Source organism: Actinomadura decatromicini, from assembly GCF_008121305.1.
GTDB classification, from domain to species: domain Bacteria; phylum Actinomycetota; class Actinomycetes; order Streptosporangiales; family Streptosporangiaceae; genus Spirillospora; species Spirillospora syzygii.
This window is the reverse complement of record NZ_VSRQ01000002.1, coordinates 1242072-1298888: the sequence shown is the minus strand read 5'-3', so window position 1 is coordinate 1298888 and position 56817 is coordinate 1242072. Positions and strand designations below refer to the sequence as shown.

General features: G+C 71.3%; 52 protein-coding genes and 1 pseudogene (1 of these 53 cut by a window edge). 33 read left to right on the top strand and 20 right to left on the bottom strand.

Annotated elements, in window-relative coordinates; genetic code table 11:
- The first annotated feature begins 28 nt into the window (after window positions 1-28).
- Window positions 29-697: a winged helix-turn-helix transcriptional regulator gene (locus FXF68_RS13685; protein WP_246178656.1), complete on the top strand. Its 669-nt coding sequence runs from the start codon at window positions 29-31 to the stop codon at window positions 695-697.
- A gap of 38 nt (window positions 698-735) precedes the next feature.
- On the opposite strand, the gene FXF68_RS13680 is transcribed toward FXF68_RS13685, so the two are convergent.
- Window positions 736-1047 carry a nuclear transport factor 2 family protein gene (locus tag FXF68_RS13680; protein WP_148759282.1) on the bottom strand — a complete coding sequence of 104 codons (312 nt, stop codon included), beginning with the start codon at window positions 1045-1047 and terminating at the stop codon, window positions 736-738.
- 214 nt (window positions 1048-1261) lie between these two features.
- Window positions 1262-1873: a helix-turn-helix transcriptional regulator gene (locus FXF68_RS13675; RefSeq protein WP_148759281.1), complete on the bottom strand. Its 612-nt coding sequence runs from the start codon at window positions 1871-1873 to the stop codon at window positions 1262-1264.
- A 138-nt stretch (window positions 1874-2011) separates the two neighbouring features.
- Between FXF68_RS13675 and FXF68_RS13670 the strand changes: the two genes are divergently transcribed.
- The 4 genes from FXF68_RS13670 to FXF68_RS13655 all read left to right on the top strand — a co-directional run bounded on the left by FXF68_RS13670 (window position 2012) and on the right by FXF68_RS13655 (window position 7603).
- The gene (locus FXF68_RS13670) at window positions 2012-3169 is read left to right on the top strand and encodes a DUF8189 domain-containing protein (protein ID WP_148759279.1); all 1158 of its coding nucleotides are present in this window, start codon (window positions 2012-2014) and stop codon (window positions 3167-3169) included.
- Between the two features lie 205 nt (window positions 3170-3374).
- Window positions 3375-4754, top strand: a complete 1380-nt coding sequence (locus FXF68_RS13665) for an FAD-binding oxidoreductase (RefSeq protein ID WP_148759406.1) — start codon at window positions 3375-3377, stop codon at window positions 4752-4754.
- Between the two features lie 65 nt (window positions 4755-4819).
- On the top strand, window positions 4820-5923 hold the full coding sequence (locus FXF68_RS13660) for an FAD-dependent oxidoreductase (RefSeq protein ID WP_148759277.1): 1104 nt from the start codon (window positions 4820-4822) through the stop codon (window positions 5921-5923).
- A 57-nt stretch (window positions 5924-5980) separates the two neighbouring features.
- The gene (locus FXF68_RS13655; RefSeq protein WP_148759275.1) at window positions 5981-7603 is read left to right on the top strand and encodes a thiamine pyrophosphate-dependent enzyme; all 1623 of its coding nucleotides are present in this window, start codon (window positions 5981-5983) and stop codon (window positions 7601-7603) included.
- Between the two features lie 11 nt (window positions 7604-7614).
- On the opposite strand, the gene FXF68_RS13650 is transcribed toward FXF68_RS13655, so the two are convergent.
- The 5 genes from FXF68_RS13650 to FXF68_RS13630 form a co-directional block, all read right to left on the bottom strand.
- Entirely contained in the window at window positions 7615-8583 is a 969-nt protein-coding gene (locus FXF68_RS13650; protein ID WP_246178655.1) for a YbgA family protein, read from the bottom strand.
- Window positions 8580-9077 carry an RNA polymerase sigma factor gene (locus tag FXF68_RS13645; RefSeq protein ID WP_148759273.1) on the bottom strand — a complete coding sequence of 166 codons (498 nt, stop codon included), beginning with the start codon at window positions 9075-9077 and terminating at the stop codon, window positions 8580-8582. Before FXF68_RS13645 ends, FXF68_RS13650 begins: the two co-directional genes overlap by 4 nt.
- Window positions 9078-9182: 105 nt before the next feature.
- The gene (locus FXF68_RS13640; RefSeq protein WP_148759272.1) at window positions 9183-10103 is read right to left on the bottom strand and encodes a MerR family transcriptional regulator; all 921 of its coding nucleotides are present in this window, start codon (window positions 10101-10103) and stop codon (window positions 9183-9185) included.
- A gap of 159 nt (window positions 10104-10262) precedes the next feature.
- Window positions 10263-10796 carry a DUF4760 domain-containing protein gene (locus FXF68_RS13635; RefSeq protein WP_148759270.1) on the bottom strand — a complete coding sequence of 178 codons (534 nt, stop codon included), beginning with the start codon at window positions 10794-10796 and terminating at the stop codon, window positions 10263-10265.
- Window positions 10797-10821: 25 nt separating this feature from the next.
- Window positions 10822-11238: a hypothetical protein gene (locus FXF68_RS13630; protein WP_148759268.1), complete on the bottom strand. Its 417-nt coding sequence runs from the start codon at window positions 11236-11238 to the stop codon at window positions 10822-10824.
- Between the two features lie 637 nt (window positions 11239-11875).
- Here FXF68_RS13630 and FXF68_RS43850 point away from each other — a divergent pair.
- From FXF68_RS43850 to FXF68_RS13575, 11 genes and pseudogenes are all read left to right on the top strand, one after another.
- A pseudogene (locus FXF68_RS43850) lies at window positions 11876-11953 on the top strand (Xan family putative trans-acting RiPP leader peptide); the annotation flags it as partial.
- An 11-nt stretch (window positions 11954-11964) separates the two neighbouring features.
- Window positions 11965-13770, top strand: coding sequence for a hypothetical protein (locus FXF68_RS13620; RefSeq protein ID WP_148759265.1), 1806 nt, complete (start codon window positions 11965-11967; stop codon window positions 13768-13770).
- Between the two features lie 92 nt (window positions 13771-13862).
- Window positions 13863-16079 carry a lantibiotic dehydratase gene (locus FXF68_RS13615; RefSeq protein ID WP_222869913.1) on the top strand — a complete coding sequence of 739 codons (2217 nt, stop codon included), beginning with the start codon at window positions 13863-13865 and terminating at the stop codon, window positions 16077-16079.
- Window positions 16079-17464: a hypothetical protein gene (locus FXF68_RS13610; protein WP_148759264.1), complete on the top strand. Its 1386-nt coding sequence runs from the start codon at window positions 16079-16081 to the stop codon at window positions 17462-17464. Before FXF68_RS13615 ends, FXF68_RS13610 begins: the two co-directional genes overlap by 1 nt.
- A 2-nt stretch (window positions 17465-17466) precedes the next feature.
- Window positions 17467-19716 carry a lantibiotic dehydratase gene (locus FXF68_RS13605; RefSeq protein WP_148759263.1) on the top strand — a complete coding sequence of 750 codons (2250 nt, stop codon included), beginning with the start codon at window positions 17467-17469 and terminating at the stop codon, window positions 19714-19716.
- Entirely contained in the window at window positions 19713-20942 is a 1230-nt protein-coding gene (locus FXF68_RS13600; protein ID WP_187437902.1) for a metallopeptidase TldD-related protein, read from the top strand. Before FXF68_RS13605 ends, FXF68_RS13600 begins: the two co-directional genes overlap by 4 nt.
- Window positions 20939-21997, top strand: a complete 1059-nt coding sequence (locus FXF68_RS13595) for a hypothetical protein (protein WP_148759260.1) — start codon at window positions 20939-20941, stop codon at window positions 21995-21997. The genes FXF68_RS13600 and FXF68_RS13595 overlap by 4 nt, the downstream gene beginning before the upstream one ends.
- Window positions 21984-23075, top strand: coding sequence for an NAD(P)/FAD-dependent oxidoreductase (locus tag FXF68_RS13590; protein WP_148759259.1), 1092 nt, complete (start codon window positions 21984-21986; stop codon window positions 23073-23075). Before FXF68_RS13595 ends, FXF68_RS13590 begins: the two co-directional genes overlap by 14 nt.
- Window positions 23076-23077: 2 nt before the next feature.
- The gene (locus FXF68_RS13585) at window positions 23078-23755 is read left to right on the top strand and encodes a VOC family protein (RefSeq protein WP_187437901.1); all 678 of its coding nucleotides are present in this window, start codon (window positions 23078-23080) and stop codon (window positions 23753-23755) included.
- A 19-nt stretch (window positions 23756-23774) separates the two neighbouring features.
- Complete coding sequence (locus tag FXF68_RS13580; RefSeq protein ID WP_148759257.1) at window positions 23775-24380, top strand: NADPH-dependent FMN reductase; 606 nt, start codon at window positions 23775-23777, stop codon at window positions 24378-24380.
- 49 nt (window positions 24381-24429) lie between these two features.
- Window positions 24430-25515, top strand: a complete 1086-nt coding sequence (locus tag FXF68_RS13575) for a methyltransferase (RefSeq protein ID WP_246178654.1) — start codon at window positions 24430-24432, stop codon at window positions 25513-25515.
- A 37-nt stretch (window positions 25516-25552) separates the two neighbouring features.
- Here the strand turns inward: FXF68_RS13575 and FXF68_RS13570 are convergent, their stop codons facing one another.
- On the bottom strand, window positions 25553-26110 hold the full coding sequence (locus tag FXF68_RS13570; protein WP_148759256.1) for an AAA family ATPase: 558 nt from the start codon (window positions 26108-26110) through the stop codon (window positions 25553-25555).
- Window positions 26111-26146: 36 nt separating this feature from the next.
- Between FXF68_RS13570 and FXF68_RS13565 the strand changes: the two genes are divergently transcribed.
- Window positions 26147-26656 carry an Lrp/AsnC family transcriptional regulator gene (locus FXF68_RS13565; RefSeq protein WP_148759255.1) on the top strand — a complete coding sequence of 170 codons (510 nt, stop codon included), beginning with the start codon at window positions 26147-26149 and terminating at the stop codon, window positions 26654-26656.
- On the opposite strand, the gene FXF68_RS13560 is transcribed toward FXF68_RS13565, so the two are convergent.
- The 5 genes from FXF68_RS13560 to FXF68_RS13540 form a co-directional block, all read right to left on the bottom strand.
- A complete protein-coding gene (locus tag FXF68_RS13560; RefSeq protein WP_148759254.1) occupies window positions 26635-27363 on the bottom strand; it encodes a gamma-glutamyl-gamma-aminobutyrate hydrolase family protein in 729 nt (242 codons plus the stop codon). The genes FXF68_RS13565 and FXF68_RS13560 overlap by 22 nt on opposite strands.
- Window positions 27364-27396: 33 nt before the next feature.
- On the bottom strand, window positions 27397-28866 hold the full coding sequence (locus FXF68_RS13555; protein WP_148759253.1) for an APC family permease: 1470 nt from the start codon (window positions 28864-28866) through the stop codon (window positions 27397-27399).
- 25 nt (window positions 28867-28891) lie between these two features.
- Entirely contained in the window at window positions 28892-30187 is a 1296-nt protein-coding gene (locus FXF68_RS13550; protein WP_148759252.1) for a YlbE family protein, read from the bottom strand.
- Between the two features lies 1 nt (window position 30188).
- Window positions 30189-31532, bottom strand: coding sequence for a hypothetical protein (locus FXF68_RS13545; protein WP_187437900.1), 1344 nt, complete (start codon window positions 31530-31532; stop codon window positions 30189-30191).
- Between the two features lie 241 nt (window positions 31533-31773).
- On the bottom strand, window positions 31774-32331 hold the full coding sequence (locus tag FXF68_RS13540; RefSeq protein WP_148759249.1) for a TetR/AcrR family transcriptional regulator: 558 nt from the start codon (window positions 32329-32331) through the stop codon (window positions 31774-31776).
- 75 nt (window positions 32332-32406) lie between these two features.
- Between FXF68_RS13540 and FXF68_RS13535 the strand changes: the two genes are divergently transcribed.
- Window positions 32407-33360, top strand: a complete 954-nt coding sequence (locus tag FXF68_RS13535) for a TIGR03620 family F420-dependent LLM class oxidoreductase (protein ID WP_148759247.1) — start codon at window positions 32407-32409, stop codon at window positions 33358-33360.
- A gap of 91 nt (window positions 33361-33451) precedes the next feature.
- On the top strand, window positions 33452-34186 hold the full coding sequence (locus tag FXF68_RS13530; protein ID WP_148759246.1) for a sensor histidine kinase: 735 nt from the start codon (window positions 33452-33454) through the stop codon (window positions 34184-34186).
- Between the two features lie 8 nt (window positions 34187-34194).
- On the opposite strand, the gene FXF68_RS13525 is transcribed toward FXF68_RS13530, so the two are convergent.
- The gene (locus tag FXF68_RS13525; protein WP_187437899.1) at window positions 34195-35073 is read right to left on the bottom strand and encodes a flavin reductase; all 879 of its coding nucleotides are present in this window, start codon (window positions 35071-35073) and stop codon (window positions 34195-34197) included.
- A 345-nt stretch (window positions 35074-35418) separates the two neighbouring features.
- Here FXF68_RS13525 and FXF68_RS13520 point away from each other — a divergent pair, with 345 nt between their 5' ends.
- The 14 genes from FXF68_RS13520 to FXF68_RS13455 all read left to right on the top strand — a co-directional run bounded on the left by FXF68_RS13520 (window position 35419) and on the right by FXF68_RS13455 (window position 49513).
- Entirely contained in the window at window positions 35419-36651 is a 1233-nt protein-coding gene (locus FXF68_RS13520; RefSeq protein ID WP_187437898.1) for a Rieske 2Fe-2S domain-containing protein, read from the top strand.
- A 1-nt stretch (window position 36652) separates the two neighbouring features.
- On the top strand, window positions 36653-37840 hold the full coding sequence (locus FXF68_RS13515) for an ABC transporter substrate-binding protein (RefSeq protein WP_148759243.1): 1188 nt from the start codon (window positions 36653-36655) through the stop codon (window positions 37838-37840).
- Window positions 37837-39612: a branched-chain amino acid ABC transporter ATP-binding protein/permease gene (locus tag FXF68_RS13510; protein WP_148759242.1), complete on the top strand. Its 1776-nt coding sequence runs from the start codon at window positions 37837-37839 to the stop codon at window positions 39610-39612. Before FXF68_RS13515 ends, FXF68_RS13510 begins: the two co-directional genes overlap by 4 nt.
- Window positions 39609-40358, top strand: coding sequence for an ABC transporter ATP-binding protein (locus FXF68_RS13505; protein WP_148759241.1), 750 nt, complete (start codon window positions 39609-39611; stop codon window positions 40356-40358). The genes FXF68_RS13510 and FXF68_RS13505 overlap by 4 nt, the downstream gene beginning before the upstream one ends.
- Window positions 40351-41229, top strand: a complete 879-nt coding sequence (locus tag FXF68_RS13500; RefSeq protein WP_148759240.1) for a branched-chain amino acid ABC transporter permease — start codon at window positions 40351-40353, stop codon at window positions 41227-41229. Before FXF68_RS13505 ends, FXF68_RS13500 begins: the two co-directional genes overlap by 8 nt.
- Window positions 41230-41239: 10 nt before the next feature.
- Window positions 41240-42202: a PDR/VanB family oxidoreductase gene (locus tag FXF68_RS13495; protein ID WP_148759239.1), complete on the top strand. Its 963-nt coding sequence runs from the start codon at window positions 41240-41242 to the stop codon at window positions 42200-42202.
- Between the two features lie 40 nt (window positions 42203-42242).
- Window positions 42243-43172 carry an alpha/beta fold hydrolase gene (locus FXF68_RS13490; protein ID WP_148759238.1) on the top strand — a complete coding sequence of 310 codons (930 nt, stop codon included), beginning with the start codon at window positions 42243-42245 and terminating at the stop codon, window positions 43170-43172.
- A complete protein-coding gene (locus tag FXF68_RS44450) occupies window positions 43169-44011 on the top strand; it encodes a VOC family protein (RefSeq protein ID WP_148759237.1) in 843 nt (280 codons plus the stop codon). The genes FXF68_RS13490 and FXF68_RS44450 overlap by 4 nt, the downstream gene beginning before the upstream one ends.
- A gap of 105 nt (window positions 44012-44116) precedes the next feature.
- On the top strand, window positions 44117-44347 hold the full coding sequence (locus tag FXF68_RS13480; protein WP_148759236.1) for a hypothetical protein: 231 nt from the start codon (window positions 44117-44119) through the stop codon (window positions 44345-44347).
- The gene (locus FXF68_RS13475; RefSeq protein WP_148759235.1) at window positions 44334-44807 is read left to right on the top strand and encodes an acyl-CoA thioesterase; all 474 of its coding nucleotides are present in this window, start codon (window positions 44334-44336) and stop codon (window positions 44805-44807) included. The genes FXF68_RS13480 and FXF68_RS13475 overlap by 14 nt, the downstream gene beginning before the upstream one ends.
- Window positions 44804-45871, top strand: coding sequence for an LLM class flavin-dependent oxidoreductase (locus tag FXF68_RS13470; RefSeq protein ID WP_187437897.1), 1068 nt, complete (start codon window positions 44804-44806; stop codon window positions 45869-45871). Before FXF68_RS13475 ends, FXF68_RS13470 begins: the two co-directional genes overlap by 4 nt.
- Window positions 45853-46749, top strand: coding sequence for an IclR family transcriptional regulator (locus FXF68_RS13465; RefSeq protein WP_187437896.1), 897 nt, complete (start codon window positions 45853-45855; stop codon window positions 46747-46749). Before FXF68_RS13470 ends, FXF68_RS13465 begins: the two co-directional genes overlap by 19 nt.
- Window positions 46749-48143: an amidase gene (locus tag FXF68_RS13460; protein WP_148759232.1), complete on the top strand. Its 1395-nt coding sequence runs from the start codon at window positions 46749-46751 to the stop codon at window positions 48141-48143. The genes FXF68_RS13465 and FXF68_RS13460 overlap by 1 nt, the downstream gene beginning before the upstream one ends.
- A 68-nt stretch (window positions 48144-48211) precedes the next feature.
- Window positions 48212-49513: a phenylacetate--CoA ligase family protein gene (locus FXF68_RS13455; protein WP_148759231.1), complete on the top strand. Its 1302-nt coding sequence runs from the start codon at window positions 48212-48214 to the stop codon at window positions 49511-49513.
- Between the two features lie 115 nt (window positions 49514-49628).
- On the opposite strand, the gene FXF68_RS13450 is transcribed toward FXF68_RS13455, so the two are convergent.
- The 6 genes from FXF68_RS13450 to FXF68_RS13425 form a co-directional block, all read right to left on the bottom strand.
- The gene (locus FXF68_RS13450; RefSeq protein ID WP_187437895.1) at window positions 49629-50432 is read right to left on the bottom strand and encodes an alpha/beta fold hydrolase; all 804 of its coding nucleotides are present in this window, start codon (window positions 50430-50432) and stop codon (window positions 49629-49631) included.
- Window positions 50433-50551: 119 nt separating this feature from the next.
- Complete coding sequence (locus FXF68_RS13445) at window positions 50552-51181, bottom strand: DUF4360 domain-containing protein (RefSeq protein WP_148759229.1); 630 nt, start codon at window positions 51179-51181, stop codon at window positions 50552-50554.
- Between the two features lie 401 nt (window positions 51182-51582).
- Window positions 51583-52725: a DUF8189 domain-containing protein gene (locus FXF68_RS13440; RefSeq protein WP_148759228.1), complete on the bottom strand. Its 1143-nt coding sequence runs from the start codon at window positions 52723-52725 to the stop codon at window positions 51583-51585.
- Between the two features lie 155 nt (window positions 52726-52880).
- Window positions 52881-54005 carry a hypothetical protein gene (locus FXF68_RS13435; protein ID WP_148759226.1) on the bottom strand — a complete coding sequence of 375 codons (1125 nt, stop codon included), beginning with the start codon at window positions 54003-54005 and terminating at the stop codon, window positions 52881-52883.
- A 205-nt stretch (window positions 54006-54210) separates the two neighbouring features.
- The gene (locus FXF68_RS13430; protein ID WP_148759224.1) at window positions 54211-56070 is read right to left on the bottom strand and encodes a hypothetical protein; all 1860 of its coding nucleotides are present in this window, start codon (window positions 56068-56070) and stop codon (window positions 54211-54213) included.
- Window positions 56063-56817, bottom strand: the 3' end of a protein-coding gene (locus FXF68_RS13425) for a hypothetical protein (protein WP_148759223.1). Its footprint extends 4492 nt past the window's final position; only the last 755 of its 5247 coding nucleotides appear in the window; its start codon lies beyond the right edge, outside the window — the gene reads right to left on this strand; it ends in the stop codon at window positions 56063-56065. The genes FXF68_RS13430 and FXF68_RS13425 overlap by 8 nt, the downstream gene beginning before the upstream one ends.

Genomic DNA, 56817 nt, shown 5'->3' with positions numbered 1-56817 from the left:
TGTCCCGTGTAGCGATCGTCGTCCTGGGGTGTGCGTGGCGGACAAGCGACATTACAGACAGTTCTGCGGCCTGGCGTCCGCTCTGGACGTCATCGGCGAGCGCTGGACCCTGCTGATCGTCCGGGAACTCCTCCTCGCACCGGCGAGGTTCTCCGAAATCCAGGAGAATCTGCCCGGCCTGGGCACCAACCTCCTGTCCGAGCGGCTTCGCGTCCTCACCGAGCAGGGGATCATCGAAGCGCTCCCCGTGGAGGGAGACGGCCGGGGGAAGCAGTACCGTTTGACGGCCACCGGTCAGCACCTCCGCGCTCCGCTTCTGATGCTCTCCCGTTGGGGCATGAACTTCCTGAGCGAGGACGACGCGGAGAACGGCGCCGCCCGAGGCGCTTGGGGTTTTCTGGCCGTCCAGGCCATGATCCACGGCCGACCCGCTCCGTCCATCGACGAGTCGTACGAATTCCGGGTCGACGACGAGGTCTTCCACATTCGCGTCCAGGACGAAGAAGCCACGGCCCATCACGGACCGGCGAACGCGCCCGCCATTGTGGTGTCCACGGATGCGCGGACGTTCGTCCGGATCGGCGCCGAGTTGCTGTCGCCGTTCGACGCGGTGGCGACCGGGCGCCTGACGATCGAGGGAGACGAGGCCGCGATCCGGCGTTGCAGCAAGTTCATGGGTCTGACCGCACCGGCCTAGCCACGCGCGGGCGAATGGACGACGGCCGAGCCCGCGGCCTAGTCGAAGATCACGACCATCTGGGCTAAGCGACCGTCGGCATACGTCAGCCGCATGACCCCCGTGCTGCCGTCCGCGCGCCATGCGAACGGCACCACAATGCTCTCGCCGTCTTCGAACGCCTCGGTGGTGAGGTCGATCTTGTCGTCCGGCGGCTGCCGTTCATAGGCCTTGGTGATGGCTCGAAGTCCCTGGAACTCCAGAGTTCCCGCTCCGGGTACGTTCTCGAACTTGACCACGGCATCGGGGGCGAACTCCGCGAGGAGAGCCGAGAAATCCCCATTGCTCACACACTCGTTGAACAGCGCCAAGTGACGCTGAGCCACTGAACTGGCCCGAGTCATCCCTTGCCTCCATTGCGCTCGGTGAATCCCGACTGCGAGTCGCACCACGGTAGCGGAGTGACCCGGAACGGGTGCAGCGGCATCTGGGGCTGTTCCGGAAGCTATGGGACGCCATTCCACCAACCGAACCAAGTCGTGACCTCGGGCGGGACGAGCGAGCCGGAGCGCATTAGCGCCGAAATCAGTTTCGAGGAGTAGACCGGGTCTCGCCGTAGGCGAGTACGTCTCCTCGCCGGTAGAGGCGACGGACCCGGCCGCCGCCCAGAGCCTCCTCGCGGACGGGTTCGGGCCATCCGGCGGGTGGACGCTTCGCGTAGACGGTGACGCTGCTCTGGGCGAGGCCCAGGATTCGGCCCGCCTCTGCCAGCGTGACCAGAGCATCGGGATCATCGTCGGCGGCGGAATGTTCCTCGCGGCCTTCGTACCAGGCCGCCCATTGCCTCTCGTCCCAGTAGAGAGCTTTACCCACCTGGAGGGCGGCGTCCGGGTGCCCGTTGCTCTCGCGTTCGCTCCACAGCTTCTTGAGCGCATGGCGGCTGAGGCCGTACCGGGCGCTCAACTCGTCCCGCGTGACCAGTCCGACCGGGACTTTTCGGCTCGCCTGGCGCGCCGCGTACCAGCGGTCCCACTCCTCGGAGTCCCACGCGAGCTGCGAGCCGACCGATCCCACCGGTTCGGGATGACCGTTGGCCTCTTGCTCCCGATAAAGCTTCTCCAGGGTGCTACGCCCCAGCCCGTAGCGCTCCATCAGGTCGCCGCGGGTGTATACGCGCCGTCCGTCCAGCGTGGTCATGCCAACATTCTCTCCGACGACGAGGACGGTCCGCGAAACCAAGCAGCCGGCTCTCATCGCATGCATTCGGGCTACTTCGTTCATCCGGCGCGCGTCCGGCGACGAATAGGTGTCGTTCATGCGATGAAGGGACGCTTAATGATGCATCTCGTCCGGTTCCGCAAGGTGTTCACGGCGGCCGTCGGGTCGGTTGTCGCGGCAGGCTTGCTGGGGTTTGCCCTGCCCACCCCGCCTGCCTCGGCGGCCGCTCAGCCGCCCGAGCCCTATGCCGCCGACCTGCCGAACCTCAGCACTCCACGTGTCGCCTTCGACCTGACCGCCAACCAGCCGGCGAAGGGAGTGGCCGCCCGCGGCACCGACGGCGCGTTGCTGTACAGCGCACGCTCGGGCAGCGGGTTCGCTCCGTTCCAGTCTCTCGGAGGCGTCATCGTGGGCGATCCGTCCGCGGTGGTCACGCCTAATGGCACCGAACTGTTCGTCCGGGGTACCGACAACCGGGTCTACACCAACACCGTCACGCCGTCCGGCGGCGTCACCGGGTACTCAGTGCTGACCGGCCTCACGGTCACCGGTGAGATCGAGCCGATCGTCCCGCGGGACGAGCCGGTCGGCAGCGTGCGGCTCTTCGCCCGAGGGCCGGACGGCGCGGTGTGGACCAACGTCCGCCGCAACGGCGCCTGGACGGGCTGGAGCAGCCTCGGCGGGACGATCACCAGCGACATCACCGCGGGGCTCCAACTGCTCACGGTCGGCGGCAACACTCGCATCTTCGTCCGGGGCACCGACAATCGTGTCTACGCCAACCGGGTGGGTCCGAACGGCGCCTCCGGCTACCAGGTGCTCGGCGACCTGCGCGTCACCAGCAATCTCACGGTCGAACGCGACTCGCCGTTCAGCGCTCAGCGGACGCTCTTCGCTCGCGGCGAGGACAACCGGGTGTACGCATTCAGCCTGTCGATCGGAGGAGCGACCTGGCAGCCGCTGCCCGCCGTCACGGCCACGAGCGACATCGGCGCCTCGACCCAGAGCCTGTACGTCCGGACCAGTGACAACACCATCCAGACGAGCCGACAGACCGACGGCAGCGGTACCTACTCCCCCTTCGAGCGCGTCGAGGGACAGGTGATCGGCAACCCGACGGCCTTCACGCTCCAGCCCAACGGAGGCCCGCTGACGCAGTACCTGTTGGCCCGCCAACCCAACGGCGCCCTGGCCTTCAATATCCGCCCCTTCAACGGCATTCCGACCGGCCCGTTCGCCGGCTACAACCCGATTTCCGGCCCGGCCGTCGACTGACGAGCCCCGTGCCGCGCCGTCCCCGGACGGCGCGGCACGCACGGCCAGGGCCCCTCCCCTGCAATATCTATTTCCTGGCAATCATTGGCCAAAGGTACGTTAGCGCTGATCTCGACGTGGACACGGTATGCGCTGGCGGAGATCGCAGCATTTGTTTAGTCGCTCTCATGATCTCCCCACGCGCCACGAGGAGACGGTGACCACGATGCGAGATTCGTCGTTGCGTACGCAGGACAAGACGTTTTCCGGGACCGGGGTGGACTGGGACGCGCTGCGCCGGCGAATGCGCGGAAAGCTGCTGCGCCCCGGGGACCCTGGATTCGACGACGCCCGAAAGCTGTTCAACACGCTGACGGACGACCACATACCCGCCGCGGTGGCGCAGTGCGCGACGGTGAACGACGTTCGCGAGGCGGTGTCGGCGGCCCGGAACCGGATCCCGATCGCCGCCCGTGGCGGCGGACACAGCTACGTCGGATACTCGGCGCCGCACGGGGGTCTCGTCATCGACATGCGCCGCCTGTCGACCGTGGACGTCCTCAAGGACGACACCGCGATCATCGGCTCTGGCGCGGTATTGGGAGATGTCTACCGCAAGCTCGCCAGGGCGAAGCGCTGCCTCCCAGCGGGGTCCTGTTTCACCGTCGGCATCGCCGGGCTCACCCTGGGCGGCGGGCTCGGCGTGCTGCAGCGCAATTTCGGCCTGACCTGCGACCATCTGGACGGGGTGGAAATCGTCACCGCGGATGGGGCCGTCCGCATGGCTACACCCGTGCACGAACCGGACTTGTTCTGGGCCCTTCGCGGAGGCGGCGGAGGCAATCTCGGCGTAGTCACGAGGTTCATATTCTCGACCGTTCCGGCTCCGGCGCTGACGGTGTTCCGCCTCACGTTCCCCGCGGGAGAGGTACGAGTAAGCAAGGTGTTGAGCGCGTGGCAGCGGTGGATCTCGGCGGCGCCGCGGAAGATGTGGGCGACTTTCGTCATCACCTCCGGCGATTCGCCGAAATGCCGGGTGAGCGGCTGCTTCGTCGGGCCTCGTGACACGTGCAACGCGTTGGTGGACGATCTGGTGGAACGTTCCGGCGTCCAGCCGGAAAGGCGAAGCGTACTGAAAAAGGACTATCTGGGGGCAATGAAGTACTTCGCCGACGGGACCGCCCGGGAGACGTTCGTGGGCTCGTCGCGAATTCTGGACGCTCCGGCAGCCGATCCGAAGGCACTCGTGAAGGTGTTCACGGGCCGCAAGGGGATTTCCCTCATCCTGGACCCGCTCGGGGGCGCGGTGGCCGACCTGCGCGCCGATGAGACCGCGTTTCCCTACCGCAAGGCGTTCGCCACAGCGCAGATCTACGCCGGCACCACGCCCGGCAACCAGAACAGGACGCGCCGTAGTGTCGCCGAAGTCGTGGCCAAGATGGGCGCCCTGGGCATCGGAAAGGGTCACGTGAACTACATCGATCCCGCCCTGCCCGACTGGCCGAAGGCCTACTACGGGTCGAACCTGGCCAAGCTCCGCTCGGTCGCGCGCACCTACGACCCGGACAAGGTATTCGATTTCCCGCAAGGACTCACCAGAGTCTGACCATGCCGACGCCGGACGGCTCGCGATTCACCAAACCGAGGACGACCGCATTGAGAGGCTAAGACATGTCACCCGCCCACGCACCGGTGGATTCCAATCTCCCAACGCCCGACTTCACCTTCAATCCCGATGCCCCGGGCGCGTGCGTCGCCGCGGTGAGACCGTATCGGATCGGCTCCTATCGCCTGGAGGCGGAGAAGGAGTCCGGCAAGTTCATCGTCCACAACTATGGCCATGGCGGCGCCGGCATCACATTGAGCTGGGGCTGTGCCAACAGGGTGAAGGAGATCGTCCGGAGCCACATCGGCGCGTCGCACGGGGTGGAGGTGGCGGTAATCGGCGCCGGTGTGATGGGGCTGACCGCGGCGACGGTGCTGCTCGACCTCGGCCTCAAGGTCAAGATCTATTCGGATCGCGTCGTGAAAGACACCACGTCGTACAAGGCGGGTGGCCAGTGGGCCGTGTCCATCGTCGCATTCGCCGGCCACGAGCGCGAACTCAAGGGCATTCTCACCAACTCCTACAACACCTTCAAGAGCGAGGGAGAAAGATTCGGCGTCTTCGAGCGGCCCAACTACACCGCGGCCCCCTCGGAGAACCTGGAGGTGGTGATGAAACTCGCACCCGGCCTCCTGCCGGAACGGGTCCCGATGCACCGCCTACCGTTCAAGGGACACACCCAACCCGGATACAAGTACCAGACGCTGCTGGTCGAGCCTCCGACCTTCCTGACCCAATTGGAACGAGATCTGAACCACCGTGGCGTCACCATCATTCCCAGAGAATTCGCCAGCGCGGACCAGATACTCACGTCACTGCCACAGAAGATCATCATTAATTGCACCGGATTCGGCGCCAGGAAGCTCTGGAACGACTCGAAACTGATCCCGATCAAGGGTCAGCTCGCAATGCTTCGCAAGCAGCCAGAACTGAAGTACCTCTACGGCCAGAACGGCTACATGTTCCCACGCTCCGACCATGTCGTCATCGGCGGAACCTTCGAGAGCTGCATGAACGACGAGATGGCGGACAAGGTGAGGGTCAAGTGCCTGGTCAATCACATTGCCTCACTGTTCGGCTTCGGGACACTGAAGCCGAAGCCTCACTTCCATATCCACCATCCAGGAAATATGCCCATGGTCGATCCGGAGATATCAGTCCGTACCTAGTTTTGTCCGACCCGGCCCCGCCCGCCGCGCGACGGGCACACATACTGGAGCGCGACCATGGCCTTCACCGTCGTCGACTACATCATGACGCGGCTGCGTGAACAGCATGTCGACACGCTGTTCGGCGTTCCGGCCGCCACGTGCGCGGACCTGTTCGACAAGGCGGCCGCCCACCACGTCGATCCGGTCGTGACGGCGAGCGATCTCGAAGCCGGGTACGCCGCCGACGGCTACGCGCGGACGAAGGGCCTCGGCGCGGTCGCGGTCGCCTACGGCGTCGGCACGCTGAGCATGATCAACGCGATCGCCGGGGCCCAGGTCGAGCGCAGTCCGGTCATCGTCTTCAACGGCGGTCCGACCGCCGAGAACCTCACCAACCTGAAGAATTTCGACGTGCTGTTCTCGCACTCGAACGGCCGCCCCGACACCGATCTGAACGCCTACAAGCTCGTCACCGAGAGCGCCGTCCGCGTCGGCGCGGTCGCCGACGCGCCCGCCGCGGTCGACCGGGCGATCACAACGGCGCTCAAGAGGAAGCGGCCGGTCTACGTCGAGATCAGCAAGAGCGTCTGGAACCAGGGCTGTCCGATGCCGACCGGACGGCTGTCGCCGACCAATCCTCCTGCGGGCACCGAAAAGGAACTCGCGACCAGGATCGTCGGGCTGATCCGTGCCGCGAACAAGCCGCTCATTCTGGTCGGAACCGAGGTCCAGCGGTACGGGCTTGCCGACAAGGTCGCCGATCTGATCGCCAAGCTCGGCGTGCGCTGGTCGTCCACCCTGCTCGCCAAGTCGACGCTCGCCGAGAAGGGCAAGGGATGGGTCGGGGTCTACCACCCGCCGCATTCGACGCCCGTCGCCAAGGAGGCCGTCGAGCATGCGGATCTGCTCGTGATGCTCGGCTGCGTCTTCCCCAACGGCTACGCGCGACTGGTGACCGGCAACAACGGCCGCATCGTCTCGGCCTATGACGGCAAGGTGAAGGTCAAGGGCGGCACCAAGCAGAATGCCGAGATCGGGGCGCTCGTGGCGGAGCTCGTCGCCGCCGCCGCGACGGCGCCGCCCGGGTCCGCACCCGCCGGCGTCAATCCGGCCCCGCCCCCACCGGCCACGGGCGCACTGACGTACCGGCAGGTTTTCCAGCGCATCAGCGCCGCACTGGACGATTCCTGGATCGTCGTCCCCGACACCTTCCTCGGCGATTTCGCCGCGGCGGACCTGCCCGTAAAAGGCCGCGACGGTTTCATCTGCGGCGCCGTGTGGGCCTCGATCGGGCACTCGGTCGCCGCCGCCGTCGGCGTATCGTTCGGGTCTGGGCGGCGCCCGCTGGTCATCTGCGGTGACGGTGGTTTCCAGATGACGGCGCAGGCGCTCTCCACGATGGCGCGATACGGACGCGACCCGGTCGTCGTCCTGGTCGACAACGGCATCTACGCCTTCGAGCAATTCCTGATCGACCCCGCGTACTTCTCCAACGCCGGTGCGCAGCCGAAGCCCTACGTCGTCCTCAACCATTGGGACTTCACCAAGTTCGCGAACAGCCTCGGCGTCCGGTCCGCCACGTCGGTCGACACGGCGCGGGCGTTCGACGAAGCGCTCGCCGCCGCGAAGGCGTCGAACGCCCCGGCGCTGATCGTCGCCAAGGTCAACCCGCACGACCTGCCCATAGAACTCCCTTGATACCCGCAGGTCTACAGGTGGTGGCGGAGGACGAGGTCGGCGGGGTAAGGGTCGAGGTAGGTCTGCTGAGCCAGATAATCGAGACTTTCGCCCTCGGCGTGGTGCCGTAGGAGGGTGATGGGGATGCTGAGAGGCGCCCGTCCCTGCCGGTAGGTTTCGATGGCGTTCAGAATGTCGTGCCGGCGGCTGTCGTTCAGGTGCTCGCTCAGAATCCCGAAGATGTGCTGGAGCGCGTTGACGTGCCGACCGCGTTTCGGGCGTATGGCGAACGCTTCGTTGAAATGGCGGCGGTAGTCGGTTTCCAGGTCGTCGCGCGGGCGGGTGCCCGCTTCGGCGACGATCCGTCCCAGCACTTGATAGGTGGACGGGTCGTGCGCCAAGAGCTGCTGTTTGTGGCGGCTGTGGAAGGCGACGAGATCGCTGGGCCGCCAGTCGGCGGAGAAGAAGGTGCGGAGCCGGGCGTGAGCGAAGACGCGCTCGATGAAGTTCTCGCGGAGGACGGGGTCGTGGAGCCGTCCGTCCTCCTCTGCGGGCAGGTCGGGGAGGGCCCGGGTGACGAGGTCGGCGAACACGCCCCGGCCGCGCCGGTCCACCGGCTGGCCGTCGGTGCGTTCGCCGGGAAGCCCGGAGGCGTAGCGCGGCAGGCTCGTCAGCCCGCAGCTCGGTGAGCGTGACTTGAGCACGTATCCGTCGAGGCCGGTGAGATCGGGGATGCGGGTCTCGGCCAGGGCCGTCATCGCCTCGGTGTGGTCGGCGGCGCCGTCCTTGGTGACGATGCGTCCGCCGGTATGCAGCCGCAGCGTGGGACGGGGCGTGCCCAGCCCGATCTCCATCTCCGGGCAGACCGGAACCCAGTCGACGTGGGGCGCGAGCAGGTCGGTGAGGAACCGGTCGCGACTGTGGCCGCCGTTGTAGCGGACGGGCGCGCCGAGCAGGCAGCTCGACACCGCGAGCCGGGGACGCGGATGCTCGGTCGTCACAGCAGGTCCCTCATCCGGTGCAGCCCGCGGGCGGTGCGCGCCTTGACGGTGCCGAGCGGGACGGCCAGCCGGTCGGCGATCTCCCGCTGGGTCAGCTGCCCGTAGTGGGCCAGCATGATCGCCTGCCGCTGCGGGGCGGGCAGGCCGGCCAGCGCCTTCCGGACGTCGCACGCGGTGTCGACGGCGGTGGTGTTGTCGGGCACCCTCGCCGCGTCCTCCAACGGCACCGCTCTGCGGGAGTGGCGTGTCTCGGCGCGCAACTGGTCGATGGCGCGTTTCCGGGCGATGGCCAGGACCCAGGGCTCCAGGCCGCGCGCCGGGTCGAAGCGGCGCCGCGACCGCCAGACCTCCAGGAAGACGAGCTGGACGACGTCGTCCACGGCGTGCCCGGGCACCAGCCGGACGACATGGCGGCGGACCAGGGGTCCGAGAACGACGTAGCACTCCTCCAGAGCCGTCTCGTCGCCTTGGCTGAGTCGCTGTCCGAGCGTCATGAGGCACATCTGCCCCGCGAAAAGCGCTTCAAAACTTGTTCATAGTCGATTCGAGGGACGGAGGCGACCTCGGCGCCGCGCCGACAGAGGATTTCTTCCCGCAGGTCAGGGTCGCGTGAGCGCGGATCTGATCTCCGTGACCGCCTCCGGGAGGGCGGTCACGAGCCGGGTGGTGGACGGAATCCGGTCACGGTCCCAGCCCGGCCCGCCGAGCAGCAGGCGCACCGCCGGTCGGGAGCCCGGGAGGCCGTCCAGCCAGCCGGGGTCGCCGGTCCGCGCGGTCTGCGACCAGACGAGGACGGCGTTCGGCCCGGTCCGCCGGATCGCGGCGGCCAGCGCCGACGCCGGCACCCGCGCGCCGAGCAGGACGGCCGCGACACCGGTCTCCGCCAGCGCGGCGGCCAGCGCGTGCACCGGCAGGCTGTGCTGCTCCTCCGGCGCGCAGGCCAGCAGCACCGGACGCGGGTTCGACGGCTCCGCGGGCGGCGCCACCTCCGCCAGGCAGCCGAGCAGGACCGTCGACAGCAGGTGCTCGACCTCCACGCAGTCACCGGACGCCGCGTGCTTGCGACCGATCCCCGTCAGGACCGGGACGATCAGGCCGTCCCACGCCTCCACGACCCCGGCACGCGCGATCGCCGTCCGGACCGCCTGGGCCACCGCAGGCGCGTCCATGGCCATGGCCGCGCGGGCGAGACCCCGCACCTCCGCCGGATCCGACCCGGCGGACGGTTCGCCCAGCGGGATCCGGTTGCCGCCGGCGCCATGCCCGCGCGGGGACGGCGGGGCGCCGGGCGGCTCGTCCAGCGCGGCCCGGGCCGCCTCCGCCGGAGGGGCGCCCGCGATGATCGACCGCTGCATCGCCTCCAGCCGCGCGAGGTCGGTGGGCGTGTACCGGCGGTGGCCGCCGGGGCTGCGCCCGCTGGGGCCGATGCCGTACCGGCGGTCCCAGGTGCGAAGCGTGGCGGCCGCCACGCCCAGGCGCCGCGCCACCGCGCCCACGCCCAGCCCCGGCTCCCGATCCATTGCCCTGCCCCTGCGTTCCGGTCTCCGCGCCGCCGTCCCGACCGCACAGCGTACGATCCCCCAATCTTCGCCGGAACCGTCCCTCCCGGTTGCACTTGCCGGACGGCACGGGTTGGGCGATCTGGCGTCTCGTGCGGGTCCGCAGACTCGCTCAAGAAGCTAGGACCCGGTCGCTCCTACCTCACCTGGTTCCTGTCGCGGTGGGCGCGAACGCAGGTGCAGGTCGGCATAGACGGCGTCAGGCCCCTCGGCGGCCGTTCGTGCCGCGAGGTCTTCGAAGTAGATCCAGAAGTGAAACCCGTATTCTCGCCGCTCCGTGTAGACGTAGGGAGCCAGAACGTCCCAGAGCCGCACGATGCCCGTCCCGTAGGCCCCGATGACCAAGCTTTGGTCGATCACGTCATGGGCGACGAGTTTGCCCAGGTCGTCGAAGAACAGCCCGACGGCGCCCGCGTGCGCGCGCGCCCGCTCCGGCAAGCCGCGGTAGCCGTAATCAGGTGTGTGTTCCGCAGTCAGCTCATTGAGAACGTATTTCTGTGCCTCGAACCACGCCGGACTGCGCGTCTCTCGGAAAGCGTCGAGAACGACCGGAAGGTGGTTCCCGCCGCTGGCCAGGCGGATTTGCCGGAGCGTCAGGACCAAGGAGACGACGAGCGCGGTAATGGAGATCGTAAGGGTGGCGAGGTCAAGCACAGACACTCCTCCTGACGTAGCCGATTCACCGGGCTCGTCGGTTGAGACCGGTGCGTGTCGGACGGGCGGGCTGGTAGGCGGCGGCGAAGCGGGCGGTGTCCCATCCGGCGACCGGGACCAGGACCGGGACCGGTTCGTCGGGATGTTGAGGACGGGTGGCCAGCAAGTGCAGCAGCAGTTGCACCGCCAGGGTGGTCTTGCCCGTCCCGGGGCCGCCCAGGATCACCAGGCGGCGGCGCCGGGTCCGGCGGAAGCGGTTCGCCGCGACCTGTAACCCGTCCGCACCGGCCAGCGGGGCGAACGTCACCGCTCCCAGCACCAGCACCCCGACGACCGCCGCGAGAAGAACCAGCCACGGCCACCAGGCCCGGTTGTTGCGCACGCCCGCCATCCTGGAGGCTCCGCCCGGCAGGACGCGGACGGAGTCCACAAACGGTCTCATCCGGGCAATTGGGCTCCCAGGTCAGCGTCGGCGACGGCCAGTGGGCACGCCGCTGACGGATATACCGCCGGATGTGATCGGCGAAATCCGGAGAGGCGCTTCACAAAGCCGGGACGGCGGGCGGGAAAACGCGAAAGTCGCGTCGCCGAGTTCGGCTCCGATCTTCGGGCGTCTCGCGCGGCGCCGAGTCGGCATTCGATCTTTTCGAACTCTCATATTGATGGCCCTATCGCTGCCTCGGTCTTGGCTGATGCACCTCGGAGTAGGCGCGACTGCGGGGCACGGTAGGGCTCACCTGCGAGATAGGGAGTCCTGGTACATGCCTGGCCAGGCCACTATAACTTCAGCGCTATGTCACGCACGGTAGTGCCGTATTTACGATGGGTCGGCGTTGGAGATTCACGGAACACAGAAGATCAGACTGCCCTCGGGGTTCATGGTCGTTAAGGAGGACGAGCAACCAGCCCTGGTTCGTTCTAGACGCGAAACATATTCATTCGATTCATCGTCGACTCTCTCTCGGGAGGATGAAATGCGGAGCGATAGCACGGAGAACGCTGAGGATATTGCCCGTCCGGATCCAGAGGCGGCCGGCGGGGAGGCGGTCGTGGACGACGGCATCGACGCGGAGGACGACGACCTGGACGATCTGGACGACCTCGACTTCGATCTCGAAGAGGTCGAGGACAAGATCGCTCCATTGGCGCTGGCCTGAGGACGGCGGAGATGGTCCGTGCCGGTTCGGGGATCTCGCGTTCGGTCGGAGTCGAGGTCGACGTCAACGTCGGGCCCGCCGCGGCGTATGAGGGGCTGCGCAGGGCGTTGGACGCGCTGAGGGAGGCAGGCGCCGCCTTCGACCACGTCAAGGCCGCGCGGGGTCCGGAGTGGGCCGAGTTGTTCCCCGGTGCGGAGGGCGGCACGGACCATTCGCTCACCGAGATCGCCCTGGCACCGTCCGAGCGGAGGCTGCATCGGGAGTCCGAGCAGGTGTTCCGGGTCCTCTCCACGGCTGCCGCGGCCCTGTGCGGCGGATGCTCACAGGTGGGACGGCCGCTGGTGCTGCACGGCGTCGGTGGCGCCGACCTCCCTTCGCTGCGCGGGTTCATGCGCGCCGCCGAGCACGCCCGGACGGTGTCGGGAGAGATCGACATTGTGGCGCACGCGCCCGAGCAGGTGCGTCCTCCGCTCGGTCCCGCCGCCGATCTGCGGGCGGAGCGCGCGCGGTGCCTGCGTGGCATGGGCCTGCCGGTGGACGAGGCGGAGCTGCGCGCCGTGCTTCCCGCGTCCGACGAGGTCCCGACGAGCCGCGAGGGTGAGTTGTACGCGCGGGCCGTCGACCCGGAGGGGAACTCGGCGGATCGGCTCGCGGCGGCGCTCGCCTACTGCCGGGCCGCCTTCTTCTCGGCGAACTGGGAGGGCTCGGCCGTGGTCGCGAGCACCGCCCTGACGCTGGTGGCGGGCTTCCCCGACGCCCGAGTCCCGGGCCTGCTGGAGCAGGCCCGCAACGCCGACGAGCAACCGGAGGCCATCGAGTTCGAGCCCGGCTCCCTGGAGACGGCCGCGGACCTGCGCGCCTTCCTCTACAAGGTGCTCGGCGTCCAGGCGACCTTCCGGGGACGTCAGGACGAGGCCCTGAGCTACTTCCGCGCCATGCGTGAAGGGCACGGGCGGCTTCTGCCGGAGTTGCGCGCGCAGTCCCATCTCTACTGCGCGCTCACCTTCTCCAAGCGGCTGGACCGCGTCGACGCCGCGGGCGGTGAGCTCAGGGACGGGTTCGCCGTCGTCCCGCCCAGGGACGGCGAGCCGGACAGCGTGCGCCGCGAGCGCGGCTGGCTGCACAACCTGCGCGGCCTGACGCACTTCGCGCGCGGCGAGCTGCGCGCGGCGCTGGAGCAGGAGAAACTCGCGCTCGCCTGTGTCGAGGGGCTCGCCGATCCGAGTTCGGTGCATCTGCGCATCAACCTGCTGTCCAACGTGAGCGTGCTCCAGGAGAAGGCCGGACGGCTCCAGCAGGCCGCGCGGACGTGGGATCGGTTCAACCGGGCGGCGGGGTCGTCCAACACCGCCTTCGTCAAGCACCACGCCTACCGGGCCGCCGGGCTCGCCCTGCTGTGCGGCGACCGCGGAACCGCGTTGGAAGAGCTCGATCGGTCATTGGTCTGCGCGCGGGAGTTCGGCGACGACTTCCACGAGTGCGAGATCCGGCTGGAGCTCGGCGGGCTGCATGTCGGCGCGGGCGAGAGCGGGTCGGGCATCGCCCAGTTCACCGCCGCCGCGGCGGCCGCGGCACGGCTGGGTGACCCGTACCGGATGGCGCTGGCGAAGGCCGGCCAGGCCATCTGCGTGAACTCCCCGCCGGGCGACGAGGTGGCGCGCCTCGCCGCCCTCAGCCTGGCCAATCCGGGGAAGGCACGGCGGCTGAGCCAGAGCGTGGCGTCGCCCGACGACCAGGACGTCCGGGCGCTGCTGCCCACTCCGCGCACGAAGTTGAACCGGCCCTTCGACCTGGTCAACTTCCAGGAGCGGTCGTGAAGGGCGGGGAGTCCGCGCCGGCCACGGGCCGTCCGCGAGTCGGGCCGGCGGCCGGCGAAGCGCACGAAGCCCGCGGTGCGGCCGGTTGGGAGTTGCTGCCGACGCTGGTGGTGCGCAGCGCCGCCTTTCCATGGGAGATGGCCGCGGAGATCTCCTATCCGAAGGCGGGTGCGCTGGCGGAGGAGGTCGTCGGGCTGGAGCGAGCGGCGCGGGACCTGCTGACCACGCCGCCCTCCAACGCGGGCCGACCGAACCGGAGCGTCCTGAGCAGGCTGCGCAACCTGCGGCCGCTGCCGCCGGACGCGCCGGTGCCGGACGACTGGCTGGCGGCGTGGAACCGGACGACGTCCCGCCTGGAGCAGTACCGCCGACGGCTGGCCGAGGCCATCGAGGCGGAGGGGGCCCGCGTCGGCGACGCGTTCGACCGGGTCGCCGCGGACAAGCGCTTCCTGGACGCGGTCGTCTGCTCCTCCCCCGGCGTCTACCGGGACCTGCGTCGCGGCAAGACGGGAGCCCGGCTGCGGCGCCAGGTCGCCTCCTACATCCAGCGGCTCTGCGCCAAGTGCGAGACGATGAGCTTCTTCGGGCCGATCAACTACGGACGGGTCGCTCCCTCCGAGGCGAACGGTTTCACCTGGTCGGGCCATCTCGAATGCCTTCGGAGAGCCTTTCCCGCGGCACGCGTGGTCGACAGGCTGGTGGACCGGATTCTCGGGGAGCCCGCCCTGGTCGCCGAACTGGTCCCGCGGCGGAAGACGTGGACGGCTCCGGTCAAGGACGCCGCGAATGTCGTCGGACAATGCGACGGCGTAAGGACGGTCGCCGAAATCGGCGGCGCGATGGAGACGGAAGTGGAGCGGGCGGCCGCCGATGTCGCCGTGGCCGTCCGGCGTGGCCTTCTGACCCACGACCTGTATCCGCCCGCGACGGTCCCGGACGCACTCGGCTGGCTCCGCGAGCGCCTCCACGGGCGGGAAGATCTCGCCGCGCCGCTGACTCGGGCGGCGGACGAGATCGCCGCGCTACTCGGGCGGTATCCGGCGGCGTCGCCGGACGAGAAACTCGAACTACAGGCACGGGTGGCCGCAGTCGCGGGCGGCGACGCCGGGGAGGGCACCGGAGAGCGCTTCTACAACGATCGCGTCGTCGTGCACGAGGCGGCCGTGGGCACGCTCCAGGTCACCGTCGGAGGCGCGGTCGCCGACGACCTGGCCGGTCTCGTCCCGCGCGCGCTGGCCCACCTGGCGGCGGAGGCGGAGCGGACCCGGCGGCTCACCGGGGCGCACCTGGCCCGCCGCCTCGGCCAGGGCGTCTTCGGCCTGCGCGACGTGCTGAACGCGGGCACCGAACTGCACGTCCAGCACAGCACCCGTCTGACCAGGCGCATCACCGAGATCCTCGACACCGTGCCCGCCAACACCGCCTCGGTGGACCTGGCCGAAGCGGGGCTCCTGGACGAACCCGCTCCACCCACCGAGCCCGTGCTCTGCTCAGTGGACGTGATGGTCGCCGCGCCGGACCTGGCGGAGTACCGGCCAGGTCTGACGCCGCTCGTCCTGGGCGACATTCACGACGCCGCATTGCTCACCCCGTGGGCACTGCAATTCCATCCCGGCGCGCACCGGGCGATCCGCGACCGCGACGCCGCGATCGAGCGTGCCCTGACCGGTTGGACGGCGCTGAACGTCGTCGCCCGCCGCAGGACCGGCTTGCCACCCCTGGAGTTCCCCGGACTCGTCCTCGAACTGGGAGGCACGTCCGCCCAACCGGCTCAACGCCGGGTCGGCCTGGACCGGCTGACCGTCCACAGCGACGGCGAGCAGGTCACCCTCCGCGCGAAGGGAATCACCGAGCCGCTTCTTTTTCACAACGGGGAACTGGAAAGCGCCGTCCACACCGCGCTGGCGCTGCCTCGGGTGCGGCGTCCGCGCCTGCCCGACCTGCCCCACGTCCCAAGGCTGACATGGGGAAACGTGGTGCTTTCGCGTCGCCGCTGGCGGCTGGCGGAAGCCGAGACCGCCCCGCTGGCCAAGGCGGTGATCAAGGACCGGCTGACCGGCATGGCGCGGTTGCGGGCCGACCGCGGCCTGCCCGCCCGCTTCTTCGCCTCCTCCCCCGCCGAACGCAAACCGGTCTACGTCGACGCCCATTCTCCGGCCCTGCTCGACGGGCTGGTCCGGCTGGCCCGAACGGCGGAGCGGATCACGGTGTCGGAGGCGCTGCCGGGGCCGCGGGAGTGCTGGCTCCGCGACGGGCCGCACCGGTTCGCCGCCGAGCTGCGCTGCGTCTACCTGCGGGGAGCCGCGTGATGGGGCTTCTCGTCGTGCCCGCGCTCACGGACTTCACCACCGAGGTCTCGGCGCCGCCCGGGACCGAGGTGCTCGACCTCAACGCGCGGATGACGGCGCGCCTCGCCGACCCCGTCCGGCTCAGGGACCGGGCGGGACGGCTCGCCGCGTCCGAGGCGCTGTTCGCGCGGGCGGCCGCGGCCCGGCTGGAGCGCGGCGGGGACGCCGACGCCGGTCGTCTGCGCGCGGTGGGGCTCGCGCTCCGGCTGGCCGACGACCCGGCCGTCCGGCTGACGCTGGACGACCTGGAACTGACAGAGGGCACGACCCAGCGCAGCCGGGACGTGCTGCGCGCCGCGACCACCTGCCGGCTCTTCGAACCTGAACTGGAGGAGGCCGAGCGGGCCGCCGAGGCGCGTCGCGCCTGGATCCTGGTGGACGCCGACCAAGCCCTGCCCGCCGCGTTCCAGCTCGTGGAGCGGCTCGGGCCGGACCGCTCGACCCTCTGCGGCGCGTTCGCGGCCGCGCACGCCGAGGCGCTGCGCCGTATCCCGGAGCTGGCCGGCGTCGAAGTGCTGGCGTGGTCCCCGAACCGGGTGGTGCGCCCCGAGCCGCCAGGCGCGCGGGAACAGGTGGTCTGGGTGACGGGGACCTGTGCGCGGCGACCCGCCGGGCCGTGGGCGGGCTGGCTGGACGCCGACCACGCCGCGGCGCTCCCCCGAGACGTCCTCGACCGGTGCCGGGGCCTGACGGTCACCGTGACGCGGTTCGCCTCCCCGACGTCCGCCACCGGGATGGACGGCACCGAGGTCGACCTGCGTCCCGTCCTGAACGGCCTTCCCTCTTCCGCGCCGGTGTCGTTCGAGCTGGTGGTAGGCGCACCGGGAATGGACGAGTCGGTCGTCGACCAGTCCGTGCAGGCGCTTACCGACGACGGCCATCGGCTCGCAGGGCTGCGGCCTTATCGGATGGAGTGCGGGTCCACCTGGGCGGGCGAGGCGCTGTGCCTGGGCCCCGACCCGTCCCACGACCTCGCCCGCTGGTCCCGTTTCGAAGCGCCGCGAACACTCACTCCGACGCGGGCGCGCGACCTGGTGGCCGCCTGGCTCGACCGGCTCGCCCGGCACGCCGACCTGCACCCGGGACGCCTGGCCGCCTGCACCCTCGCCGGCCCCGCGCCGAGCGCCGACCTGCGGTGGGACGACTCCGCGGAGATCGTCACCGGCCCGGACGGCGCCCACCTGGTGAACCTGCGCTGGGGACGCGCCTTCCGGCTGCACCCCCGCCTCGTGCCCGTGGTGCGCAGACTCGCCGCCCGCGAGCCGGGCGCGCTGGACGCGCTGTCCGGCGAGTCCCGCGCCCGGCTGGTGAAGCACCTGCGGCAGGCCGGAGCGGTCGGGGGATGACGATGAGACGACGATGGCGCCTGGGCCGAATATTCGTGCTCCGGCACAGCGGCATGCCGTTCGATTGGCTTGAAGGGCTCGGCGCGTCACGCGACCTGCTGCGGGCGGCCGACGAACTGCTGGACGTGGAGCAGTCCCTCGCCGTCCAAGGCCTGCCCGAGCCCATGCGCGACGCCATCGCGGCCTGCGCGCCCGAACGGATCCCCGCGAAGAGGACCGGCCTGACGGCGTGGCGCGACAGCGCCTGCCGCTTCCGCGAGCTGTACAAGGAGGCCGACGAACACGCGACCGAGCAACTGCGGCCAGTGCTGAGACGTCCGCTCGTGGGCGAGGCGGTGTTCCTGTCGAACCCGGCCGTCTACCGGAACATGCTGCTCCCGCTGCTCGCCGCCGCCGGTCCGCTCAACGCGCGCAGGCGCCGCGCTCGGCGGCAGCTCTACACCTACCTTCAGCGCTTCTGCGGCAAGAGCGAGACCGTGAGCTTCTTCGGGCCGATCGCCTACGGCGAGACGCGAGCGGGCGACGGGGCCGTCCTGCGGACCGACCGGCCGCGCGTCCGGCGGGTGTTCCTCGCCGCGTGGGCGGCCAGGGAGCTGGCGCGGGCGCTGGCCCGCGACGCCAGGCTGCTGCCGGACCTGCGGTTCCACCTCACTCGTCCCAAGGGCGACGGGCGCGCCGCCGCCACCGAACCGGCCGATGCCCCAGCCGTCCTGGCGGCCATCGGACGGGACGGGCATACGCTGCGCGCCATCTGCCGGGAAACGGGACTGCCCGCCCGGAAAGCCGCCCACACCCTGCGTGAACTCGTCGCGGCCGGCGTCCTGGACGTGGCGCTCGGCGCGGGCCCCTACGACCTCGACCCGCTCAGCGCGTTCCGCCGACAGCTCGGCGACCTGCCCGCCAGCCCGGCCCGTGACATGTGGCTCCAGCGCCTCCACGAACTGGAGCGACTCCGCGCCGCGCTGGAAACCGAATCGTTCCCCGACAAGGTCGAGATCCTCCAGGAGTTGGAGGATCTGTTCGAGACATGCACCGGCGTTCCCGCCAGGCGGGGCGCGGGCCGCACTTACGCCGACCGGGCGATCGTCTACGAGGAATGCTCCTCCCACTTCTCCCTGGAAGTGGGCGAAGACCTCCTGCGCGACTGGGAACGGCGGCTGGGCCCGATTCTGGAGGTCTGCACCGTCCACGGCCATGCCGCCCAGCGCCAGGCGGCGCATCAGGTCGCCACCGCGATCCGCGCCGAAGACCCCCCGGCGGGACGCCCGGCGGCCATCCACGAGATGACCCTCGCGGCCTACGCGCACCGCACGACTGAACTGTTCCAGCCGCAGGGCAGCGCCTTCCAGACCGACCACGCCCCGCGCTACCGAGGGGCCGAGGACCTGCACGACCTGCTGCGGGAGGCGGCGACCCTCGACGGCGACCGGTACGCGCTGATCGACCTGTGTCCGCGGGCCACGGACGTCGCGGACCTCCGGTCGGCCGGGCTGGTCGTCGCGCGGATCCACCACCACCTGCAGATCCCGGGCTGGCTGGACGTGATGCACCCCGACCCGGCGGGCTTCGCCGCCGAGGCCGCGGCCTGGCTCGCCGAGCGCGGCGACCGGCTCGTGGGCTTCGACTTCGGGCGCCGCAACAAGGGCTACTACCGGTTCCCCGGCCGCGAGGTCGCCCTGCGCGCGCCGTCCTGGACCGACGCCGACCGGGACGACCTCCTGCGCGCCGAGGACCTGACCGTCCGGGTCGAGCACGACCGCGTCCGGCTGACCGGCCCCGACGACCGGGAGTTGCTGGCCTACCTTCCGCTCAGCGACTTCGCGAAGTACCCGCCGTACGCGGCCCTGTCCCATCCGCAGGTGCAGCACCCGGTGTTCGCGTCCGGCTCCCACGGCCGGGACGAGGAGGTGCGCGTCGCGGACGTCGTCGTCCAGCGGGCGCGCTGGCACGTCGAAGCGTCCGAGTCGGCCGGGGCCACGGCGGAGGCGCGCTTCCTGACGCTGCGGCGGCTGGCCCGCCGGACCGGATGCCGGTTCGTGTTCGTCCGGAGCCTGCGCGAGCGCAAGCCGTACCTGATCGACCTGGAGTCGCCGCTGGCCGCCGACCTGCTCTGGCACGTGGCCCCGGCGGGCGGGACGCTGACCGCCGAGGCCATGGTCCCCGGCCCGGACGAGCTGTGGCTGCGCGACGACCTGGGCCGGCGCTACGTCTGCGAACTGCGCGTCCAGGCGATCGGGCGGGACGCGCCGTGATCGTGACCTTCGCGGAGCACTCGCTGCGGTTCAGCCTGCGCTTCCGGCCGGACGGGCAGGTGCGGCGCAAGGCCGTGACGCGGCGCGGCGCCTGCTTCGACGAGCATCGCGGCTCCGGGGAGGTGCGCCACCGCTTCGCCGACGGCGACGGGCTGCTGCGCGCGCCGCACCGGCTGATCAGCGCCGACACCGCCGAGACCGCCGCACGGGTGCTGGAGCGGCCGCTGCTCCGGGTCGGGCCGCGAGCGGAGGCGGCGCTGCGCGAGCTGAGCCGGGACGCGCGGGTCACGCTCGTCCTGAGCGGCCTGCACCAGCATGTCGCCGCCGGTGCCGACGACCACGTGGACACCGACGAGCGCGGCATGTGCGCGGTGGAGGCGATCCTGGAGCGGGGACTCGCCGAAGCGGTGCCCTGGGATCTCACCGGCCCGCTGGCCTCCGCCCTCGCGGGTGCAGAGCGCATCGTCGACCGGCTCCGCGACCGCGCCGCCCGCCGCGGCGCCGACACCGTCCCGGGACGGGCCGACGTGCTGCTGGCGCCGGGCCGCGCCGGGGCCTTCTTCCACGAACTGGTCGGGCATCCGATGGAGGCCGACGTGCTGCGGTCGGGCGTCGTCTACCTGCGGCCCGGTGTCCGGCTGGCACCGGAATGGCTGACCGTCAGCGACGGCGCCGTGCGGGCGGCGGCGGGCTTCCGGGCTCGGATCGACGACGAGGGAAGCGCCTGCACCGAGGCCGTCCTCGTCCGCCGCGGAGTCGTCGCCGTCCCGATGACCGACCGTGTCACGGCGGGATTCGACGCGCGTCTCGAACCGACCGGTCACGGGCGCCGCCTCGACTACCGGCACCCCGCGATCCCGCGCATGACCCACACGTGCGCGCTCGCGGCGGCGCCGCCCGAACCGCCGGAGCGCGACTGGATCGAGCCGTACGGCCTCCGCCCGGAGACGGTGAACCCGTCGACCGGCGACTTCACCTTCCTGGCCCTCGCCCCGATGCTCCATCGCCTGGACGAGCCGCCGCTGCGGCTGCCCCGGCTCCGGCTCGCGGGCAACGCCCGCACCGCGCTCGCCGCCCTGCGTCCCGCCGATCCCGCGGTCGGGGAGGACGGCCGGGCCCGGCGCGGCTGCGGCAAACTCGGACAGTTCCCGCTGCCGGTGACCTTCGCCAACGCCGGCATGGTGCTGCCCGCCGGGACGGTCTCGATCAAGGTGGCCGGGCCATGAGCGACGAACTCGTCGTCCTGGCGAGGGGCACCATGACTCCGGGGCCCGGCGGGCCGAACCTGCGGCTGTCCGCCGACCACGTGTCGATGAGCCGTGACGACGCGGGCGCGGTCCGGGCGTCACGGCGTTCGTCCGAGGTCGGCGGGGATCCGGCCATGGACGCGGTGCGCGGCCTGCTCGCGGCGGCCGCGTCCGCACTCGGCCGGGCACCGGTCCAGAGCGTGCTCGCCGAGGTGCGGGAACTGCCGGGGCGCGGGTGGCGGCAGCTTCGCGTCCTCGCGCGCGTCGAGACCTCCCTCGGGCCTCTGTTCACCGGGCTCGCCGCCCCCGGCGCGAGTCGCGCGCCCGACGTGTCGAGTGGCCTGGACGTCCCGCCGTACGGCTTGCGTCCCGGCAAGCCGCCGCACGGATGGCGGGCGCTCCCGCTGGTGATGCGCCCCGCCGTGGCGGCGATCCCGGCCGCGGGCACCGCCCTGCTGCTCGCCTCCCGCACGGCCCGGGCCCGCACGGACCGCCTCGACGGCCGACGCCTCCTCGGGACGCTGTCCCTGACCGACCTGCCCGCGGCGCATCCCCCGGCGACCTCCGACGACGCGGGCCACCCGGCCGACGCGATCCGGCTGGTCGAGGCGGGCGTCCTCGTACCGCTGCGGATCGAGGCGACGTCCGGCGCCCCGCGCGGCCGCGCCGTGTGGGACCACGACCGGCAGGCCCTCTACCCGGCCCCGCAGTCCCGCCTCCGGCTGTCCGCCGCCCGCGCTCCGGCGCCCGGCCCCGCGCTCGAACTCCGGTGGCCGATCGAGAGCCTGCGGCGCTACGACCCCGACGGCCTCCTCTCGCTGATCTGCGTCGCCCATGCCTCCGACCAGCCGGACCGGTGCTTCGCCGTACGGCTCCGCGGCCGTCCGCAGACCCTCCTGCGGGCGGTCCGGGGCGCGGTCGCGGACACCTCGGCGGTCGCCTGCGCGGACGCCCACGTCACGACCCCGCCGCTGCTGCTGCCCAACGCCCGCGAGCTCGAGGCGAAAGGAAGGTGCGCCGTTGACACGCTCTGACTTCGCGCTGGTGGGAGGCGGCATCATCGGCGCCTGCCTGGCGGAGGAACTCGCCGCGACGGGCGCGGCGGTGACCGTCCTCGACGCGGGCCCGGCGCCCGGCCACGCCACCGCCCGCGCCGCCGGACCGGCCGCGCCCGCACTGCGGCACGTCGCCGACCACGTCTTCTACGGCTGGCTGCGGCAGGCCGCGGCCAGTCTTCAGGAGGACGTCGATCGGCTGGAGCCCGTCCATGGCCGGTTCAGCGTTCCCCAGCCGATTCTGCATGTGCTTCGGGCCGAGGAGGCCGATCGGGTGGCCCCGCATCTGCCCGCGACGGCTTCCTCGGCCCAGTGGATCTCGTCCGCCCAGGCCGCGGAACTGGCGACCGGATTCCGCCTGCCGGACGATCGCCGCTACCTGCTGGAGCAGACGGCCCTGGCGGTGGACGGCTCGCGCTATCTGTCAGCCGTCCAGGCACGCTGCGCCCGGCTCGACGTGGTCTGGCGGCAGGACACCGTCGTCCAGGACGTCCTGGTCACCGACGACGGAGTCGAGCTGGCGACCACCGACGGCCCCGTCCACACCGACATCGCGATCGTCACAGCGGGAGCATGGTCGGGGACGGCGGAGCTGACCGGCCACTCCGTTCACGTGCGACCGGCGCGCAGGCAACTCGTGACGCTCGCCGCCGCATCGGTCCCGCCGCTGATCCTCTCCTCGAACCGCCACCTCGCTCCCGGAGTCGCCGGAGACGTGATCGTCGGGACCGACGAAGAGGAGGCCCCCGGCTTCGACGACCGCTGCGACGTCGCCGGGATCACCGAACTGCTGCATTTCGCCGCCACCGCCCTGCCCGCCCTCGCCCGCGCCGCCCCGGTCGACCTCCGGTGCGGGCTGTGCCCCGCACCGGCGAGCGGCCGCCCCTTGATCGGCCGCGTGCCCGGGCACCGGCGCCTCTGGCTCGCGACCGGGCACGCCGGGCACGGCCTCCTGACCGCCCGGCACACCGCACACGGTCTGACCACCGCGCTCACCAAAGGACAGTGGGACACCGTCCCGCGCATGATGTGCCCGACCCGGGCGCTGGAGGGATGACCATGCGCATCGATCACGTGATGATCGGCGCACGCCGCGTCGAACCCGTCCGGGACCTGCTGCGCGAGCGCCACGGTCTCGGCCTCGTCCTGGGCGGACGGCTGCACAACGGCACCACCTGCTGGATCGTCCCGTTCGACACACCCGACGTGCAGTACATCGAGGTGGTCGTCCCGCACGACGAAGCCGCCATGGAGCGCACGGGACGGCGCGAGGCGTTCATGGACCGCACCGCCACCGGTCCCGCCTTCCTGGGCTGGGTCGTCCAGGTCGACGACATCCAGGGGACGGCTGAGCGGATCGGCAAGGTCCTCGGCGAGGACGCCGGGCTGCGGCACGGGGAGTCCGTCCGAGCCGACGGGCAGCGCCTCCCGTGGACGGAGGCGGGCTTCGCCGCCGCGTGGCGGCAGCCGTCCCGCCCCTTCTTCCTGGAGTGGGGCGCCTGGCCGGAGCGCCGGGCCCGGGTCTCCCGCGAACTGTCCGCCGCCGCCCACCGGCGCACCCCCACGGCGTTCACCTCGATCACGGTGGGCGGCTCCGACGACCTGTCCGACTGGCTCGGCGACGCCGGGCTCCCCGTCGTGGTCGACCGCGCCGCACCGGACGGCGTGCACGAGGTCGCGTTCACCGTCCGCGACGACGAAGACCGCGGCGGCGAGGCGACCTTGAGACTGCCATGACCGAGACGGAGGAGCCCGCATGAACGTGGCACCGGAAATCATCTTCCTCAGCGGATCCCTCAGCGAGGACTCGAAGACCCGCCTCATCGCCGACTGGTGCGCCGCCCTGTGCGTGGAGCGCGGCGCACTGACCCAGGTCTTCCGCGGCGCGGATCTGGAATTCCCGTTCTACCGTCCCGGCACCAAGGCGCGGGACCGGCCTGAGATAAAGAACTACCTTCGGGCGATGGAAAAGGCGGACGCGGTCGTCCTGGTATCGCCCGCCTATCACGGCGGCGTATCCGGCCTGCTGAAAAACGCGATCGACTACCTCAACGAACTGGGAGAGGCCAGCCGACCGCTGCTGGACGGCCGGGCGATCGGCTGCGTCGCCGTGGCACGCGGAGAGCAGGGCGCGGCGAGCACCCTCGCGATGCTGCGGACGATCGGCCACGCGCTCCGCGGCTGGCCCACCCCGCTCGGCGTCGCCCTCTCCAACGAGCAGGCACAGACCGACAGCGGCGGCGTCCCCCGGGTCGAACGCACCCGCGCCCAACTCAAGGTGATGCTGGGCCAGGTCATTTCACACTCCCGCATCAGCGCCCGCAGAAAGGCCAGCCGAACTCCAGCGGGCACGCGCCAATGACATCCAGGAGGTCCCTACGAGAAGCAACCAACTCCGAAGGAGCCGACTCGTGCATGAGCACAGCCAGACGCTCCCCCGGTCCGTCGTCCCCAATGGCGCGTGGGGAGACGCCGAACTGAGGCGCCGAGCCGACCTGGCCCTCCCGATGGCGATCCGCGTCGCGGCAACCTTGCGGCTGGCGGACCACATCTCCCACGAAGGAAGCTCGGCGAAAGAACTAGCCGCTCGCCTGCAAGTCGACCAAGACGCCCTCAATCGACTCCTGCGATATCTGACGACCGAGGGCATCCTCGCCGACGACGCCGCAGGTCGCTACCGCCTCACCCCTCTGGGAAAGCCCTTGCGGGATACTCATCCCCAAAGCGTGCGCGCGGTTCTGGACATGGAAGGCGCTCTGGGAAGGGCGGAACTCACCTTCGTCGAACTGCTGCACACCGTCCGCACCGGCGAACCTGCCTACGCCACCCGTTACGGCCGCCCCCACTGGCAGGACATGGAGGAGAACCCTCACCTGGCAGCCGATTTCGACACGTTGATGTCCACCCGGATGGCCGCCTGCCTGCCCTCGATCACCCGGGCGTTCGACTGGGGAGCGCTGGGCCACATAATCGACGTGGGCGGCGGCAATGGCCGACTTCTCGCCACCCTGCTGACGGAGTTCCCGCTCCTCCGCGGCACGCTCATCGAGCAACCCGGTCCGGCGACCACCGCCCGAGCCTTCCTGGCCAAAAACGGCGTGACCGACCGGGCTCAAGTAAAAGAAGGCGATTTCTTCGGACCTCTGCCACCCAAGGCAGGGGCCTACATATTGGCGAACGTCCTGCACAACTGGGACGACCAGTCCTGCCTGACGATCCTGCGCCGATGCCGCGAAGCGGCCGACGACTCGGGTCGAGTCTTCATAATCGAACACCTCCGCACGGACGGCAGCGCCCCCAAAGCCGCCCTGGACCTCCGCATGCTGCTCCTCTACGGCGGAAGCCAACGCAACCTCGAAGACTTCGCCCACTTAGCAGCCAGTACTGCCCTAGTAATCCACACCACCCACCCCGCCGGAGAACTCACCATCCTCGAACTCCACCCCACCACCCCGAAGCCCATCCGACGCGAGAAGGACGATCCGTCCGCGCCGTAATCTACGTGGCCACACATTCATCGGCCATGTCGCGGTCCTATGGGAGCCGAAAGTTCTCGCTCTTGAGTGCCTCGCGTACCACCTCAAGGGTCTGGTCCGGGGATTGGTCGCCGGTGTCCAGGACGTGGCCCTCCAGGTCCGCCAGGTCGGCGAACTGGTCCCACATCGCCAAGACCGGTTCCGCCGCGGTCAGGGCGTCCGGGCCGGTGCGGGCTTGGGCGCGCGCCAGGGTCGTTTCCCGAGCCGGGCGCAGGACGATGTAGTGCATCGACATGTAGTGCATCGACATGGCGGGGTCGTCCCGCTTGGCGCGTTGGAAGTGGTGCAGCATCCAGGGCCCGATGATCCCGTCCACGACCACGGTGTAGCCACCCTCGGCGTAGGCCAGGGCGGCCAGGGCGATCACCCGCAGAACGGTCTGGTTCTGCCGGTCGGACTCGGGCAGGTAGGGCGGAACCGCACCGGCGGCGATGAAGTGCCAGAAGTCGTCGGTGTGGAGGTGAACCGACTTCTCGAACCCCGCCGCCAGCGCCGCGGCGGTGGTGGACTTGCCCGCGCCCGGCGGTCCGGTCAAGATCACGACCTCGCCTCGCATTCTCCTGACGCTACAGGGGAGCGATATTCTGAGCGGGTGGGTGGCAAGGAGAGGGCTCAGGACGGGGCGCGGGCGGGCCAGGCCACCCCTTCGATGGCGGCGCTGGACAGTACGGATCGGGAGATCCTCCGGATTCTGCAGAAGGACGGGCGTACGTCCAACTCCGCGATCGCGCGGACGCTGGGGATCACGGAGACGACCGTGCGGAAGCGCATCGCGGCGATGCGCGAGCGGGACCTCATGGAGATCGTCGCGGTGCCGACCCCGCGGCTGGCCGGGTACAACATCTCGGCGATCATCGGGCTCTCGGTGAGCCTCCCCTACCTGCGCGAGGTGAGCCAGGCGCTGGTGGGGGCGCCGGAGGTCCGCTACTGCGGGCTGTCGACGGGGCGTTTCGACGTGATGATCGAGGCGTTCTTCTACGACAAGGAGCACCTGCTCCGGTTCACCACCGACGTGCTCGGGGCGCTGCCGGGCATCACCGCCGTGGAGACCTCGCTGATCCTCAAGATCGAGAAGTTCTCCTACGAGTGGGAGCTCGGCTGAGCGGTCCGGCGCGCCGCCGCCGCGGCGACGAGCTGGGCGAACAGGCCGGTCATGCCGCTCTCCTCCGCGTGGCCCTGGACGCCGCAGGCGAAGGCCCGGTCGCGGATCTCGATGCCCTCGACGACGCCGTCCTCGGCCCAGGCCGTCTCCACCACTCCGCGCCCGAGGTTGCCGACGGCCTGGTGGTGGTGGGTGGCGATGTCGGCGCGATCACCGAGCGCGGCGTACAGCCTGCTGCCGGGCAGGATGATGATCGGGTGCTTTCCGAATCCTGAGCGGTCCGGCAGGTGCGCGTCGGTGCCGACGACGTCCGGGAGGTGCTGGACGAGGGTCCCGGCACGCACGACGTTGAGCAGCTGCATCCCCCGGCAGATGCCGAGGACGGGCAGGTCGGCGGCCAGGGCGGCCCCGGCGAGCCGGAGCTCCCACTCGTCCCGCAGGGCGTCGGCCGGGCGGACGGACGGGTGGGGCCGCGCCCCGTACCGGCGGGGGTCGATGTCCGTTCCCCCCGCCAGCACCAGGCCGTCGAGCCTCGCGACCACGTCGGGCGCCGCGTCCGGCTGGGGAGGGAGGACGACGGCGGTCCCGCCGGCGGCCAGGACCTGCTCGTGGTAGGCCACCGGCAGGACGACCGCTCGCCGCCGCCAGACGTCCCATGCGGCCTCGGCCAGGTCGGCGGTGACGCCGATCAGCGGCCGGTCCGTCACGTCCGCCTCACGGTGGGCGATCGGGCCGGGCAATCAGAAGACCTCGGTCTTGGTCAGCCGCTCGTAGACCTCGGGCTGGTTCTTCCTGAGCCGCAGCGACCGGACGGTCCCGATGAGGAACGCCAGCGGGATGAAGCTGAGAAGCAGGACGTTCACCCAGTCGGTCCGGCCGGAGAGCAACTCGAAGTTGCGCGCCACCAGCCACGACGCGACGCCGAGTCCGACGAGGCTGAGCACCGGCGCGACCGTGGTGCTCCACACGGTGAGCCCGTGCGCGGTGTCCATCCGGTTGAAGTAGACCGCGATCGCGAGCGAGCACACCGCCTGCAGGACGATCACGGCCAGCACGCCCGGCGCCACCATCAGCAGGAAGACCTGGAGGTACGGGTCGGCTCCGGCGATCGCGAAGGCGATGATCGCCACCAGGCCGATGATCCCCTGGACGGCGCTCGCCACGTACGGCGAACGGTGGCCCGGGTGGACGCGGGCGAGCCCGCTCGGCAGCATCTTCTCGCGACCGAGCGTGAACAGGTACCGCGACGCCGTGTTGTGGAAGGCCAGCGTGGACGCGAACGCGCTGGTCACCAGAAGGACCTCCATCACGACCACCGCGCCGTGCCCGACGTACTTCTCCGTCGCGGCGAACACCAGTCCGACCGGGTCGGCTGTGGCGGCGTCCACGATCGACGCCTTGCCGTAGGCGACGTACACGATCCAGGCCATGAACGTGTAGAAGAGGGCCAGGAACCCCACGGCCAGGTAGACGGCCCGGGGGACGGTCCGCTTGGGGTCGCGGGCCTCCTCCGAGTAGATCGCGGTCGACTCGAACCCGATGAACGCGCCGAACACGATGGCGAACATCGCGCCCGTGCTGCCGCCCGCGAAGACCGACGACGGGGAGAAGGAGTCCAGGTCGAGGCCCTCCGCGCCGCCCTGCCAGAGCACCGGCGCGGCGAGGACGAGCAGGACCACCGCCTCCGACAGCAGGGCGACGCCGAGCACCTTCGCGCTGAGGGAGATCTGCCGGTGCCCCAGGTAGACGACGATGGCGAGCGCGGTGAGCGAGAACACCGGCCACGGCACGTCGACGCCCAAGGCGTCCTCGACCGGCGCCTTCGCGAAGGCGCCGACCGCGCCGAGCTGGCCGATGGCGATCACCGAGTACGCCGCCGTCGCCAGGGTGGCCGCCCCGCCGCCGACCGGCCGGCCGAGCCCCTGCCCGATGTAGGAGTAGAAGGCGCCCGCGTTCTTGATGCGCAGCGCCATCCGGGTCAGGCCGACCGCGAACAGCAGCAGGACGATGCCCGCGACGAGCTGCGCGCCGGGGGCGCCGATCCCGCCGATCATGAAGGCCAGCGGGGCGAACCCGGCGACCACCAGCAGCGGTCCGGCCGCGGCCACGACGAAGAAGGCCAGCTCGAAGGGCCCCATCCGGCCCTGGATATGGGACTCGGCCTTCGCCGCTCCGCTGCCGGTGGGGGTCACCTGCTCCGAGTTCGTCATGGCTCACTCCAGGGGTGTCATCGGGTCAGGAGGCTGGGGAGGTGGGGTAGCGCTCGGCGTAGGCGGCGGCCGCGGCGGTGAACGCCTCGATGCGGGGACGCAGGAGGCCCGCGCCGATCTGGCCTCCGGAGCGTCCGGCCAGGCCGCCGTCGATCAGGGGGGTGCGGCCGGTGGCGATCACGGCGTGCAGGTCGACGCCCACGGGCGTGCCGCGGAAGCCGAACGCCGGGATCTTGTAGTCGGGGTGCTCCGCCGAGGTGATCTCGTACATCGCCTCGTTGTTCTCCAGCATGGCTTGGAACGTTCCGCCTTGGTAATCCATCAGGGACGGGGCGCACGCCTGGGCCATTCCGCCGAGGCCGACGGTCTCGGTGACGCAGCTCTCGCCGCCGATCCATTCGGCGTCCGCCTCGGTGAAGCCGTCGAAGAAGCGTCCTTGCAGCTCGGGGTGGCCGCCGCGGAACCACTCGTCGCCGAGGCCGCTGACGCGGACCGCGAACTCGCGGCAGTTGATCGCCATTCCGGTGAGCAGGCTGCTGTGCTCGACGCCGTGGGCGGCGTCCGCGGTGGCCTTGGCCGCGGCCATGCTGAGCCGGAGGAACGTGTAGTCGTTCGCGAGGAAGAAGTCCATGACCTCCTCGACGCGCGCCCGCCACTCGGGCGTCGTGGCCAGGGTGAACAGCCGGGGGGTCAGCTCCCGCTGGAGCAGCAGGGTGGCCGCCGTGTTGCGGCTGTGCAGCTCGTCGCCGAGCCGCAGCGCGCGGGCCATCATCGGCTTGAGCGGGATCGGGGCGTCGGAGAGGCTCTCGGCCAGCACCGGCGCCATGGTCGTCTCCAGCCACCGCAGGCCGTCCGCGACCTCCTGGTCGTAGGAGCCGTAGTTCAGGCGGTAGCGGCTCTTGCCCTCGTAGAAGTTGCAGAAGGCGGTGTTGCCGTGGGCCTCGTCGCGGACGACGAACACCGGCATCGACGCGGTGTAGATCCCGGCGACCGAGCCGATGCAGGCGTGCTGCTGGGTGGAGCGCACCTGGATCTCGCCCCGGTCGATCTTGGCCTCGGCGTCCTCGACGCTCCCCGCCAGGCCCTCGTAGACCGCGCCGTACAGGATGGCGCGCCGCTGGCCGCCGGTGTACTCGGGCCATTCCAGCGGCGCCCCGGACGTCAGGATCGTCGTGGGCGTCATCCCGGGGACGACGTCACCGGCCGCGGCCACCCCGACCAGCACGGGCTCGGCGCCGACCAGCCGCTCCAGCGCCTCGGCGTTGGCCTTCGCGCGCCGCGGGTCCGCTTCGGCCGAGACCGATTCGTTCACGGTGGTCATCTCAAAGCCTCTGCAGGTAGTTGCGGGTCTCCCAGTCGGTGACCACTGATCCGTACTCGCGGCACTCGGCGCGCTTGTAGTCCAGGAAGGTGCGGTGGAACTCCTTGCCCATGACCGTTTCCGCGAGGTCGTCCGCCTCGAACTGGTCCAGCGCCTGCTCCAGGGAGCGCGGCAGGGCGAGGTCGCCGTATCCGGCGAGCTCCTCCGTGGTCATACGGTAGGTGTCGCGGTTGAGTGGTTCGCCCGGGTCGAGCTTCTTGGCGACGCCGTCCAGCCCGGCGGCGAGGATGAGCCCGATGCCGAGGTGGTAGTTGACCGAGGCGTCCACGGTGCGAACTTCGAGGCAGTGCCGGTTCACCGGCATCCGGCACATCAGGGTGCGGTTGTTCTCGCCCCAGCTCCGGTGGACGGGGGCCCAGGAGATCTCGTCCATGAAGCCCTTGCTGGTGAACCGCTTGTAGGAGTTGACCGTCGGGGACGTCACCGCGCAGATCGCGCCCGCGTGGGCGAGCACGCCCGCGACGAAGTGGCGGGCCGTGTCGCTGTAGCCCCCGCCGGACGCGGCCTCGAAGACGTTCCGGCCGCTCTCCTCGTCGGCCAGGCTGATGTTCACGTGCGACGCGGAGCCGAAGTCGTCCTGGAACGGCTTGGCCATGAACGTCGCGATGCAGCCGAGCTCGCGGGCGACGTGCTTCGCCATCAGCCGGAAGATCACCATGCGGTCGGCCATGGTGAGCGCGTCGGTGTAGTCGAAGTTGAACTCGTACTGCCCGTCGCCTCCCTCGTGGTCGAAGGAGTAGACGCCGTAGCCGAGCCCGTTCATGTACTCGACCATCGGCCCGAGGAAGGGCTCGGCCAGGACCGTGGTCTCCAGGTCGTAGCCCCGCGTCGGCGCGTCCAGCCGGTCCTGCGGCACCAGCGGCTCCCACCCCTCGGCGGTCTCGCGCACCACGTAGAACTCGGGCTCGATCCCCACGTTGGCGACGAAGCCCATCTCGGCGGCGGCCTCGACCTGGCGGAGGAGGAAGTTGCGCGCCTCCTGCGGGTAGAGCTCGCCGTCGAGGTGCAGGCTCGTCGGCACCACCGCGAACTCCGGCTTCCAGGGCAGGACCACCAGCCGGTCGAGATCGGGGATGCCCGCGCACTCGTCCTCGTGCGGACCGAGGTCGCCCATCCCCTCCAGCGCGCCCACGGTGTACAGCTCCGAGCCCTTCGCCATCGAGGGCAGCGACTCCACCGGGACGCACTTGCTCTTGGGCACCCCGTGGATGTCGACATAGAAGCCGAACACGTACTTGACGCCCTGCTCGATCAACTGGTCCCGAAGGACCTCCGCCTGTGACACAAACCACTCCTCTGCTCGATTTCGACCCATAGTGAGGCTGAGTAGTTCGAATGTCAACACTCAAGAGCCGATCGAGTACTTGATCTCGACTCAGAGTCGGAGAGGTGAGCGGTTCAGGGCACAGCGCTCGACGGCATGCGAAAGCCCCGGCGGCCCGGTCATGCACGAGGAGTCGGGTCGCACTCGTGCATGGCGTGGGCATCGCCGGGGCGGACGGGCGCGAAGCGCCTGTTCTTGGGGGTCAGCGGGGCTGGAGGCCCTCTACGGCCAGGCGGAGCAGGCGGTCGAGGTCGGCGGTCGTGTAGTGGCTCGCGGCGCCCGCCCCGCAGACCATGGCGAACACTTCGGCGCGGGACACGTCGGTGCGGATGGCGCCCGCTTTCTGCGCCTCGACCAGGAGCAGGTCGGCGGCGGCGCGCATGCTCCGGACGCTCGCGTACAGGTCCGAGTCCTCGGCCTCGGCGGTGGCCAGGATCGACTCCGCGAGGCCCTGGTAGGTCGACGAGCAGCGGCCGAACTCCTGCAGCCATTCGATCAGCGCCTCGCGCGGCGCGTCGGAGCCGGCGAGCCGCTCCGCCCTCTCCCGGAGACCGATGACCTGGTCGTGGATCAGGGCCTGGAGGAGGGCCTCGCGGGTCGGGAAGTGCTTGTAGAGGGTGCCGATGGCGATCCCGCAGGTGCGCGCGATCTCCGCCAGCGACGCCTGCACGCCGTGCCGGCGGAAGGCGGCGTCCGCGGTCTTCAGCAGCTTCTCGCGGTTCTGGCGCGCGTCGGCGCGCAACGCCCTGGGCTGCGGCACACGACCTCCTTGTTAAGGTGAGAGCCTCTCACTATGCTTAGGTGAGAGGCTCTCATTCTATCTCTTGGAGGACGGATGGACACGACGGCGGGCCCCCTCGGCCTGTGGACGCTGGCGCTCGACAAGGAACCCGCCGCCCGGGTGCGCGAAGTGGCGGCCGAGATCGAGTCGCTCGGCTTCGGCGCCCTGTGGATCGGCGAGGAGTTCGGCCGCAACGTGCTGACGCACGCCGGGCTGCTCCTCGGCGCGACGGACGGGCTCGTGGTCGGCACCGGGATCGCGAACATCTTCTTCCGCGATCCGATCGCGATGGCCGCCGCGGAGCGGTCCCTCGCCGAGGCGTACCCCGGCCGGTTCGTCCTCGGCCTCGGCGGGCACCGGGTGGACGACCGGCCGCTGATCTACCTGGGGCATCGCGTCCCGTCCGGCGGACGTGCCGTCTCCACGATGGGCGCCTACCTGGACGCGATGGACGCTGTGCCCCTGCAGAGCCCGCCGCCGCCGGCGCCCAGCCGCCGCGTCCTGGGCGCGCTCGGGCCGAAGATGCTGAACCTGGCGGCCGAGAAGACCGACGGCGCGCTGCCCTACCTCGTGCCGGTCGCGCACACCGAGGACGCCCGCGCCCGCCTCGGTCCCGACGCGCTGCTGGCCGTCGAGCAGGCGGTCGTGCTCGACCCCGACCCGGCCCGGGCCCGCGAGCTGGCACGGGCCCACGTCGCCAGGTACTTCGCGCTCGGCGGCGCGCACGTCAAGGACATGCTGCGGTTCGGCTACGCGATCGAGGAGCTGTCCGACGCCCCGGCCGACCGCGTCGTCGACGCGCTGGTGGCGGGCGGCGGGCCCGGCGCGCTCGACGCCGTCTCGGACCGGGTGCGGGCCCACCTCGACGCCGGGGCCGACCACGTCTGCCTGCAGGTCCTCACCGCCCGGCCGGGCGCGCCGATCGCCGAATGGCGCGAGCTGGCCGGGCTCACCGGCGACCTGCCGCCGCGAGCCCGCGCGGTCAGCCGGGCGGGCTCCGCCACCTGATCGGCGCCATGCGGAGGCGACGGCCGGAGCCCGCGCCGGACGCCGCCTCCGCCCCACCCATCACCGCGAGCGAACAGGAGAAGCCGTCATCATGACCGGATTCACCACCGACCACCCGGCCAGGGCGCGTGGAGCGCCGATCGGTCATCGAGGTGGTCAGCCCGACCCGCCCGGCGTCCGCGAAGAACGCAACCGCCGGTTCTCAGCGGCCCTCGCCCACGAACTCCGCACGCCCGTGGCGTCCTTCGAGCTCGAACTGAGGGAGGCGCTCGCGTACGCCGAAGGCGACGAGACCCGCTCCGCGCTCTCCGGCGCCCTGCGGGCCGCCGAACGCCTCGGCGGGATCGTCGCCGACCTGCTCTTCCTGGAGCGGCTCGACACCGCGGCGAGTGCCCCCGACGAACGGGTCGACCTCGCCGCCCTGATCACCGGGCGGGCCTCCCGCGGCTCGCCGCGCCGGACCCGTCTCCAGCTCGCCGAGGCCTTCACCGTGCCGGGAGACCCCGCGCTGATCGCGCGCCTCCTGGCCGCCCTGCTCGACAACGCCGAACGCCACGCCGACGACACGGTCACCGTCACCCTGGACCGCGGCGGCGGGCACGCGGTCCTCACCGTCGAGGACGACGGGCCCGGCATCCCGCCGGACCATCGCGACCGGGTCTTCGACGTCTTCTACCGGCCCGACACGGCCCGCGGCCGGGACGCCGGCGGCGCCGGGCTCGGCCTCACGATCGCCCGCGCCATCGCCGTCCTCCACCACGGCACGCTCACCGCGGCTCCCGCCGAGCGCGGCGCGCGGCTCGTCTGCCGGCTTCCGCTGCGATGAGGCGCGGGTCAGCGCGCCGCGGCGGCCGCGCTCCGGGGCTCGGCGTCGCCGAACCGGCCGCCGCCGAAGAAGAGCAGGACGGGCCGCTCCGCGAACAGCCGCGCCTCGTAGACCTCGCCGATGACCAGCGTGTGGTCGCCCGTGCGCAGGGTGTTGCGGGTGCGGGCGGAGAAGGCGGCGCTCGCGTCGGCCAGCCGCCGGCCGCCCCGGGCGGTCTCGACGAGGTCGACGCCGCCGAACTTCTCCGGGCCGCTCCGCGCCAACTGGACCGCGAGGTCCGACTGACCGGCGTGCAGCACGCTGACGGTGAAGTCCGTGCACCGCACGAACGCGGGATGGCTGGACGCGGCGTGCCCCACCGACAGGCCGACCAGCGGGGGGTCGAGGGAGAGCGACACGAGCCCCGTCGCGGTGAACCCGACCGGCCCTCCGGTGCCGGGGTCCGTGGTGATGGCGACGGCGACGCCCGTGACGAAGCTGCCCATGACCCGGCGCAGCTCGGCGCTTCCCGGCCCGGACCCGGACGTCCGCGCGAGCATCTGGACGGCGCGCTCCGCGCACGCCCGCTCGATCTCGGCACTGGCCCCGCTCACCGCCACGGCGAAGTCCAAGTCCATCCCGTCTGGCCCGCCGACGAGCAGCGAAGTCCCGCGGCCCACCCGCTCCGGCGCGCCGTCCGCCCGCCGAAGCGCCGCCGAATCCAGCCGGGCGCGGGCGCTCGCCTCCGCCAGCGCACGCGCCTCCGTCTCGAACGTCCAGTCGGCGTCGCCTCCGCGGCTGGACGCCAGGCAGCGCCCCGACCCGTCGGCGACGGCGACCGCGACCGGCTCGCCGTGCAGGGTCGCCAGGCTCAGCGCCGATTCGAGGGCGGCTTGTGCGATGTCCATTCTCGTGCGCCTTCCGTGATGCCAAAGGGGCGGGGAACCGCCTCGACGATGCGGGACGGCGCGCCTTCCGAGCAAGCCCCGTTGCATTCCGAGCAACCCCGTCCCCGACCTCGGAGAACACGGAGTTGCGATAGCTGCAACCGCGGTTCGCCCGCGAATGCCGACTGGGTCACATTGACGATGAGCGGAACCTGAACAGCGGTGGAACGGCCGGGACGGCAGCCCTGGTCCGGAAGCCACCGCCCCCCTTCGACAAGAGACGGCGCAGATCCCGGACGGCGGATCCGGGCGTTCGCCTCGCCCGGCGCCTCGTCGGCGGGCCCGGCGATGATGAGGAGACGATTCATGGGTACGACGGAGCGGGCGGCGGAGCTCGACGCCGGCGTGGACGAGACCGGCCGCGTGGACGAGACCGGCGGCGCGCGGCCGCTGCGCGGCGGGCGGTGGCACGTCGGCTACACCCAGGCCCGGCACGGGCTGCGGAACTACTGGTACCCGGCGCTCTTCTCGCACGAGATCGAGGATGGGACGTTCCGGACCCGGCGCATGCTCGGCGAGAACATCCTCTTCAACCGGGTCGACGGCACGGTGCTGGCCGTCGCGGACAGCTGCGTCCACCACATGGTGCGCCTGTCGGCGAAGCCCGGCGGCGCCGAGAGCCACGTGCCGGGCACGGTGACGTGCTGGTACCACGGCTTCACCTACGACATGCGGACCGGCGACCTCACCGGCGTCCTGACCCAGCCGGACTGTCCGCTGATCGGCCGGGCGAAGATCGCGAGCTATCCGGTGGCGGAGCGCCAGGGCGTCGTGTTCGCCTGGATCGGCGACGACGAGCCCGGCCCGCTGGAGGCGGACGTCCCGCCCGGGTTCCTCGGCGAGGACCACAAGGTCGTCGGCCTGCGCCGGACGATCGCGAGCAACTGGCGGCTCGGCGCCGAGAACGGCTTCGACCCGACGCACATCTACTTCCACCGCGAGGCGCCGATCGTCACGGGCACCTCGCGCCGGATGCCGCTGGGCCTGAACATGGTGCCCGGCAAGGAGCCGGAGTTCGTCTCCGCCGGGGGACGCCGCGGCCTCGTCGACATGCTGCGCGAGAACTACGAGCCGCTCTACGAGGCCGAGGTCAACGGCAGCGTCGTCAAGGCGACCGGCACCCACCGGTCGACGACCGAGGAGGGGTCGATCTGGCTCCCCGGCGTCCTGAAGATCACGAAGTTCCTGCCCGACCCGGAGATGACGCACTTCGAGTGGTACGTCCCGATCGATGAGGACCGGCACGACTACGTGCAGATGCTCGTCCGGCCGTGCGCGAACGCGGACGAGGAGAAGGACTTCGTCGCCCAGTACCACGGCATGTGGGAGCAGATGTTCCACCGCGACGGCTTCAACGACCAGGACATCTGGGCCCGCTGCGCGCTCCAGGAGGTCTTCGCCAACGAGGACGAGTGGTCGTCCGAGCAGTTGATGAAGCCCGACATGGCGCTCATCCACTGGCGCCGGCTGGTGCACGGGCACGCCCGCGGCTTCCAGGGCCCGCCGCGCTTCGCCGCCCCTAAGGACTCGGTGGACTGACATGAACACTCACCACGCCCCCGGACGCTCCAAGCAGCACCCGGAACGCTGGACGCAACTGTCCGCGGCCCTGATCGCGGCCTCGCTCGCGCTCACCGCGTGTTCGCGCGGCGACGACTCGGCCAAGGACGAGATCGTGTTCGGCCTCGACCTCGAACTCACCGGCACCGGCTCGTTCCTCGGCAAGGGGATGCAGGCCGGGATCCAGGCGGCGGTCGCGAAGCTCAACGCCGCGGGCGGCGTCGGCGGCAGGCGGATCCGCGTCGTCGCGCGCGACAACCAGAGCGATCCGACGCGCGCCGCCACGCTGGTCTCCGAGCTCAAGCGCAAGGGCGCCGGCCTGATCATCGGTCCGGGGTTCGCCCAGGACTGCGCCGCCGCCGCCCAGATCCTGGTCAGGGAGGACGTCGCCGGGCTCTGCCTCAGCGCCGGCGACCTGCCGAAGAACGACACGAACATGTTCGGGATCGGCCTCGACTACTCCACCATGGAGCAGGCGATCGCCACGCAGTTCGCCACCAGCGGCGTGAAACGGGTCGGTCTCGTCGCCGCGAACGACACCAGCGGCGACCAGACCGTCGCCACGTTCGTCGGCGGCGCCAGGGCGCGCGGCATCGCGGTCGACGTCCAGCGGTTCAACGGCCCCGCCAACGACCTCACCCCGCAGTTGCTCGCGGTGAGCCGCAACAGGCCCGACGCCATCCGCGTCCAGGCCACCGGCCCGGACGCGCTCGTCGGCGTCGCGAACGTCAAGGCGCTCGGGATCAGGACGCCGGTGTGGCTGCCGAACTCGGCGGCCTCGCTGCGCTTCGCGGGCCAGGTGAAGGGCGACGTCGGCGCGGGCAACATCGCGACCTGGATTCCGGCGATGCTGGCCCCGAGCGGGACCGAGGACCATCCCGCCCAGGCCGCGCAGATCAACGCGTTGAGGGCGGCGCTGTCGGGGGCCGACACCATCTCCGCCGCCGGATGGGACGCCGTCCAGATAGCCGCCGCCGCGATAGCGAAGGCGGACGGGACGAAGACGAAGAAGCTCATCACCGCGCTGGAGCACGGCCAGAAGTACTTCGGTGCCTACGCGGTGCAGCAGATCACCAGGGCCGACCACCGGGGCGCCAGCGAAGAGGGAACGCTCCTGCCGGCCCGCTTCACGCCGCGGGGCGGGTTCGTCCTGAAGGACTCCCCATGAGTTCGGCGGCCGCCGGCCGGATCCGCCGGGCGGGCGTCCGGGTCCGGCTCCGGGTCTTCGTCGCCCTGGTCCTGGTCGTCGTCTGCGCGGCGGCGCTCGGCGGCGAGCTTGAGCCGGTGCTGCTGGCCATCGGGATCTGGGGCATCGCGGCCGTCGGGCTGGGGCTGGTGCTCGGGTTCGCCGGTCAGATCTCCCTGTGCCAGGCCACCTTCGTCGGCATCGGCGCCTACTCGTACGGGATCCTGACGACGAAGCTCGGAGTGCCCTCGGTGGCCGCGCTCCTCTGCGGGGCGCTCGTCACGGGCGCGCTCGCCGCGCTCGTCTCGCCGATCCTCCGCATCCGCGGCTACTACCTGGCGATCGCGACCATCGTGTTCAGCCTGCTGGCGTCGGCGCTGGCCGTCTCGGGCGCGGGCGTGCCGGGCGGCTCCAGCGGCCTGTCGGGGATCCCCTACATCGAGGTCGGCGGCCTGCGCCTGGAGACGCCCCGCGAGTACGCGGCCCTGGCGCTCGGGCTGCTGGCCGCCTTCGCCGTCGGCGCGCATCTGCGCTACGGGCGCGGCAGGCGGTGGCGGGCGATCCAGTCGATCCGGCACGACGAGTCGCTCGCGGACGGCATGGGCCTGAACGTGGTCGGCATCAAACGCGAGCTGTTCACCGTCTCGGGGGCCGCCGCCGGGGTGGCCGGCGGAATCCTCGGCGCCGCGTTCGGGTTCATCGCGCCCTCGCAGTTCTCCTTCGGAGAGTCGTTCACCCTCGCGCTGGCCGTCTTCATCGGCGGGTCGCTGAGCCTGTGGGGAGCCGTCCTCGGAGTGGTGCTGCTGGAGGTCTCCGGTCCCCTCCTGGGGGACGCGGGCTCCCTGCACGGACTCCTGATCGGCGTCGCCGCGCTGCTGACCGTCCGGCTGGCGCCGCACGGGTGGATCCGCCGCCGCGAGGACGACGCGGCCGCGCCGCCGCCACCCGCGAGCCGCGAGCCCGCCCGCGTGACGGCCCCGGTCACGGCGATCGGACGGCGTGACGACGGCGCGAGCCTCACGACGGCGGGCCTCTGCCGGTCGTTCGGATCGCTGCACGCCGTGCGCGACGTCGACCTGCGGATCGAACCGGGCACCGTGGTCGGCCTGATCGGCCCCAACGGCGCGGGCAAGACGACCCTCCTCGACCTCATCGCCGGGGAGACGCGCGCGAGCAGGGGCGCCGTCCAGCTGGACGGCCGCGATGTCACGCGGCTCTCGGCGTACCGCCGCGCCCGGCTCGGACTCGCGCGCACCTACCAGCAGTCACGGATCATCACCGGGCTCTCGGTCGTCGAGAACATCCAGCTCGGGATCGACGCCTCGGTCGCGGCCGGGGCCGACGTCCCGCGCGGCGACCGGCTCGCCCTGGCGGCCGCGGCGGCGGAGCAGGCGGGCGCCGGGCACCTGCTGGCCAAGCCGACCGGCTCGCTCACCTTCGGCGAGCGGCGCCTGGTCGAGCTCGCCCGGCTGCTCGTGGGCGCCCGGCGGCTCGCCCTGCTCGACGAGCCCTTCTCCGGCCTCAGCCGGTCCGAGGGCGAGGCGCTGTGCCAGGTCGTCAGGACGCTGAGGGCGCGGGGCACGACCGTCGTCCTCGTCGAGCACGCCATCCCGTTCGTGCTGTCGCTCGCCGACGAGCTCGTCGTGCTGGACCAGGGGCGGCTCATGGCCGCGGGCAAGCCCGACCAGGTGATCCGGCTGGAGTCCGTCCGCGAGTCCTACCTCGGGTCGGTCCCGGAACGGGAGGTGTCATGACGGCCGACGCGTTGCTGCGGGTCGAAGGCGTGTCGGCGGGGTACCGCGACATGACCGTGCTGCACGGCGTGACGTTCGCCGCGCGGGCGGGGACCGTGACCGCCGTCGCCGGAGCGAACGGAGCGGGCAAGACCACGCTGCTCAAGACCGTCCTCGGTCTCCTGCCCGCCGTCGCCGGGACCGTCCTGCTGGACGGCGCACCGGTCACCCGGGCGCCGGTGGCGGAGCGGATCGCGCTGGGCATGGGGCTGGTGCCCGAGGGCCGGGGGCTGTTCGGCACGATGAGCGTCGCCGACAACCTGCGGCTCGGCGGCCGCGCCGCCGGGGTGCGCGGCGCGGCGCTGCGCGCGGCCGTCGACGCCGCGCTCGCACCGTTCCCGGACCTCGCGGCGAAGCTGAACGTCCCCGCCGGGCGGCTGTCCGGCGGGCAGCGGCAGATGCTCGCCCTGGCGCGCGCGCTCGTGCCGGGCCCCCGCCTGCTGCTGCTGGACGAGCCGTCCATGGGCCTCGCGCCGAAGGTCTGGTCGGAGCTCCTCGTCCTGATCCGGAGGCTCGCCGACGAGGGACGCTCGGTGGTCCTCGCCGAGCAGAAGATCCGGCCCGTCCTGGAGATCAGCGACCGGTGCGTCGTCCTCCAGCGCGGCCGGGTCGTGTACGCGGCGGACGCCGGGAGCGAAGCCGCGGAACGCCACATCGACAGCGCCTACCTGGAGACCGCGATGGACCCGGGGAGCCACCATGGCTGAGTTCCTGCAGCTCACCCTCGCCAACGTCACGCTCGCCGCCGTCTACCTGCTGATCGGCCAGGGCTGGAACCTCAACATCGCCGTCTCCGGCCTGCTCAACCTGGCGATCGGCGGCCTCTACATGTTCGGCGGGATGCTGAGCTTCCAGTTCGCCGCCGGGTGGGGCCTCCCGGCGGCCGTCGCCGCCCTCCTCGCCGTCGCGGCGGTGGCGGCGATCGCCCTGCTGGTGGAGATTCTGCTGCTACGGCCCGCCGGGGACCGCGTCGTCGTGCAGATCATCGCCACCATCGGCGTCTCGATGGTGCTGATGGAGGCCGCGCGGCACTGGTTCGGCGTCGACCCGGTGAAGCCGCCCGCCCTGCTGCCCGGCGACCCGGTGCCGGTCGGCCCGGTGCCGGTGACCCCGCAGGCGGTGTGCGTCATCGTGGTCGCGGTCGCCGGGACGGTCGCGTCGCAGCTCTTCTTCCGGCGCACCGACCGGGGCCGCGCGATGCGCGCGTGCGCCGACAATCCCGACGGCGCGCGCGGGATCGGCATCGACGTCGCCAGGCAGCGGACGATCGCCTACACCGCGGCCGGGGCGCTGGCCGCGCTGGCCGGAGTGCTGATCGCCCCGCTGATCCCGGTCACCTACGCCGGAGGCGACTTCGTGGCGCTGAAGGCGTTCATGGCGATCGCCATCGTGGGCCTCGGCGACTTCGCGTGGGCGCCCGCCGGAGCCCTGGTGGTCGCCTCCATCGAGGGTTACGTCGCGGGGTACGTCTCGTCCGACTACCGCGACGTCGTCGTGCTGTCGCTGCTGCTGGCCGTGTTGCTGGCCAAGGTCGTCCGGCCGTCCGGACGCCTCGACCTCCTGCCGAAGACGGGCTGAGGCCGGTCCCATGCGACTTTTGGTCAAGCAGATCCGCTGGGAGTCCGACTCCGTGGTCTCGCTGACGCTCGTCGATCCGGACGGGGCGGAGCTGCCTGCCTGGGAGCCCGGGGCCCATCTTGAGGTGTCCCTTCCCACGGGCCTCGTCCGCCACTACTCGCTTTGCGGTGAGGTGGACGACCGGACCTGCTACCGGGTGGCCGTGCTCCGCGAGCCGGAGAGCCGCGGCGGGTCGCGCTTCGTCCACGAGGAGCTGCGCGTCGGCGCCCGGCTCCCGGTCGGCGGGCCGCGCAACCGCTTCCCCTTCACGCCGTCGGCCCGGGTCGAGTTCGTGGCGGGCGGGGTCGGCATCACGCCGATCCTGCCCATGGTCCGCGAGGCCGACCGCCGGGGCCTGGACTGGCGCCTCTGGTACGGCGGGCGCGCCTCCTCGTCCATGGCCTTCGTGGACGAGCTCACCGCCGTCGACCCCGGGCGCGTCCGGCTGTTCGCGGCCGACCGCGGCGAGCTCATCGACCTGGACGCCGCGCTCGGACGGCCGTCCGACGACGCGGCCGTGTACTGCTGCGGCCCCGAGCCGCTGCTGCGGGCCGTCCAGGACAGGTGCGCCGCCGCCTGGCCGGAGGGCTCCCTGCACTACGAGCGCTTCGTCGCCCCGACGACCGCCGGAGCCCCGGCGGCGGAGGGCGGGGCGGAGGGCGGGGCGGACGTCTTCGTGGTGGTGGCCCAGCTCTCCGGCGCGGAGGTGAAGGTCCCGCCGGGCAAGTCGGTCCTGGAGGCGCTGGAGGAGGCGAACGTCGCGGCGCCGTTCTCCTGCCGCGAGGGCATCTGCGGGACGTGCGAGGTCCGGGTCGTCGAGGGGATCCCCGACCACCGCGACCTGGTCCTCGACGACGACGAGCGCCGCGCCGGGAACTCCATGATGATCTGCGTCTCCAGGGCGAAGAGCAGACGCCTGGTCATCGGGCTGTGAAATCCAAACGATCACGAACTTCGCCGGAAAGGGAAAATCGATGACAGTTGACGCGGCCGGGAAACCCACCGGCTCGCTGTGGCTGGCGCTGCTCGGAACACGGGTCGATTTCCTCGGGAACCGCTACCGGACCCGGGTCATCGAGAACGGCGAAGGCCATCCGCTGGTCCTTTTGCACGGCAACGGCGGCCACGCGGAGTCCTATGCGCGCAATGTGCGGCGCCTTGGTGCGGCGGGCTACCGGGCGATGGCGATCGACCTGCTGTGGCACGGGCTGTCGAGCAAGCCCGCCTTCGAGCCCGACATGGTGCCCGCCTACGCCCGCCAGATCCTCGACCTCCTCGATTCGGAAGGCATCGAGAAGGCCCATTTCGAGGGCGAGTCCCTCGGCGGATGGGTGTGCCTGTGGCTCGCGCTCCACCATTCCGACCGGGTCGGCAGACTCGTGCTCAACACCACGGCGGGGATTCGCTGGAAGGCCGGGAGCGTCGCCGAGGACGTGGCGGGCGGCCGGGAGGCGTTGCGCGCGCGCAGCCTCGACGCGTTGCGGAACCCGTCCAGGGAGAAGGTGCGGCGCCGCCTCGAATGGCTGGTCGCCGACCCGGCGCTCGTCACCGACGAACTGGTGGAACTGCGCCATTTCATGATGACCGAGCCCACCGGACGCGAAGCGCGGCTCCGGATCGCCGAGAACTCCTTCGGGTTCGGCTCCGGCGCCCGCGCCGAGATCGACGAGGCCCGCCTCGCCGACGTCGCCGCCGAGACCCTGGTGCTCTGGACGGACCACAACCCCGGCCACGGCCCCGACACCGGACGCCGGATCGCCGGCCTCATCCCGCGCGCGCGGTTCCGCCTCATCGAGGACGCCGCGCACTGGCCCCAGTGGGAGAGGCCGCTGGAGCACGACCGCGCCGTCATCGGCTTCCTGGACGGAGCCCTCGACGATTCCCCGAAGGAGCAGGACGCATGAGGGTCAAGGCCCTTTCCCACCTGGCCGTCAACGCCCGGGACCTGGACGCGTGGGAGGAGTTCGCGACCGCCGTCCTCGGCCTGGCGCCGGTCCGGGACGGCGACCGCCTGAAACTGCGCCTCGACGAGCGGTCCTACCGGTTCGACGTCCGCGCCGCCGCCGAGGACGCTCCCGCATGGCTCGGCTGGGAGGTCGCCACGGCCTCCGACCTGCTGGAATGCCGGATCGCGCTGGAGGAGGACGGGATCACGGTCGAGCGCGGCACGGCGGCGGAGATCGCGGACCGCGAGGTCATCGACCTGCTGCGCTTCACGGACCCGGACGGGCTCCGGCACGAGGTGTGCCTCGGGGCCTCGGTCGCCGCCGAGCCGGTGGCGTTCAGCCGTCCCGGCGTCGGCTTCGTGACCGGGGACCTCGGGCTCGGCCACGTCGCGCTCGGGGTCACCGACCTCGCCAAGGCCGTCGACTTCTTCTGCGGCGTCCTCGGCTTCCGCGTCACCGACGTCATGCCCGAGGCGTTCTGCTTTCTGCGGTGCAACGAGCGGCACCATTCCGCGGCGCTCATGCGGTGGCAGCGTCCGGAACTGCATCACGTCCTTCTTCAGGCACTTGACCTGGAGCAGGTCGGGCGAAGTCTCGACGAGGCCATGAAACGCGGTCTGGTCACAAAGACGCTCGGCCGCCACGCGATCGACGACCTCGTCTCCTTCTACGCCAGGACACCGTCCGGCTGGGAAATGGAGATCGGCTTCGGCGGGATGCGCGTCGGCCCGGACTGGGCGGTGCGGCGGGTCGGCAGGCCGTTCAGCAGTTGGGGGCACCGGGCGGTCGCCACCTGAGCCGGCCGCCGCGTTGCAGGGACCGCAAGCCGCGTTGCCGCAGGCCCGGAGAATTCGACAGAGTCGCAGAAAGGCCCGAACAATTCTTCCGAAGGTGACCGGCACATGTGGCAACCGATGTTCCGAACCGGCAAGGCGCGAATACACGGCGAAGCCGTCTGGGGCACCGCCATGTACCGCGACGACGAAAAGAGCGAGATCGTCTTCCGGCGGCACGATCCGACGGTCGGCATCTCCCCGGGACACAACCCGCCGCTGCCCGACCCGGGCGGCGAAGTGATCAGCGAATCCGACTTCGCGCCCATGGACTGGACTCCGCACAATGACACTTTCTGACGTCGATTCCGCGCTGAGCTACGTCGACGAGTACACAAGCCGCGTCTCGATGCACCACACCGACGCCGCGGGCGTCGTCTACATCGGCCACCCCGTCCAGTGGGCGCAGGTCGGCATGGAGAACCTCTTCCGCGCCGCGGGGCGTCCGATCGAGGAACTCGGCCGCGCCGACGTGCACTATCCGATGGTCCGCCAGGTGATCAACCACTACGGCGCGCTCCGGCTCGGCGACCTCGTCGTCGTCCGGACGTTCGTCTCCCGGGTCGGCGGCCGCTCGTTCACGACGACCACCCGGATCGCCAAGCCCGACGGCCGCGTCCACGTCACCGTCGAGCTGACCGGTGTCGCGGTGGGCCGCGACGGGACGAAGCCGCCCGCCGGGCAGTGGCTGCGCGACCTCCGGTCCGAGGCCGCCCGCCACGGACTGACCGCCGACCGGACGAAGGAGGACCAGCCGTGAAGCTCGGTGTCGCCACCCAGGGGTTCGTGGGCGGGCACGGGGACCCCGCCCGGCGGATCCAGGAGATCGTGGTGGAGGCCGCCGTCGCCGACGAGGCGGGCCTGCACTCGTTCAGCATCTCGGAGCAGCACTTCAAGTTCCCGACGAACGTCACCGGCCCGATCGACGTGATCATGGCGGCGATCGCGCGGGAGACGTCGCAGATCATCATCCGTCCGGGTGTCGTGATCACGCCGCTGCACCACCCGCTCAACGTGGCGGAGCGCTGGGCGGCGATCGACGTCCTGGCGGACGGGCGCATGGAGTTCGGCATCGGGCGCGGGAACACCCCGCTGACCGCCGAGGCGTTCGGCGTCCCCGTGCCGGAGACCGAGCCCCGGACCCTGGAGGACCTCGACATCATCCTCGGGGCCTGGACGCGTCCCGTCCTGTCCTACGAGGGCAGGTTCCACAAGATCGCTCCGGTCGCCGTCGTGCCGAAGCCCGTCAACCGGCCGCACCCGGTGATCTACTGGGCGGCGACCAGCCCCGGCTCGCACGCGACCGCCGGCAGGCTCGGCCTGGGGCTCCTGACCGGCGGCAACGGCATCCACTGGGACCAGGCCGAGCGCCGGGTCGCCCGCTACCGCGGGGCGTTCGAGGCGGCGACCGGCGCGGACACGCCGACCGGGCTCGTGCGGCTCGACCGGGTCGCGATCCTGGTCAACGGGCACTGCGCGGAGTCGATGGCCGAGGCCAGGCGCCAGGCGGGCGACTACGTGGTCGGCTACGTCAACCGCACCGTCGAGATGTACGAGCAGATGGTGCGCAAGACGGGCTCGTCGGTGTCCTTCGACCGGGCCAGGGCGTTCAAGGACGACCTCGACATGATCATCAACGAGAGCCCGAGCATGTTCGGGAGCCCGGAGGACTGCATTACGGCGGCGCGGCGGATGTACGAGCTCGGCGTGGACGAGGTCGACGTCCTCTTCGACGGCGCGACCCACGAACAGCACCTGGAATGCCTCCGGCTGCTCGGCAAGGAAGTCGCGCCGGTCATCGCGGAATGGCCCGAACGGCGATGACGGGCGGCGATCCGGCCCGTCCGGGACCGCGGTTCGGCCTGTCGAGCCTGCTCACCACCGCCGTCCCGGCGGACCAGAACACGCTGCGCCGCGGCATAGCGGCGCTGTGGCACCTGTCGCTGAACGAGTCCCTCAGCGTCACCGAACTGGCCAACCTCCTGCCCTGCGACAAAAGCCAGGCGTCGCGGGTGCTGAAGGTCCTCGGCGAATACGGAATGGTGACCCGGGACCCCGAGACGCAGCGGTACTCGCTGGGCTGGCTCGTGTACGCGTTCTCCCTCCGCGTCAGCGGGCGGCAGATGGTCTCCATCGCCGGGCCGGTCGTCCGCAAGCTGGCCACCCGCACCGGGCAGACCTGCTGGATCGCCGTCCTGTCCGGGCACGAGGTGCTCACCCTCTACACCTCGCGGCCCCGGGGCGGTCAGGTCATCGTCAACGAACGGGCCGGTGGAGTACTTCCGGGCGGGGTCGTGCCGATCTACTGCACGGCCTCCGGACGGGCCCTGATGTCGGGCCTCGACGACGAGGCCGTCGAGGCCCTCCTGGCGGACGCGACCTACGACAGCAGCGGCCCCAACGCCCCGCGCTCGTTCGAGGAGGTCCGCGCCCGCTTGGCGGACGCCCGCCGGCGGGGATACTGCGTCACCGTCGACGAACTGCAACGCGGCACCACCTCCGTGGCCGCGCCCGTGCACGACGGCGTCGGTTCGCCGGTGCTGGCCATCGGCCTCTCCGGCAGGACGGCGTCCCTGCGGGACCGGCACGACCTGGTCGCCCGCGAGGTGGTGCTGGCGGGCAAGCACATCACCTCGCTGCTGTTCGCCGAGCGCGCCGCCGGTGGGCGCGGGGCGGCGCCGCGACGCAGGAGCACCGCCTGATGAGCGGCGTCCACCCGCCGGACGAACCCACGCTGCTCCAACTGCGGGAGCGCTTCCGCAGCCGCGAGGACACCCCCCTGGCGGCGGTCGAGCGGGCGCTGGACCGCATGGACGCGCATGACGGGACGATCCACGCCTTCCTCGCGGTCGACCGCGACCGGGCGCTGGCCGAGGCGGAGACGGCGACGAAGGCGTGGCGCGCCGCCGGTCCCCGGCCCGCCCTGCTCGGACTGCCGATCTCGGTGAAGGACACCATCGAGGTCGCCGGGATGCCCACGACCTACGGGTCGGCGGTGTTCCGGCACAACCGGCGGCCCGACAGCGTGATCGCCGAGCGGCTGCGGCGGCACGGGGCGATCATCATCGGCAAGACCAACACGTCCGAGTTCGCGCTGTGCACGGACGTCCGCAACCGGCTCACCGGACCCGGCCGGAACCCGCTCGACACCGCGCGGAGCTGCGGCGGGTCCAGCGGCGGGGCCGCGGCGTCGGTGGCCGCCGGGATGAGCGCCGCCGCCGTCGGCACCGACTCCGCGGGGTCGATCCGGATCCCCGCCGCCTACCAGGGCCTGGTCGGGTTCAAGCCGTCCTTCCGGCGCGTCCCGTGGGTGCAGGACTGGAACGCCGCGCCGACCCGCTCGCACCCCGGGCCGATCACGCGGGACGCGCGCGACGCCTGGGAGCTGACGAAGGCCCTCGGCGGCGCCGACTGGCGCGATCCCGCCAGTGCGCTGGCCCCACTGGCGGACGAGGAGTTCGAGAGCGCCCTCAGGAGGGGAACGGACGGCCTGCGAGTCGCCTTCATCGCCGACACGTCGGCGCCGACGTCGGCGGGGGCGTCGGCGGAGGTGTCGGCGTCGGAGGAGGCCGCGCTGGCGCGGGACCTGACCGACTTCCTGCGGGACGTGTTCGGCGCCCTCGACCGGCTCCGCTGGGACCGCCTCGTCCCGCCGCCGACCACCGCGCGGGTCTGGCCGTACGCCGCCGAGCACGTCGCGGCCGCGCTGAGGCTCTCGCCGGACTTCTTCGACGCCGTCGAGGAACTCACCGACTACGCCCGCCCGATCTACGAGGCCGGACGGACCCAGAGCGCCGCCGAATACCTGCGCGCGACCGGCGAGGAACGAGAGCGCGGCCTCGCGCTGAGGCACGCGCTCGCCGCCTACGACTACGCCTTCTCCGTGGTGGCGCCCGAACCGCCCCGCGTCACGGAGACCTATTCCCCGCTGCAATTTCCACGGCTGGCGCTGCTCAACCTCGCCGGGCTCCCCGCCGTCTCCGTCCCCTTCGGCGCCTACCGGTCGGGCATGCCGCGAGCCATGCAGATCTTCGGCCGGTTCGGGGACGACGCGGGAGTCCTCGCCATGGCGGAGAAACTCACCCGGTCACTGTGACGGCCGGGAAATCGGCCGACACGAAACGCGGACAACACGAATCAGGCACACGAAACAGGAGATCCCCGATGGGACAGTCGAGCCACGGACAGCGACCGGACACCCCGCACGGCCTGCGCGCCGCCCTGGCGACGGCCCTGCGCGACGTGCCGTTCTACGCGCGCCTGTGGAATGAGACGGCCGGACGCGTTCCGGCCGAGGCGCCCGTCCTCCAGGAATGGCCGACCTGGTCCGTCGAGGAATTGCGCGCCTCCATCGCGGCGCGACCGCCGTTCGGGGACCTCTACGTCGAGGAGGCCCTCGCGGATCTGGCGTTCATTCACTCCAGCACCGGAACGACCGGGAAACCGCGCATCTTCCCCGTCCCCCGCACGGACCTCCCGCGAATGGAACAGGTCTACCGCGAGCACATGGAAATGATGGGCATCCATTCCGGCGACATATGCGCGATCACGCTGACCTTCGGCCTGCCCCGCGGCGCGTGGTCGTGCGTGCAGGCCGCCCGGGCGGTGGGCGCGACCGTCCTCCCCCTCAGCAGCGGCAAGGTCACCCCGGCCGAGAAACTGCTCGACGTCGTCCAGACCGTCGGCGCGACCGTGCTCCAAGGAGCGGGCTCGTATCTGACCTACCTCACCCGCAGGGCGCGCGAACTGGGTTTCGACACGCGCGGTTCCAGCGTCCGCCTCCTCCTCACCAACGGCGAGGCCCTGAGCGCCGAGAACCGCCGCCACCTGGAGGACGCCTGGCACGCGCGGGTCGTCATGAACTTCGCCTCGACGGACCTGAGCTGGGTCTCCGCCGAGTGCGAGGCCAGCAGCGCCCGGCACGGCGCGCTCGGCATGCACGTCACCAGCGGCGTCGTCCCCGAGATACTCGACGAGCGGCGGCGGCCGGTCGGCGACGGCGAGTACGGCGAGCTGGTCGTCACCTCCTGGCTGCGGCCGTCCAGCCCGCGGATCCGGTTCCGCACCGGCGACCGGGCCGCCCTCACGCACGAACCGTGTCCCTGCGGCGAGACCTCGGTACGGATCCTGCCGATCCAGGGCCGGGTCGACGACGCCGTGCGGTTCCACGGCCAGACGATCTGGGCGTCATCGGTAGAGGACGTCCTGACGTCCAGCCTGGGCGCTCCCGTCGACTTCTTCCTCGAACACCGCGAGCACCCGGAGCGGGGCTCGGTGCTCGCGGTCAAGCTCCCGAGCGCGGTCGCGCCCTCGGCGGGCGACGACCTCGCCACGACGTTGCAGCGGACGCTGAACGTGCGGTTCCTCGTGGAGTTCATGGACGACGCGGAGATCGTCGAGAAGACCGGCGTGGCCGGTACGGGCAAGGTCAGGCGCGTCTTCGACCTGGTGGGCGGCACGGCCTGAACCGCACGGCCCGAACCGGCACGGCCGGAACCGGCACAGCCTGCCAGTACGGCCCGAACCGCCCCGGCGGACCGCCGCGACGGGCCGCCGGGGCGCCTGGCTCAGGCCCCGATTTTCATCGGCGGAGTTTCATCAGCGCTTCGGTCAGGACGTCGGGCCGCTCGATGTTGACGAAATGCCCGACTCCCGGAAGCAGATGGCACCGGCCGTCGGGCACCGCGCCGACGATGATCTCCCCGGCCCGCCATGGGCACGACGTGTCGCGCTCGCCAATGAAGACGTCCACCGGCGCCCGCACGTCCGCCAATCGCGGGGTGAGCGGATCCTCATGCATGGAGGCCATCGCCCGCGCCGCGTTCGCGTAGCCCTTCCCGTCGCCGATCGCCGTGAGCCGGGAGGCGAGCTGCTCCTCCCAGTCGACCGGCCAACTCAGCACGTTGGCGGAGAGGTTCTCGGACAGGCTCGCACGCGCGAACTCCGCTCCCTCGGCCTCGATGCCGTCCGCCCGCGTCCGGAACCGCTCGGCGGCGCGAGCGCCGACGACGCTCGACGTACAGACCGGCACGACGTGCTCGACCAGGTCGGGGGCCAGGGCGGCCGCCGCCAGGACGACCGCCCCGCCCATCGAGAAGCCCACGCAGACGCTCGGGCCGACCGTTCCGAGAAAGCCGACCAGGTCGCGGGCCAGTTGCCGCAGTGTGCCGTCGGCGCGCCCGAGGTCGGTACGCCCATGGCCTCGGACGTCGACCGCGAACGCCGGGCGGGTCTCCCCCATCGCGCTCAGCTGCGCCGCCCATGACGCGGAATCCTCCCCGAGGCCATGAACGAACACCCACGGCACTCCACTCCGACCATTCCCGGTATACCGGCGGCCGACCGCGATGTCACCGATCCGCACGACGTCCACGTCGATTCGCATAAGCCCGGCCCTTTCCACTCGGACGAGCCAGTCTGGTCGAACGACCAGCCCGTCCGTCAAAGGGCCTTGCGACATCGACAACACCGCGGGCGCGCCGATACCTCGGATTCCAGGACCGTTCAGCAGCGCTTCCAGGCGAAGAGGTATCGCGCGCTGCCGTGGGTGGAGTCCGTCGAGATGTAGCTCGTCCAGGCGTCGGAGCTTCCCGCGTCCACCCGCACTTCGGTGTTGATGTTGAGGTTGCGCTCTTCACCGCAGGGCTTGTAGACCGCCTGCTGGGGGCTGACCCTGTCCTGGAACGCCCATCGGCCGCGGTACCGGCCCCGGAGCTGGTGGTTGCCGAGCTGCTGGGTCTCCGGGGAGCCCTGGAAGTAGACGTTCGTCAGCTGCGTGGCGGTCGCCCCTTCCCGCAGCCTGGCGTAGCCCTCGTGGTCGAGGCCGGTGATGGCGTAGGTGTAGTCGCTCGGGGCGTTGACCCGCAGGTTGATCTGGCAGTTCTTCCGCGACTCCGTCGGCGACGTGTCACCGCCGGCGGAGGCGGTGAAGTCGCTGTAGTTGACGGTGAAGGCGGTCCGGTCGTCGCTGATGTCCACCGACCACGTCCCGGCCCGGCAGCCGGAGCCGTTGACGGTGACCACGTCGACGCTGACGCCTTCCGGCGCATCGGGGGCCGCGGACGCCGAGAGGGCCGTCAGGAAGGGCAGGCCGAGAGAGCCCGCCAGCACGATCGCCGTTCGCTTTGCATTCATCATGGAAGTGTTTCCCATTGAATCGGGGGTTTCCGTCGCGACCTAGTCGGTCGCTCCGGCCATTTGCGACGGTATGCCCCGCTCAGAAGCGGATCAACTTCGTCTTTTTCAATGGGTTTTCTGTCTTGCCCACCGCTTTAACAACTGTGTCGAAATGCTTCTGATCTGGTGGTCACACCCGTCCCACCAGCCTCAGTCGCCCCAGCGCTTTAGAAGGGTCCCCCGGAACCCCCGCCGATCGCCGCCGGAAAGCGCCGCGTCCAGCCGGGTGCGGCGCCGCCGTCACGGCGCCGCCGGGAGCGTCGCGGGCGGCTGTTCGCCGCTTGTCCAACCGGCAGGAGATGGTGACGTTGGAAAGGGTGGGCCCCGCCGTCGTTACGACGGCGGGGCCGGGGAGTGTACTAATCGATGGTCGGGCCGGAGACCGGGGTGTATCCGCCGAACGGCGGGCCGCCCGTGGTGAAGGCGAGCGTGCTGTTGGGCTGGCGGGCCAGCAGGTACTGGGTCAGCGGGCCTCCGTTGGGCTGGAGGGTGAAGGCCGTCGGGTTACCGGTGACCGCTCCGTCGACGCGCTGGAAGCCCGTGTAGGCGCCGTTCCCGGAGTTCTGCGGGTTGACGTAGACGGCGTTGTCGCCGCCTCGGACGTAGAGCGCCCGTGAGGTCACGGCGATGTCGCTCGTGGCCGTCACGCCGTCCAGCGGCTTCCAGGGCGTTCCGGTGAACAGGTCGCGGGTGTAGACCCGGTTGTCCTCGCCGCGCGCGAAGATCGCCAGGGCGTTGATCGGGTCGCTGTCCCTGATCGCGATGTTGCTGGTGACGCGCATGTTGTCGACGGCCTGGAAACCGGAGGCGCCGGTCGGGCTGATCTGGTTGAGGTAGACGCGGTTGTCGCCGCCGCGGACGAAGATGCGGACGTTGCCGCCGATCGGGCCGATCAGCCGGCCCGCGGTGATGTCGCTGGTGATGAATCCGCCCAGGCTGCTCCATCCGACCCAGGAGCCGTTGCGGCGGACGTTGGTCCACACCGCGCCCTCCGGGCCGCGGGCGAAGATCCGCACGGTCCCGGTCGGTTCGTCCGCCGGGACGATCGACTCGATCTCCCCGGTGACCGTCAGCCCGGACAGCACCGAGTAGCCGGTGACCGCGCCGGAGGGGGCGACGTGGTTGGCGTAGACCTGGTTGTCGCCGCCGCGCACGAACAGGTCGGTGCCATTGGACGTGGCCACGGCGGACGGGTCGCCGACGATGAACCCGCCGAGCGACTGCAGGGCGGCGAAGCCGCTGCCCGAGCGTGCGGCGTAGAGCAGCGCGCCGTCCGTGCCGCGAACGGCCACTCCCTGGGCCGTCTGATTGGCGAGCCGGTCGTAGGCCACCTGCGGAGTGCTCAGGTCGGGCAGGTCGGCGGCGTAGGCCGGAGGCGCCGCCGAGGGCACCGCCGCGGTCGCGGCACCCGCCGCCGACAGGGTGAGAGGCAGCGCGCTGGTCACGGCGACCAGCGCGACGCCTGCCCGGACGGCTCTGCGGAGCCAGGAGGAACGTTGCATCAAGAGTCCCCTCATCACATCGGAAGTGGCTCTTATTCGCCGCCGGGACGCACCTGGATGATCGAGCCGTGAGAGGAATCGAGCCGTGAGAGGGACCATGGCCCTGCGACGCCGCCCGGTGGCCGGGAGCCACCGGGCGGCGCCGGTTCATTGGATTACGGGTGGGTGAGCAGGTTGGGACTGCCGGCGTTGGTGGCCCAGATGATGTGGGCGCCGGGGGTCGTGGCGAGGCCCTGGATCGAGTTGTTGGTGCCGGTGGTCGGTGCGGGCGCCTGCGTCCAGCGGGTCCCGTCCCAGTGGATGAGCAGGGCGCTGTAGACGCCCGCCGGGTCGCCGTCGGTGAAGGTGAAGGAGTCGCCGCCCGCCCAGACGTCGTTCGGGCCCCGCGCCGTCACCGCGGCGAGCGCGCCACTGCTGATGCTGTTGGACGACGTGGAGCCGTGGTCGAACGGGCTCGGCACGATGGCCCACTTGCTGCCGTTCCAGTGCTCGGTGAGCGTGAGGGGGGACCCGAAATTGCCCTGGTCACCGACCATCCACACGTCATTGGCGGCGATGGCGACCACCCCGTTCGCAACGGGCGCGTTGCTGTTGGACAGGCTCCCCGTCTGTTCCATCGGGACGACGCTCCAGGAAGTGCCGTCGTAGTGCAGGGCATAGAGGCTGTCAGGAGCCGACGACAGGTGCCCCCACGTCCCGACCGCCCAGATGTCGCTGGCGGACCGTGCGCTGACGGCGCCGAGCTTGGAACTGAAGAAGTCGTCGGTGGCGGGTTCGGGCACGGTGACGCGGCTCCAGGACGTGCCGTCCCAGTGCTCGACGAGCGCGAACCGTCCGTCGGAACCCACGGCCCACGCGTCGGAGGCACTGACGGCGGCCGCGCTGTTCAGCCCGGCCCGCCGTCCCGAAATGGCGGGGCTGGTCGAGATGCTCCACGTGCTGCCGTTCCAGTGGCTGATCTGCGGGTTGGAGATCCGATATCCGGTGGCGCTCACGCGCCCCACGGCCCAGGCGTCCGCCGGTCCACGGGTGGCGAAGGCGTTCACCCGCCCGATCCCGGCCGGTGCCGCGACCTGCTGCCAGTTGCTCCCATTCCAGTGCGCGAACCCCGAGGTGCCTAATGCCCACGCGTCCGTATCGCTGGAACTGCTGATGGGGCCGTTGACCCCGGTGGCGGGCGACGCGGTCCACCCATCGGCGGCCTGCGCGGCACCCGCCGACAGGACGAGGGTGGCGGCTGCGACGACGCCGCCGAGCCATCGTGTCCAATGCTTGGTCATCGTGCGATTCCCTTCCGGAAGTGGCTGATCGCCATCTCTGGAGTGGGCACGAGCCCCGCCTCCGGCAGGTTCAACCGTTCCACCGGCAAGATCCGGCCAACGAACGGATATGGGCTTCAGAGGTCCGAACTCCGGCGTCCCTGACGCGACCGGCCGAACACCAGCGCGTCCGCCCCAACGGCCGCCGCGCGATCCCCAGCACCGCCTATGCGGGTGGGGGTGGGGTGTCGGTCAGGGTGTCGAAGCGGAGGCCGCTGGAGCCTTCGCCGCGGCCGACGCCGCGTTGGGCGCTGAGCCACAGCACGACGCGGCCGTCCCGCCAGCGGGTCCGGTTGAACGCGACGGACAGCCGGGTGCCCGCCTGCGGTACCTCCTCCTCGTTCACGAAGTACGGCTTCGCCGCGTCGAAGCCGTAGCGCAGGAGGGTGGTGCGGGCGGGGACGGGCTTGCCGTCCACGACGCTGGGCATCGCGGCGCGCTGGAGTTGGATCTCCCGGTTGTCGCCCGGGACGTGCACAGGGATGAACGGGATCCAGTGCTCGGGGATGGTGTTCATCGCCTGGTAGGAGATCGGGGCGCGCGGCGGGTCGGCGGGGGGCGGCGGTGGGGCGTGGCGCCGGCGGAAGCGGAGGGCGTCGGCGGCGGCCTCGCCGCCGCGGCGCGGTTCGCCGGTCGGCGTCCGCACGGTCTGCTCGATGCCCCAGACGAGGTTGGCGTTCTCGTCCCGGATCAGCAGGACCTCCTCCAGCGGCGGGCCCTCGGCGACCTTCGGGACGCTCGGCGGCAGCAGCAGGTCGGTGTCCGCGGGGACGTGCTCGGAGCCGATGGTGTCCAGGGTGAACATCGACCAGCGCCGCCGGTCCTCGTCGTCGCCCGCCCCGGCGGGCGTGATCCAGAGCTTCTCGCCGAAGACGTCCGTGACGACCAGGCCGCGGATCCTGTTCAGGGTGCCCGCGGGCAGGTCGCAGGGCAGCTGGTACCAGTCGTTGCTGAACACCAGCGCGAATTCGAGGAAGATCAGCCGGGCGAGGTCGGTGCTGTCCGGACGGACGGCGGCGAAGTTGGTGCGCCCGTCCTCGATCGCCCACCAGCGCGGCAGCGGCATCCCCGAGTAGCGGACCGGGGCCGGGAAGACCGTGCGGCTGAGCGTCTTCTCGGGCGGCTTCGTCCCGCCGAGGGGGTCTCCGGGGTCGACGGAGAAGGCGTGCCAGTCGAGTTCGCCGCCGGGGTACTCCTGGGCGGTGACGACCTTCTCGCGTCCGCCGGGCATCGAGGCGGAGACGGAGAAGCGGTGTTCGAGACGGCGCGGGTCCCAGGTGGCGTCCCCGTCCGGACGCTCGGCGGTGACCCCGGTCGGCTGGTCGATGAGTGCGTCGAACCAGGCGACGAGCCGCTTGCCGAGATTGTTGAGCGTGGTGCGGTGCAGCAGCCCGTTGATGCCGTCGGCGGCGTTCCCGCCGTCCTTGACGTGCCGGTAGAGGAGGTAGCCGTCCATCCGGCGGCCGGCGATCGTCTGCAACGTCGCCCAGACCTCGGGATGCGCGAGACGGGCGGTGTCCTCGTCCCGTGGGTGTTCGGCGTCCGGCAGCTCGATGGGGTACTTGTCGACGTACTGCTTCTCGAAGCGGAAGAGGTCGAGGCCGAGCAGGTTGTTCTTGCCGAGCAGCTTCAGCCACCGGTGGCCGATCATCAGGCGCAGGTCGAAGGCGATCTCCTCGGCGCCGAACGCGAACGGCAGCGGCCGCCGCTCGGCCATCGTCTCCAGCGGCCGGTCGGTGGGCAGGTCCTCGGGCGGGCCGCCGGACGGCCGGAACCGGGTGGGCCGGGACGGGCCGACCGAGTAGGTGGCGGTGACCGGCGAGCCGCCGTCCGTCCCGCGGAACTCGCCGAGCTGCCACTGCCGGGTGAGCATCCACAGCGGGTCGCGGACCTCGACGCGCAGCGCCCGCTCGAAGTCGGCGGTGCGGGGACGTCCCTCCAGCCGGTTCCACACGCCCACGGTCGGGTGGAGGCGCCGGGCCAGTTCGTCGGCGAACGTCAGGGGGACGGGGTTCGGCTCACTCATGGGCGGCCTTCCAGCGCAGGTTGGCGATCGCGAGGTCGGTGCCGACGGTGATCTGCCGCCGGGTCGCCGACATCACGGTGGCGGGGAGCATGTGCGCGTACGCCGTCCCGTCGAGGTGTCCCGGTTCGACGGCCCGGGTCTTCGCCAGCTCGAAGGTCTCGGTGATCGCGTCGACGAGGTCGGCGGGCGTCCAGCGCCCGGCGGGGTCGCGCACCGGCGGGACGACGAGGAGCATCGCCTGCGGCGGTTCGGCGTCCGGGCCGTCGTAGTGGACCGCGATGCCGGTGGTCTCGCGCTCGGCCGGGATCACCTCGGTCCACTCGTCGAACACCAGCCCGCACTGGTCGCCGTTCAGCGGGGCGGTGTAGTGCGCGGTGAACAGCAGCCGGTCCTCGGCGAGCTGGTCGGGCAGATTCGGGTCCTTCGCGAACTCCATGGCCAGCCAGTGGTCGCCCGCGACGTACGGGAACTGGACGGGCGTCAGCGGCGGCTCCTTCCAGCCGAGGACGCCGAGCAGCCCGCCGGGCCCGAGCAGCCCGCTGGCGAGCATTAGGGTCTTCTCCCACAGCCGCGGCTTCTCCCTGATGCGGGCCATCCCGTGCAGCCAGTCGTCGACCGGGAAGTCGCGGGCGGGCGAGAGGTGCGCGACGAGCTTGTCACCGTCGTTGCGCGCCTTGCTCCACTGCTGGAGGAGCGGGCCGGGCGGGGTGAACTGGGGCACGGCGAGGACGTCCTCGCCGAGCAGCG

Coding starts and splice junctions, on each gene's coding strand:
- FXF68_RS13610 (WP_148759264.1), top strand. CDS start 16,079: ATGGGGCTTCTCGTCGTGCCCGCGCTCACGGACTTCACCACCGAGGTC.
- FXF68_RS13475 (WP_148759235.1), top strand. CDS start 44,334: ATGACACTTTCTGACGTCGATTCCGCGCTGAGCTACGTCGACGAGTAC.
- FXF68_RS13645 (WP_148759273.1), bottom strand. CDS start 9,077: ATGACGCTCGGACAGCGACTCAGCCAAGGCGACGAGACGGCTCTGGAG.
- FXF68_RS13440 (WP_148759228.1), bottom strand. CDS start 52,725: ATGCAACGTTCCTCCTGGCTCCGCAGAGCCGTCCGGGCAGGCGTCGCG.
- FXF68_RS13525 (WP_187437899.1), bottom strand. CDS start 35,073: ATGGACATCGCACAAGCCGCCCTCGAATCGGCGCTGAGCCTGGCGACC.
- FXF68_RS13675 (WP_148759281.1), bottom strand. CDS start 1,873: ATGACCACGCTGGACGGACGGCGCGTATACACCCGCGGCGACCTGATG.
- FXF68_RS13505 (WP_148759241.1), top strand. CDS start 39,609: ATGACGGCCGACGCGTTGCTGCGGGTCGAAGGCGTGTCGGCGGGGTAC.
- FXF68_RS13630 (WP_148759268.1), bottom strand. CDS start 11,238: ATGAGACCGTTTGTGGACTCCGTCCGCGTCCTGCCGGGCGGAGCCTCC.
- FXF68_RS13480 (WP_148759236.1), top strand. CDS start 44,117: ATGTGGCAACCGATGTTCCGAACCGGCAAGGCGCGAATACACGGCGAA.
- FXF68_RS13430 (WP_148759224.1), bottom strand. CDS start 56,070: ATGAGTGAGCCGAACCCCGTCCCCCTGACGTTCGCCGACGAACTGGCC.
- FXF68_RS13535 (WP_148759247.1), top strand. CDS start 32,407: ATGGACACGACGGCGGGCCCCCTCGGCCTGTGGACGCTGGCGCTCGAC.
- FXF68_RS13620 (WP_148759265.1), top strand. CDS start 11,965: ATGGTCCGTGCCGGTTCGGGGATCTCGCGTTCGGTCGGAGTCGAGGTC.
- FXF68_RS13580 (WP_148759257.1), top strand. CDS start 23,775: ATGAACGTGGCACCGGAAATCATCTTCCTCAGCGGATCCCTCAGCGAG.
- FXF68_RS13500 (WP_148759240.1), top strand. CDS start 40,351: ATGGCTGAGTTCCTGCAGCTCACCCTCGCCAACGTCACGCTCGCCGCC.
- FXF68_RS13550 (WP_148759252.1), bottom strand. CDS start 30,187: ATGACCACCGTGAACGAATCGGTCTCGGCCGAAGCGGACCCGCGGCGC.
- FXF68_RS44450 (WP_148759237.1), top strand. CDS start 43,169: ATGAGGGTCAAGGCCCTTTCCCACCTGGCCGTCAACGCCCGGGACCTG.
- FXF68_RS13595 (WP_148759260.1), top strand. CDS start 20,939: ATGAGCGACGAACTCGTCGTCCTGGCGAGGGGCACCATGACTCCGGGG.
- FXF68_RS13655 (WP_148759275.1), top strand. CDS start 5,981: ATGGCCTTCACCGTCGTCGACTACATCATGACGCGGCTGCGTGAACAG.
- FXF68_RS13520 (WP_187437898.1), top strand. CDS start 35,419: ATGGGTACGACGGAGCGGGCGGCGGAGCTCGACGCCGGCGTGGACGAG.
- FXF68_RS13445 (WP_148759229.1), bottom strand. CDS start 51,181: ATGAATGCAAAGCGAACGGCGATCGTGCTGGCGGGCTCTCTCGGCCTG.
- FXF68_RS13495 (WP_148759239.1), top strand. CDS start 41,240: ATGCGACTTTTGGTCAAGCAGATCCGCTGGGAGTCCGACTCCGTGGTC.
- FXF68_RS13515 (WP_148759243.1), top strand. CDS start 36,653: ATGAACACTCACCACGCCCCCGGACGCTCCAAGCAGCACCCGGAACGC.
- FXF68_RS13460 (WP_148759232.1), top strand. CDS start 46,749: ATGAGCGGCGTCCACCCGCCGGACGAACCCACGCTGCTCCAACTGCGG.
- FXF68_RS13605 (WP_148759263.1), top strand. CDS start 17,467: ATGAGACGACGATGGCGCCTGGGCCGAATATTCGTGCTCCGGCACAGC.
- FXF68_RS13435 (WP_148759226.1), bottom strand. CDS start 54,005: ATGACCAAGCATTGGACACGATGGCTCGGCGGCGTCGTCGCAGCCGCC.
- FXF68_RS13660 (WP_148759277.1), top strand. CDS start 4,820: ATGTCACCCGCCCACGCACCGGTGGATTCCAATCTCCCAACGCCCGAC.
- FXF68_RS13570 (WP_148759256.1), bottom strand. CDS start 26,110: ATGCGAGGCGAGGTCGTGATCTTGACCGGACCGCCGGGCGCGGGCAAG.
- FXF68_RS13555 (WP_148759253.1), bottom strand. CDS start 28,866: ATGACGAACTCGGAGCAGGTGACCCCCACCGGCAGCGGAGCGGCGAAG.
- FXF68_RS13510 (WP_148759242.1), top strand. CDS start 37,837: ATGAGTTCGGCGGCCGCCGGCCGGATCCGCCGGGCGGGCGTCCGGGTC.
- FXF68_RS13465 (WP_187437896.1), top strand. CDS start 45,853: ATGGCCCGAACGGCGATGACGGGCGGCGATCCGGCCCGTCCGGGACCG.
- FXF68_RS13640 (WP_148759272.1), bottom strand. CDS start 10,103: ATGGATCGGGAGCCGGGGCTGGGCGTGGGCGCGGTGGCGCGGCGCCTG.
- FXF68_RS13455 (WP_148759231.1), top strand. CDS start 48,212: ATGGGACAGTCGAGCCACGGACAGCGACCGGACACCCCGCACGGCCTG.
- FXF68_RS13665 (WP_148759406.1), top strand. CDS start 3,375: ATGCGAGATTCGTCGTTGCGTACGCAGGACAAGACGTTTTCCGGGACC.
- FXF68_RS13585 (WP_187437901.1), top strand. CDS start 23,078: ATGCGCATCGATCACGTGATGATCGGCGCACGCCGCGTCGAACCCGTC.
- FXF68_RS13450 (WP_187437895.1), bottom strand. CDS start 50,432: ATGCGAATCGACGTGGACGTCGTGCGGATCGGTGACATCGCGGTCGGC.
- FXF68_RS13670 (WP_148759279.1), top strand. CDS start 2,012: ATGATGCATCTCGTCCGGTTCCGCAAGGTGTTCACGGCGGCCGTCGGG.
- FXF68_RS13530 (WP_148759246.1), top strand. CDS start 33,452: ATGACCGGATTCACCACCGACCACCCGGCCAGGGCGCGTGGAGCGCCG.
- FXF68_RS13490 (WP_148759238.1), top strand. CDS start 42,243: ATGACAGTTGACGCGGCCGGGAAACCCACCGGCTCGCTGTGGCTGGCG.